The organism is Natrialba chahannaoensis JCM 10990, assembly GCF_000337135.1.
In the GTDB taxonomy this organism is placed as follows: domain Archaea; phylum Halobacteriota; class Halobacteria; order Halobacteriales; family Natrialbaceae; genus Natrialba; species Natrialba chahannaoensis.
This window is the reverse complement of sequence record NZ_AOIN01000023.1, coordinates 57,672-114,864: the sequence shown is the minus strand read 5'-3', so window position 1 is coordinate 114,864 and position 57,193 is coordinate 57,672. Positions and strand designations below refer to the sequence as shown.

The window sequence follows — 57,193 nt, the reverse complement described above, 5'->3', positions numbered from 1 at the left end:
AGAAGAACGCCTCCTCGTTGAGTCGAGCGATAATCTCGCCAGCCATCCCCGACGTTTTCGGCGCTTCGTGGACCACCACACACCGGCCGGTCTTTTGCACCGATTCGATGATGGTCTCGGTGTCGAGCGGCGAAATCGTTCGCGGGTCGATCACCTCGATACTGGCACCGGTCTCGTTCTCGACACTGTCGACAGCGTCCAGCGTCTCCCGTAGCATCGAGCCCCAGGCGATCACGGTGGCGTCCTCGCCGGTGTCGACGACCCGGGCCTCGCCGAGGGGAATCTCGTGCTCGTCCGGAACCTCCTCGCGAACCGAGCGGTACAGCCGTGTCGGTTCCATGAAGACGACCGGGTCCGGCGACCGGATCGCGGATCTGAGCAATCCCGCCGTTTCCGCCGGTGAGGCAGGAATGACCACCGTCAGACCCGGCACGTGGGCGAACCCGGCCTCGAAGCTCTCGGAGTGCAACTCGAGTGCGTGGATGCCGCCGCCGTATGGCATCCGGATGGTCATCGGGCAGGTGACCGTCCCGCGCGTGCGACTCCGCATGCGGGCGACGTGCTGGACGAGCTGGTGGAATCCCTGGTAGAGGAAGCTCTGGAACTGTATTTCGGCGACCGGCCGCAACCCGGTTGCGGCGAGTCCGACGCCGACGCCGACGATACCTGCCTCCGCGACTGGCGCATCGAACACCCGGTCGGGATACGCCTCGAGCAGTCCCTCAGTCGCCCGAAACACGCCGCCTGCCCGCCCGATGTCTTCGCCGTAGACGACGACACTGTCGTCGGCTGCGAGTTCCTCGCGGAGCGTTTCGCGGACGGCCTCGACGACGCGGAGCCGCTCAGTCATCTCGATCACCCTCGAAGGCCGCGGCCTGGCGCTCGAGTTCCGGCGGCTGCTCTGCGTAGACGTACTTGAACAGGTCCGCCGGGTCAAGGCGCTCCCGGCGCTCGTTCGCCTGTCCGATTGCTTCGGCGATCTCCGTCTCAACCTGGTCGTCGATCTGCGCTTTCGTGTCCGCGTCGAGAATTCCCTGCTCCTCGAGAAACACCTGAAACCGAACGATGGGATCCCGTGCCTCCCACTCGTCGGCCTCCTCGGGATCGCGATACACCGATGGATCGTCCGAGGTCGTGTGCATCGACCGCCGGTAGGTGAGCGCTTCGACGAGCGTCGGCTCGCCCTGTCTCGCTCGCTCGATCGCCTCCGAGACGACCCGGTAGACAGCCAGTACGTCGTTGCCGTCGACCCGTATCCCGTCGATTCCGGCGGCGACCGCTTTCTGGGCCAGCGTCTCCGCTGCGGTCTGGTCCTCGAGTCGGGTCGAAATCGCGTACCGGTTGTTCTGACAGACAAACACCGTCTGCGCGTCGTAGACGCCTGCGAAGTTCAACGCCTCGTAGACGTCTCCCTCGCTGGTCGCACCGTCCCCGAAGTACGTGAGCGCGACGTTCGGCCGCCCCTGAATCGATTCGCCCCAGCCGACGCCAACGGCGTGCAGCGGCTGGCTCCCGACCGGGATCGCCGGCGGCAGTGCGTTTGCATCCGCTGGTATCTCCGCTCCCTCCTCCATCCCCATCGCGTACTCGAGTACCGACTGCGGCGAGGTACCGCGAACGAGCAGCGCCGGCTGTTCGCGAAAGGAGGGGACGACCCAGTCGTCCGCGGCGAGCGCGAATGCGCTGCCGATCTGGGCGGCCTCCTGTCCGATCGCGGGGGCGTACGTTCCGAGTTCGCCTCGCCGCTGCAGTGAAATCGCACGCTCGTCGAGGCGGCGGGCGCGCTTCATTGCCGTGTAGCACTCGAGTAGTTCGTCGTCGGTGAGTGATGGGACGAGTTCCGCGTCGATCGTTCCGTCCTCGGCGAGCACCTGTACGGAGTGAATCGTGAACTCGGCGACCGTCTCGCGTGGCATAGGCTCGGTACGCTATGGAGTGTGTTAATGCGCTACCCGGGGCACGACGGCTCCCGTCGCTGTGTCACAGACCGCTGACGTGCCGGCAGGCCGGTAATTTCACAGATAAGGGACCCACCATATGGTGGGCGTGTGTCTTCGGTACTGACACGTCTTAGTAAGTGTATGAGCACGGGTATTCGAGCGACACTGATGGTCGAGGACCCGGACGACTGTCCGGCAGCACAGCTCTCTGCCGAGGAGGGGATGAGCAGCCGTTCGATCTCAAAGAGTGTCGATCCGTCGACGGGCGAGACGGTAACTGAAGAACTCCTCGTTGAGGACAGTTCCCACGCCGAGTCCACTGTGATTGTCTCAGCGTCGAACGATGACGCCTCAGCCGACAACCTGCAGGTCCTCTTTTCGGATGGCTCGCAGACGGTCTATCGCTTCACCCGCGAGTTCGGCCGTGGCTGCCCCTGTGAGTGTGTCGAGCGCTTCGACGCGCCGGTCGTCGATGTCCACACGGATGACGGTGCGCTCGTTCTCGTGTTTCACGTGCCGAGCACCGATGTCCTCCAGCAGATCGTCGGCAAACTCCAGGAGCGCTACGCCGACGTTACGGTCCAACGGCTCGTCCAGGCCCGTCCCGACAGCTCCGAGCAGGATCTCGTGTTCGTCGACCGATCCGCACTCACCGCTCGCCAGCGAGAGGTACTCGAGACGGCGAACGAACTGGGCTACTTTGAGTACCCGAAGCGAGCGAATGCGACCGAGGTCGCAGATGCACTCGAGATCACCTCCTCGACGTTTACCGAGCATCTTGCTGCTGCTCAGCGGACGCTTCTTGATTCAGTTCTGGGAGAGTAGTAGGCACTCGACCAGCGACTGTCGTGTGCTGACGGTCAGTGTCAGTACTTGAGTTCAGTCGCCGAGACCGCAAACGCTCTCGGCGAGCCTCGCGACGTCGACAGCATCTGGTTCGGTGATCTGCTCGATGATTCGGGGTGCTGTTCCGTCGGGGACGGTTTCACCGACGACGAGTTTTGGACACCGAGCCTGTCGAAAGCCTTCAACGAGGACGAGGTCGTACCCCCGTGCCTGTAACCGCTGGAGTGTGGTTCGAAGCGGGGCGAGTTCGGTGGTGGCTCCGTTCTCGTTTCCGTTTCCGTTTCCGTTTCCGTTCCCATTCGAACCGTCGGTCTGCTTCCCACGATTCGTAATTTCGAACGTCGTCGACGGCGTGATGCCGACGACGGTCTCTGCGCCCGCGCTCGCATGTCGGTGTGTATCCGTTCCCGGAGTGTCGACCTCGATATCGTGGTGGATCGACTTGACGGTCCCGACGCGGCCGTACTTCGAACATTCGGGGAGCAAACGCTCGACGAGGGTTGTTTTCCCCGAGTTGCTGTGGCCGACGAGTCCGAGTACCTTCATAGTTCTTCTGGGACGGCCTTTGCCGTATGTGTGCGGATTTCGCTGTTCTGACTCCTAGTCTCGCTCCTGCTCACCCATCGTCGAGACCCCACGAGATGTGCGCCCAGAGGCGCTCGTACCCGTAGTAAGTCCCCGTTTTCAGCAGGTTCGCGGCGATGCCGATATTGACGGCATCCGAGCCATTCCCAGTGACGAGAAAGGCGACCGTGATGGTCACCAGTACCATCAGGAGCCGATAAGTGAGCGTTTTGACGAGCGTTCGCGAGTGCGCCTGCAGCGCACCGTGTGAGATGATCGATGGCGTTAGCGATTGCATTGGACGGGAACTGGAAGGTATGTCTCCGATTGTCGGGTCGATACCGTATACCGTTTCGTCACGGTCTGGCAGCGGACCGTGTGGCCGGTGCTGGCTTTTCAGTACGGCCCCTCTCGGTTCCCCATCGGCAACTGGGGTTCTGGACCTGGCTCTGTTGCTGGTGCCGACGACGGCCCCGCACCCGAGCCACACGTCCCACATCGGAAGTCGACTTCTCCCTCACTGTTGGTGAGTCCCTCGAGTGGCGACGGTTCTGCCGGCGTCTCCGCGAACACGTCCGGTTCGACAGCGAACCGGTCCGCGTCGCGTTCGACGAGTTGGCAGGCGAGTACAGCCAGTGCGTCGTAGAACGCCGTCTCGTCTGGTTTGTTTCGGCCTTCTTGTTCGTCTCTGCTACTACCGTCGTCACCCACGTCGGCATCCTCAATCGCCTCCCGATACCGCGGGAGCCACCGCCCGAGATGATCCTCGATAAACGACCCCTGTGCATCGGTCACGATTTCGATACCCGTCTCGTCGCCCTTCTTTGCAAGCGCCGCCGTCTGCAGCGCCAACTGCGAGACGAACTCGAGTTCGATGCAGAGATGGTCGACGCGCTCGCGTCGATCTTCGGCGAGCGAGAGCCCGAACGCGTCGTAGAAGCCCGCGATATCGGATAGGGTATCCGTGCTCGTGACCAGCGTTCCCGGACTGAACTCGATTTCGTACTGCGGAATGTCGCCGCCGGTCTCGAAGCCGAACAGCGAGGTCCACGTGCTGTAGTGCTCGTCGACGGCTTCCTGCGTGGCTGGACTTGCGTCGACGACAGTTGTTGCGGCGTCGTGAAGATCGCCGTGGGCGTCGGTGGTTGGATCGTTTTCTTCACTTTCGTCAGTCACGTCCCCATCGAGCACCGCCGCGGACTCGAGTAGCTGCTCGTCGAACGTCCCCGAGACGAGCGCCGACTCGAGTGTCTCGCCCGGGCGGTCGAACGCCAGGGAGAGGAGTTTGTAGAGGCGCGCGCGATGGACGGACTCGCGTGCGGTTTTGGAGTTGCTGTCGGCTGCGTTGGGCATCTCGGTTGGATCGCGTGTTGGTGGTGTCGTCATGGTCTTCGATCACGTGATGTCGAGTCGGTAGGCGTTGTTGTCCTCGTCGAAGCGCTCGCGCTCGTACTGTGGTTCTTCCATCGGAACGCGGGCGACGGTTTCGCCGTCCTCGTCGTAGCCGATGGCTTCCTCGTCGGTCACGTCGAACTCCTCGACGCGCCATTCGGTGGAGCCCATCAGATGGAGTAGGCCGCGGAGTTTGCGGTACTCCTCGTCGCCGCGGCGGGCGGCCTGGTAGGTCTCCTTTGCGTCCGCGACGCGTGGACCGAACATCTGGATCAGGTAGTCGTCGGGGACGTTGATCGGCGGGATGTAGTAGACGTTTGGCTCTAAGCCGAGCTGTGGGTACAGCGGCAGGGCGACCTCGGCGTCGTGGACGAGGTAGTCGATCGGGTTCGAGGAGTCAGCTTCATCCGGTGGGTTGATCCAGCCGTGCTGGCGAATTTTTCCGAGGCAGTTTTCGAAACATTGCGGGACGAGTCCTTCCTCGACTTTGGGGTAACAGCCAACACACTTCTGGGAGACGCTTTCTTCGGGGTTGTAGACGGACTTCCCGTACGGGCAGGCCCGGACACACTCCTGGAACGCCTCACAGCTGTCCTCGTCGATCAGGACGATCCCGTCTTCCTGGCGCTTGTAGACCGCCTGGACGGGACAGCCACCGGCACAGCCCGCGAACGAGCAGTGATTGCAGACGCGGGGAAGGTAGAAGAACCACATCGGGTGGGTCTCCTCGTCCTCCGAGATGTGCGTATCGGACTCGAAGGTTTCGCCGGCCGGTTCGTCTTCCCCGAGGTTAGGGTGTGCCCAGTCTTCGCTGTCTGGGATGTAGCCCTCGATGTCCTGTCCGTGGCGGTTCTGCGGGTCGTCGTCCGGGGCCATCTCATCCCAGTCGACATCGTTCGCCTCGAAGATGGTGTCTCCCTCGTAGACGTACTCGCCATCCTCTTCGCGCCACTCCTGCACGCCGAGGCGGTCGAGGATTTCCTTGTCCCACTCGATGGGGTGGGAGCCGTAGGGCTTGGTCTCGACGTTGTTCCAGAACATGTGCTCCTGGCCCTCGCCGTGGGTCCAGGTCGTCTTACACGACAGCGTACATGTCTGACATGCGATACACTTGTTGATGTCGAACACTGCCCCCCACTGTTTCTCGGGTCGCGCCTCCGCGTAGGGGTAGTCCATCTCGCGTCCGATCTGCCAATTGTATACTTCTGCCATTGTGATCACCAGGTGTTTGTTGTTGCTGCTGCCGTTGTCAGTCGTCCGAGGTCTGCACGAAGCCGCCGCTCAGGTACTCTTCCATCGTCTCGTCCTCGTTTGTCGGTCGAATGCCGCGATCGACGAGTTCCCACTCGCCCTCGCCGCCAGTGCCGCCGTCGCTTTCTTTCTCGATCTTCACGAAGGCCTCCTTGGGCGCGCCGTTGGCACAGTGGACGTCGGGTGCGAACCCTTCCGCGATGTTCTGTCCGGCCATATCCTTGCGGGGCATGCTGTCAGTCAGACGGGTCGGTCGGAAGAACGACGTCGTCGCGCTCTGGTGGCCGCCTTGCCGGTAGAGCGACACGTAGTCGGTGTCCTCGGACTTGGCCATCCCGTCGTCGCGCTCTTCCTGGGCTTCGTAGGTCTTGTGCGAGGTCTGGTTGACGTTCATCCAACTGCGGGTGACGCCTTCCGGCATCGCGGGCTGGTAGCGTAACCGCATCAGCGCACGGGCGTAGTCGTCTTCGCCCTCATCGGGGTCGTACTCAGGGTACGGACGGTCCTGCGGGTCGGCATCGACCCAGACGTAGTCGCCGTCCTCGAGCCCTTCTTCGCGGGCGTCCTCGGGATTCATCTCGATGTAGCCCTCGCCGTAGTACGGCATCCGCTCGTCCTCACGGTCCATATCACCGTAGTTGCCCCACCAGACTGCGATGTTCGGCAGTGAATTCGCGAAGGTGTGGGTCCCGTGACGGTACTTGGGCGTCATGTAGATGTACTCGTAGCCTTCGGCGAGTTCCGTCAGCGGGTGGTTAGAGTTGAGCAGTTCGGTCGGCGTTTTGATTACGTTGCGGACCTGCCGGGCCTTCGTGTCGTCGACGCCGTCGTCGGCCCAACCGAGATCGTCGGGTGTGTCCGGATCGATGACCGGGCTGTCACTGTTGTCGACAAGGACGTTCGGCTCGTAGGGGGTCGCGTCGATCGGTTCGCGGTGGACCGGGATGTTCTCCCCGGCCCGTGCGAACTCCTCTTCTTCGCGGAAGAACTCCATCCGGCCGGTCTTCGTGTACCAGGGTTCGTCGTCCTGAATCTGCCGACTGCCGACGTACTTGGGGTACGTCCGGGACATGATCAGCGCCGGCGTCCCGTCCTCGGCGTCGTCGAGCAATTCCTCGACATCGTACCCCTTGACCATGTTCGAGTTGTCGATGATCCGCTGGAGGTACGGCTTTGCCTGGTACTCGTCCTCGTCGATGAACTCCCAGTAGTCCTCGAAGCGTGGCTCGTCGAGTTTCTCGGCGAGCTTCTGGGCGACGCCCTTGTAGTGTTGAGCGTCGTTTCGGGTGTTGTAGATCCGGTCGATCCCGGACTCGGGCATCGTGATGACAAATGGGTTCGTCACCGAGGCCGTGATGTCGTGAACCTTGTGTTCGGCCCACGAATCCGCTGGGAAGACGATGTCCGAGTACTCGCAGGTCATCGTCCACCACCACTCGTTGGTAAAGAACGCCTCGATGCGCCCCGTCCGCAGGGCGTCTTCGATGATCTTGTAGGCACCCTTCGCGTTCCCGAGGAACGAGTTCGAGCCGGCGATCCACACCGACTTCGTCGGCGTGTGCATGTGCGAGTCGCCCTGGAAGTACTCACCTTCGACTTCCAGGGGCTCATCTAAGTTCGCGTACCAGTGGGCCGACTGCATGTCGAACCGGCCGTCGACCTCGGCTTCGGCGTCGGGATCGAGTTCGGGGTCGAAGGGATTCTCCTGGGTGTACTGCCAGACGCCGTTGAAGTACGCCGCCCGGTAGTTCCCCGCGTAGCTCCCGATGTTACCGCTGAAGCTACCGACGTTCTGGGTCAGCGAGGCGATCAGGAATGCCGAGCGATCCTTGAGGTCCTGATTCGTGTAGTGGTTCGGACCCATCCCTTTCAGGATGAGCGTTTCCTCCTGGTTGTCCGCGAGGTCATGGGCAAGGTTCTCGACAGCCTCCGGTTCGGTTCCGGTGACCTCGGCGGTCGACTCGAGATCCCAGGTCTCGACGAGGTGTTCCTTGATCAGGTCGAAGACCGGGCGGACTTCGGCGGTCTCGCCGTCGGCGAGTTCGACCTCGAAGGTCCCCTCAAGGGTCGCCGCGACATCGAACGACTCGCCGATCTCTTCGCGGGTGACAACCTCGAGCTGGCCCGTCTCGTCGTCACGGACCACGAAGTCACCCCACTCCTCGCGCATCTCTTCGGTGATGAACTGCTCGTCGATGTCGGTCACGTCGACGCCGGGGCGGTCGGCGTCGTCGGCGACCGTCGCTGTCTTCTCTAGGTCTCCGAGTTCATGGTCCTCGAAGACGTCGCTCGCCCGCAGGAACTCGCCTTCGTCCAGCCGAACCAGCATCGGAAGGTCCGTGTACTGGCGGACGAAATCCTCGTCGTAGAGTTCTTCCTCTATGAGGACCCGTGCAGCGCCGAGGAAGAGCGCAGAGTCGGTCGCGGGCCGCAGCGTGATCAGTTCATCACACTTCGACGCCGTCGCGTTGTAGTCTGTGAAGATGCCCGTGATCTTCGTACCCTTGAGCCTGGCTTCCGTCAGCCAGTGACAGTCGGCCATCTTCGTTGTCAGGTAGTTGATCCCACAGAGGATCACGTGGTCGGCGTACTCGACGTTCGCCAGGTCGAAATCGACCGTCTGCTGACCCGTCACCATCGGGTGGCCCGGCGGCAGGTCGGTGTGGAACGAGTAGTTGTCCAGTCCGACCGCGCCCAGCGCCTCGCCCTCGTCCACGTCGCGGACGTGGTGGTCCAAAAGCGCCATCGAGTTCGCCGTTCGGTATTGCCCAAACAGCTTGATCGGGCCCAGCAGCGGCATACCACCGCGGAACTTCATCGACCGGACGCCGACTCCCTGGGTCTGGTCGACAACACGCTCGTCGTACTCCTGTTCCAGCAGGGCCTGCATGCCCGACTCACCGCTATACTGGTCGGCGATCTCGATGAACGCCTCTGCGGCGATCTCGTAGGCCTCCTCGTGGTCGACCTCGATCCAGTCGTCCTCGCCGCGGTTGGCGTACTCTTCGGGCATCGAGCCGTCGTCGTCGCGCGGAAACCCGTCCTCGTACCACTCCATGAAGCCCTCACGGACCATTGGGGCCTTCACGCGGCGATCGCTGTAGAACCGTTCGATCATCGCCAGCCCCTTGTTACAGACGCGGGGGTCCCACCGACTGGTGGCTTGATTCCCATAGAGGTCTTCGGCCTCGCCATAGTTCATCGACGGACCGAGACGGGTGATCTCCCCGTTCTTGACGGAGGCTTCGAGGAAACAGTTGTGCGTGTCGTTCGGCGTACACGTGAGCATGTAGGAGTCGTCTGGCTCCCACACGTCACGGTAGTGGTCTTCCCACTCCTGATTCGGGTACTCCTCGAGTGGGTTCATCGTATCGTCGGCCGCTCCGACCTCCCCATCACGAGTCAGGCGACGATAGCCGAGCAGTCCGAGCCCCGACGCACCGGCGACGCCAGCGGCCGCAGCACCGAGTTCACGCCGAGTGAGTGAGAGATCAGAACCCACGCCAGCGTCAGTATCATCACTCATTGTCCCACCTTCACCTCCGTAGCGACGCTTCGAGCCCCCGCGTGCGATACGACCGCAGTCCATGTCGGCCAGTTAGATTCCTGCCCGAGTATCGGTCGTCTGTGTTCCATACAGGTTGAGCGTGGTCCGTTACCCGCTTAATCCGGGGACTCTGTTCCCGCCCGTCGGGGATATCGGGCGCAAATCCCGTGATACTGTGGGTGTTTAAATAGGGGTACGAGACGCCTGTGATACAGGCGTCGACGGCGAAAGAAGATCGATTGCGTCCCGGTTCGTCTCTACGCCGGCGACTCCGAGACTGCAGTCGAATCGTGATCGAACTCGAGTTCGACGAGCCAGCCGTCGCGTTCGAGATCCACCACGTTCGCACGCGTGAGTGTCGGCGTTGCGCTGCCGAGGGAACCTTCGAGGGTGGTGATCAACTCGTCGGGATCGTGGCGCAGGAGAACGCCGAACTCGTCGCGGAGAGCGAGTTCGGTGAGCGTCTGCTGTGCGGCGGTTTCAGCCGGCAGTCCGCGTAGATCGACGGCGTCGTCCGGCACCTGTGGTCCGTCGTCGCCGGCGGCGAACGCGGCGACGGTGTCCGCGAGCTCCGCGATAGCCGCCGCTCCGGGTGTCGATGGCTCGGCGAACGAACTGGTCGTCGGGTCGCGAAGCGCCGGGTCGAACGGGATCGGATCGATCGTCGCGCTTGCATTCTCCTGGATCTCGTCGGGGAGGTCGTCGCCGGTTGCGTCGAACGGTCCTGCGATTTCGTTATCGCGATCGTTACCGTTGTCGGTGTCCTCAGGCGCGACCATGTTCGGGACGACGCCGATCGTTTCCACGTCGTTCGCCGTGAATAGGGCACCCGTCCGCTCCGTTGCTCGTGCGCCCGCGTCGGTCGGCGTGCTGACGAGCAGTGCGCCGTCGAGTGGTGCCTGCTGGACGATCGTGTAGACGGCATCGCCGATCCCCGGTGGCAGGTCGACGAGCAGTACGTCGCGGTCGCTCCAGGGTGCGTTTCCGAGCAGATCTTTGAGCACGTCGTGGACCATCGCGCCGCGCCAGGCGACCGGCCCGTCATCGGCGATCAGTTCCATGCTCACGACCTCGATGCCGTCTGCGACGACGGGTTCCGGCCGGCCGGTCGGCGTCGTCTGTACCGGTCCCGCTGCGCCGAGCAGGTCCGGTGCGTCGGGTGCGTAGACGTTCGCATCGAACACCGCGATGTCGAGTCCGGATTCGTCGAGCGCTCGCGCGAGGGCCGCGGTGACCGTGGTCTTTCCGACACCACCCTTCGCGCTCCCGACGGCGATCAGTGAGCCAACGCCGGTGACCGGCAGTCCGCTCTCGGGGGCTTCCGCGTCTGCTGCCTCGACGCGAACGTGTTCGACGCCGGTCGTCGCGAGGCCGGCACCGCGAAGCTGTTCGGTGAGGCGTTCGCTCAGCGTTCGGTTCAGTCGCTCGAAGGCGACGGTGAACGTGACGACGCCGTCCTCGACGCGGATGTCCTCGAGGAGTTGTTCGCTGACCGGGTCGCCATCCGCGATTGTGACCTCTCGCGTTCGGTCGATCACCGCGTTTTTAATCTCGTCGTCTGTCGCTGACGTCTCGTGACCCATGGTGGGGCTTCGGAACGCGTGTTCTTTTCATCCGCTGGCTGTTCTCGCGGTTTGGGAACGGTTTAGTTGGCAACCGTCGATGATGCCAATACTCCAGTTCAGATTCAGATAACGTAATTACTCGAGACAACTATCGAACAACACACGGGTCATACCAGTGAGCAACGATGTCGTCTATCCGTCTGCCGAACTCATTCTCGATCTTCACCAGCAAATCGTTGAAGAGGGAGATAACACAGAACCAGGTGTTCGATCAGAGGATGACATTGAATCCGCCATTCGGTACGTTTCTGACGGATTCTTTGGCGAAGTACCGAGTACAATTCACGAAAAAGCTGTGCAGTTGATGCGGCTTCTCGTTGCAAACCATCCTTTCGTCGATGGGAACAAGCGAACTGCTCTTCGAACGGTTGTCGTCTTTTATATACTGAACGGATATACGTTCGAATACGGCGACGAGATACGCGCATTATTACGTCGGTTCGCAATCGACGAAGCGGCGGTCGATACCGAAACAGCAGTCATCTACTTTCGAGCATGCGCTCGGCACAACTGATAAAGGGACACGATGCATACTCGAAACACAGACATGGCGTCCAGTACCAATTCTTCGGCGTCGACTGACGACGAAGTTCGCCGACTGTATGAACGATATCAGTCAGCCGAGAGCGACGAGGAACGCCACCGGATTGCACTCGAGATGGGAAAGCTCGACGGTCGTCGCCACGCAGATATTTATGCCGCGCTTGAGGACGAGTGAATCTCCGTCACACGAAGCTTGTGGTCACAGATACCGTCCTCTGTACCGATCCTGAACAGGTGTCTGCTGGCGTTTCTCGAAGTGAGGCAGACGGTCACTTCTCTGATAGACTTTCTACTACATCTCGCTCACCGCAGGAAAGTACCCTCTACCGGCGGTTCTACTCCGCCAGCTCAACGCCACCTGTCCCACCAGTGCGTTCCTCAGCCGTGAGATAACACTGCGGGTCAGGCGCGAAAAGGTCGTCCGTCGTCGCCAGCGCGCGCAACCGGGAGGCACCGCGACAGATCGACTGGTACTGGCAGTCCGCACACCGTCCCGTCAACCGTTCAGTCCGATTTCGGAGCGCCGTCAGGAGCGGATTCGTCTCGTCCTCCCAGATCTCGCCGAACGGTCGGTCCCGAACGTTTCCGAGGCTGTACCCCTGCCAGAACTGTGTCGGATGCACGTTTCCCTCGTAATCGACATCCGCGATCCGTTCACCCGTCGGATCACCACCGTTTCGCGCGAGGTACTCGTAGATTCGTCTCGCTCGCACCTCGCCGAATCGGTCGCGTGCGTACTCGACGAGAAACGCCGCGTCGGCGTAGTTGCCGACGAGCAGCGTCTCGATTTCCTCGCCCTGATCGTGATACGACAGCGTCAGGTCACAGAGTCGCTCCACCGCCTTGCGTTTCGCCTGCGGCGTGAGGTCGACGTCGGCAATCTCCGCACCGCGGCCGCCGTAATCGAGGTGGTAGAAACAGAATCGGTCGACGCCAACGTCGGTCAGCAGGTCGACGACGCCCTCGAGATCGGCGGCATTTCGCTCCGTGATCGTGTACCTGAGGCCGGTCTTCAGTCCCACGTCGAGGCAGGCTTCGATCCCGCGAACCGCCGCGTCGAACGCGCCCTCCTGTCCGCGAAAGTCGTCGTTTCGCTCCGGCAGGCCGTCCACTGAGATGCCAGCATACCGGAGTCCGGCGTCGCGAAGTTCGGTCGCCCGCTCGCGGGTGAGCAGCGTGCCGTTCGTCGAAAGCACGGGTCGGAGTCCGATCTCGGATGCGTACTGCACGAGTTCGGTCAAATCCTCTCGAACGAGCGGCTCTCCCCCGGAGAAGAGCACGACCGGCACGTCGTACGCCGACAACTGCTCGAGGAACGCCTTCCCCTCGCCCGTGGTGAACTCGCCCGGTGCCGGCTCGGTCTCGGCGGCCGCATAGCAGTGCGAACAGTACAGATTACACCGGCGCGTGACGTTCCAGACGACGACCGGACGGCACTGGGCACTCGTCGTGATCTGGGGTGCACTCGAGTTCCCAGCGTCGTCGTAACGCAAGCCGTCGCCGGCGGCGGAACGGTTACAGAGGAGTTTGCTGAGCGAGATCACGGGTCGGTCACCTGTGGTGTGCCCTCGGTTTCCTCGTAGACGCGGGGTTCAGCGCTGTCCGAGTCCGCCTCGGCTGGGCGATCTGCTTCCAGCGGCCGCGTCGAGCGCCGCTCGACGGCTGCCGCGGGGCACACCCAGAGATCCTCGGCGTACCAGCCAAAGAGACGCGCAGCGTGGTCGACGGCATCGTCGGCGTCGGTGGCTGCGACGCTGCCGACGTGTCGGAGCGGCTCGTCTTGGTCGTCACGAACGAACACTTCCCACTGTGGAACGGGTGTCTCACGACCCTCGCTGTCGACGGGTTTGCGGCGTGCTTTTTCGACCATTGGATATCGGTTTCGAACGGTTCGAACGGCTGGGGTATATGGTTCAGTGCGAATACATTCGGGGGCGTTCCCGGTCGCTGAGAACAGCCTCGGATGCTTTGGCTGGTCCGGGTTTTCGGGCCGACTGTTCGATGTCGCCTTCGCACGCTTCGCCGCCATCTCCGACGGATCGAGCGCTCGACACTACACGTCGGCCGCTGGTTCTCATCTGGGAGCTCACGCAGGCCTGCGCGCTCGCCTGTGACCACTGCCGCGCCGACGCCCAGCCTGCGCGCCACCCCGACGAACTGACGACCGCCGAGGGGAAGGCCCTACTCGAGTCCGCTCGCGAGTTCGGGGACGGCCAGCTCGTCGTTCTCTCCGGCGGTGACCCGCTGGTTCGTGACGATGTCGACGAACTGGTCGCCCACGGCACCGACCTCGGCCTCCGGATGACGATGACGCCGAGCGGGACGCAGTCGCTCACCCGCCAGCGAATCGATATCCTGTCCGATGCGGGTCTCCGGCGCATGGCGGTCAGTCTCGACGGTGCCTCAGCTGAAACCCACGACTCGTTTCGCGGCGAATCAGGCAGCTTCGAGGCGACGATTCGCGCCATCGAGGACGCACGGGCAGCCGGCGTCCCTGTACAGGTCAACACGACCGTCTGCCAGGCTACCGTCGACGAACTGCCGGGCATCCGATCCCTGCTCCGCGATATCGGTGTCGTCATGTGGAGCGTGTTCTTCCTGGTCCCCGTCGGCCGCGGCCGGGTACTCGAGTCCATCTCACCGAAGCAGGCGGACGATGTGATGTCGTGGCTCCAGGGGGTAAGCGAGTCGGAGCCGTTTGGCGTGAAGACGACTGAAGCACCGCAGTACCGGCGGGTCTGCGTCCAGTCCCGCAGCGAAGCCGAGAACACGGATGGTACTGGTTCCGACGGGAACGGAGGGCCGTCTGTCGGCGCGTCGACCGGTCTGCAGCGTCGCGGCGGCATCGTCGCGGGTGACGGCTTTGCGTTCGTCAGTCACACCGGCGAGGTGTACCCTTCGGGGTTCCTGCCGCGATCGGCGGGCTCAGTCCGTGACCGAGCGCTCACAGAACTGTACCGAGATTCGGAGCTGTTCACCTCGCTTCGAGACCGCGATCAACTCTCTGGCAAGTGCGGTGCGTGTCCCTATCGGGCTGTCTGTGGTGGGAGTCGCTCGCGTGCGTACGCCCATTCTGGTGATCCGCTGACGAGTGATCCGCTCTGCCCGTACGTGCCCGAAGGGTACGACGGCGAGTTGCCGTGGGACGATCCCGAAACGGCACCGTCGCCGCCGTCGTAACCTTCCCTGTTGGATCTCGATTCTCCAGAAGGTCGGTGGTGTGGCGCTCTTCGGCGCAGTGCTGTTGGTTGACCTGTTTGAGTGGCTGCCACTCGGCGGCGGACTCATGCTTACAGGCCTGTGGCTGTTCGTCGGCAATCTGGGGCTGACACTCGATCGCGTCCGACCGTGGGACATCACCGCGCGCCACTGCGTAATCGCGCTTGGATTTCTCCTGCTTCTCTCGGCGATGGGGCTAACTATCCGTCTGTGTGTTCGATCCGAATCTCTCGCCGCTCACTGGTCTGTGTTGTCTCGTACGTGAACCCCCGTTGCTCGAGTACCCCATACAACGACTCGGGTTCGAAACTATTGAGCAACAACAGCGGCTCCGAGCGCTCGAGGGACTCGAGTGCGGCCATGATGTCACCGAACGGTTCGCCGTCGATTTCCCGGACGCCGAGCACGCGCTCACTGTCGGTGGCGGTCATAGAGACAGTGACGTTTTCGTGATGGGTAGTGGCTATCCCGATCATATTCACTTTCACAGTTCACATTTCATATTCGTTCGTGCGCACGCTGAGAATTGACCAGGGGTTCGACCAGTAACGGTCTATTTGTCCAGTTGGTACTATCGGTTGGCTGCCGACCGTGTCATGAAGGTCCATCATATAGTGGCTGCTAGTTCGTAGTGAACGGACCAGTGTACTCCAGTAGGGGACAACTGATGTCCGAAAACGAAGCGTCGGTACGACCCGAGTCGATCTCACACCGAGAGCACCACACGTCAGCACAACCAGAGTTCGTGTTCACCTGCGATGCGTGTCAACACCAGATCGAGGTCGACGACTCGGTCGCAGCAGCGATCGTGAGACACGGGTGTCCAATCTGTGGCATCAGGGCGACTACAGCGTGTCTGCGTCGCGTTGCAGATACTCCGCCGCCTGATCACTAATCGTCGCGTTCAATTTCGGTCCGTCGGCCGCTCAGATTCGTCGGCTCGAACTCGTAGAGCTGAATGTTGAGGTCTGCCTTCGATTGGCCCCAGATTTCGAACAGCGGTCGCTTTGCCTCGCCGTACTGTTCGATATGTGCCGCCGTGAGATCCTCCGGATCGATCTCATCGATCGTTCCGACGGCGACGACGCTCCGATACGTGCGTCCCTCATCAGCTTCCTCGTAGACGACGAGGCGGACGCGTGGCGACGACTCGAGGAACTGTCGCTTTTCGCTCTCGGGCGTCGAGACGAGGCGCATATAGAACGTTGCGCTCTCGGCGTCGTAGCCGTACGAAATCGGAACCGCGTACGGTGTTCCCGAATCAGCGAGCGCGAGCACACCTGTTTCGTGACGGCTGAGAAAGGCATCGATCTCTGCCTCCGTCATTTCGGTTTCCTCGGCGAGTGCCATAGTCGTACGGTGTGAAATGTGTGTGCGACAGTAAACCAGTTCCGTTCCCGGTCGTTGATTTGGTGTGTTGCAGAGGTCGACGAGACACCACCACACCCACCAAAATCATCACTACCACCACCCACCACCCACCACAGCACCTCACTGACCAAGCACGTCCGCGAAAATCTTGCGCTGGGCGGCACCCAGGTGTTCGGTGAACGTCGACTGTGTAATGTCGAGTTCGGCCGCTACTTCCGTCGCGTTCGCACCCTTTGGCCGCTCGAAGTACCCCATCTGGTAGGCCGTCTCGAGTACCTCCTGCTGTCGATCCGTGAGTTTGCCACGGTTAACGAAGACTCGTTCCTCCGGGGTTCCCTCGAGTGGGGGCTGGAGCAGACGCTTGACGTTGACGTTCGGAAACCGGTCTCGGAAGTCGTTCATGATCGCCTGTAGTTGCTCGAAATCGGTTGCGTGGAAGACGAGCGTCACGGTGCCCGCATCGACGGTGTAGCGGTGGACTGGACAGCCGAACGAGCCGAGACACACGCACGGACACGGGTTTTCCCGATCCTCGTCGCGAACCCAGCGGTAGAGGTTCGTCTCACCGTAGGAGAACACTGGGCCGAACACCGATTCGGTAGCCAGTGGATCGTTCGCTGCTGCGGTGTCTGACTGTGGTTGCTGCGTGGGAACTCCGTCTTCGGCGTTTCTGCCGTTGTCGCCTTCGCCTGTATCGTGGTGTCTACGCGGTTCGGATTCGTGGTGTTCGCTTCGTTTGGACTCGTGGTGTTCATCGACGAGCGAGGCAACCGACACGTTGGTTTTTGCTAGAAATTCGGTGGTGCTCTGGTCGTGTGACGGTTGTGTGACGGTCGTCGAGAGTTGATCGATCGTCGTCTCCGTGCGTCTCGAGAAGGCTGCAATTGGGCATCCGACCGGCGTCTCGAACGACACGGTCGCACGGATTCCAGACGACATGCGTGTTGGCAGTGGTTTATCCTCCGGTATCTTGAACGTGCGGTTCACTCCCACCGACCGGGAGGCTTCTCAGTGATCAGCACAAGAGACGGGTACTTATTAGCACACGGCGTCTCAGCAACTACCAATGAGCACCTGTGAGGACTACACCTTCGTCTGTCCGGAGTGTTCCCAGTCCATTACAGTCAACGCTTCCATGCGGGAGGCACTCGTCGAAAATGGGTGCGTTATCTGTGGGGCACCGGTCACGCAGAGCGCATTCGATCCTGGCTGTGACGAGTAGTTGCAGTGGGAGCCGAACCCGGCCCGTAGTGTTGGGTACTGTTTGCATGCTTCTCTTTCGGTAGCTGTCCACTCGGTCCCGTTCTCCTCGATCAGTCGCGCTTTGCTGATTTCCCGGCACTGCTTATAAAGGTCCCACCATATCTGTGGTTCACACTGGTTGGTCCTCCGCGGCTACACAGTCGTATGAGTCACTCGATGCAGGCGACATCGCACCGAACCACATCCGACGGACATAACAATGGCACCTTTGACAGCGACGACAATGCCGACAAACTCCTCTCGATCCTTACCGACGCCGACTGCCGAACGATCCTCGAAACGATCAGCGATACCGACGACTACCTCTCGGCGAGTGAAGTATCTGACCGCTGTGACGTTCCACTGTCGACGACCTACCGAAAGCTCGACCTCCTCACTGATGCGACCGTTCTCGAGGAACAGCTTCGAATTCGTCGGTCGGGTCAGCACGTCAGCGAGTACACACAGCGCCTCGACACGATCAGCATCGCTATCGAAATGGACGACGGGATTGCGATCGAACTCACGTCCTGAGCAACCGACGAGCCAGCACACAACCCGTTTCCGTCGGAAACAAACTGTAGTTACGAACCCGAGCTTTCGCGCTCGTTAAGGGAGCGCCCTCCCTAGCTGTCACCAATGTCAACCAGGGACGAACTGGCTCCAGCAACACTCGAGACGTTGCCGGTTACGGTCGCTGTTCTTGGGAGCGACGGCGAAATTCTGTTGACGAACGAGAAGTGGCAAACGTTCGGCCCAGACGAGCAGCCGGCGGATCACGTCGGCGTCGACTATCTCGCCGCTGCGTCGACCGCTGATGACGAACACGCAGCGCGCGCAGTCGACGGACTCGAACGTCTGCTTGCGGACAAGCAACAGACGTTCTCCATGGAATACCCGTGTCACTCCCCCACAGAAAAGCGATGGTTCTCGATGTGGGCACGGCAGTTCAGTGTCAACGGCGAACGTCACGTCGTCGTCGTTCACCTCGATATCACTGACCGGAAACTGGCCGAAATCGACGCCGAGGAGTCGGCAGCCCGCGTTCGCGCCGAACGGCAGGCACTCGAGGACGTTCTTGAACGAGTCGACGGGCTGATCAGAGATGTCACCGACGCAGCCGTCACCGCAGGCACTCGCACCGAGATCGAACGACGCGTTTGCAGGCGACTCGCGGCGGAATCGTCCTACGAACTCGCCTGGATTGGCCGCGTCGACGTAACGAACCGCAAGATCACGCCCAGCGAGTGGGCCAGCAGAGACGAGGTCCCACTCGAAACCGACCAGCTCACACTCGGCCAGGACGAGAGCCATCCGGCAGTCGCTGCGCTCGAGACGGGTGACTCTCGCGCCGTCAGCAATCTCGACTCCTTCGAGGCGGCCGAACAGTGGTGGCCGATCGCAGCGGGGGAGTACATCGACGCTGTCGCGGCGGTGCCAATCGCCTACGGAGAGGTCACCTACGGTGTGCTCGTTGTCTTCGCCGCAGAGGCGAACGCGTTCGCAGACCGCGACGTGCTCATCCTCGAGTCGCTCGCCGGAACGATTGCGACCGCGATCAACGCACTCGAGACGCGCCGGATGCTGACGACCGAGGCTATCGTCGAACTCGAGTTGGCCATCGAGGATCCCTCGCTGTTCGTCACCGCGCTGGCTGCGGATCTCGCGGCGGCAGTTACCTTCCGCGGGATTGCCTACGACGGTGACGGAATGCCGCTCGCGTTTGTCCACGTCGACCGGCCCGAAGACGTCGCCGTGACAGCAGCCGACAGTGACGGGATCACTGACGCGACAGTGCTCTCGACGACCGACGACGGAACGCTACTCGAGTTGACTCTTGACAGCAACGGCGGCTTCGTGTCGACGCTCGCCGAGCATGGGGCGGTGATTCGTCACCTCGAGACGAACAGCGGCGTCGCCGACATGGCGCTCGAACTGCCTAATGCGCAGTCGGGACGGTCGATGTACGACTACCTCGGCGACCAGTTTGAACAGGTCGAACTGATCAGCTATCAGGAACTCGAGCGACCGACCCAGACGGCACAGGATCTCATGTCGACACTCGAGTCGTCACTCACTGATCGCCAACGGATGGCTCTGCGAAAGGCCTACTATGCGGAGTACTTCGAGTGGCCTCGCAGCATTTCCGGTGAGGAACTCGCCGAGTCGATGGACATCTCGCGGTCGACCTACCACCAGCACCTGCGACTGGCTCAGCAGAAACTTCTCGACGAACTGTTCGAGGGCGAGTGAGGGTAACGGCAATGGGAGCAGAGGTAGAGCCAGAACCATACTAGTGTGGGTCAGCTGTTTTAGCTGCCTCTCGGCTAGACCTGTCACCTGACGACCCCCCGTTGCGTCAGCGGAGAGAGAATGCACCTGCACCAGGGACACATCGACTCGGACAAGGCGAAGGCGATCCAGAAGCGAACCGGGAAGACGTTCTACCTCGCGACTAGGTTTCTCCCCGCACGCGTTCGTCACGCCACGCATGTCCTCTACGGATTCTTCCGCATCGCAGACGAAGTCGTCGACGACGCCGCCGGTATGCCGCCGGCCGAGCAACGCGCCGAACTCGAGTCCCTCCGCGCTCAGGCGCTTGGCGAAGCCAACGCCGATGATCCTGTTCTCACTGCGTTTGCTGACCTGAAAGAGGCAGCTGCTATCGCAGACGAGGAGGTCAATGTCTTCATCGACGCGATGGCTTCGGATATCACGACGAGTCGGTACGAAACGTACGCGGAACTCGAGTCGTACATGCGCGGCTCGGCGGCAGCAGTCGGCGTGATGATGACTGCGGTCATGGACATGGAGTCCGAACTAGAGGACGCCGCACTACCGCATGCCATCGCGCTCGGCGAGGCGTTCCAGTTGACGAACTTTCTACGCGATGTGCGTGAGGATATCGTCGAACGCGATCGGATCTATCTACCACAGCGGACACTCGAGAAGCACGGCGTTTCTGAGGCACAGATCCAGCGTCTCGAACACAGCCATTCGTTCGAATCGGTGATGCGAGACGAACTTCAGCGTGCAGAGGAGCGATACCGAGCGGGAGTTACCGGCATTCAGTATCTTCCCGATGACTGTCAGTTACCGGTGTTACTCGCTGCAGTCCTCTACGCGGAACATCACGCGATTATCCGTGGACAGGAGTACGACGTACTCACGTCGGCCCCGTCGCTGTCAACGGTTCGCAAACTGCGGTGTCTCGTCAAAACGCGATGGCACTGGCACTGGAACCGCGACCCAGAAGCGGTGTTCCGACGGGTGTCTGCGGTTCCAGTGGCCGACAGTGAGACGGAATCGCGGGGGTCGGGTCACGGTGGCGGCGTGCCGACGCAGTGACGCTTCGCTTCCCGTGTTCTGGCGGTAGTAACGTCTTCTATCCGGTACATTCACCGGAAACCTGGTGTGGTGCCAGCTAGTCGGACCACCACTCGATACTATGATAACATATGACACACCGGTAGAACAAAGAGCGGTGGAATGGACAACCGTTCTAGATGATGTCCACAGCAGCCACACTCGTCGAGACGCTCGAGGAGCTCGGCGTCGAGTACGTCTTCGGCTATCCCGGCGGCCGCGTGATCGAACTGTTCGAGGCGGTTCCCGACGCCGATATCGACCTCGTCCGGCCGCGAGACGAGCGCGAGGCGAGCGTGATGGCCGAGATGTACGGCCGGCTAACAGGCACACCCGGCGTCCTCACCGGACAAGGGCCGTGGATCGGCAGTATCGGGATGATCGGTCAGATGGAGGCCCGACTCGCCTCCTCGCCGATGGTCGTCCTCACCGAAGCCTCCGAGCGCGGCGAGTACTCGACACTCGCGCCGTACCAGCAGGCCCGGGGTGACTACGGGGGCTTCAGCCTCCCGGATATCCTCGACGGTGTGAGCAAGGAGTGGTGGTTCCCGCGGACACCGGTCGAAACGGTCCGCTCGACGCAACTGGCGTTCAAGCACGCAGTCGCTGGCCGGCCCGGCCCGACAGCAGTTATCCTCGACGGCAACGCGATCACCGCCGATGTGCCGACCGATCAGACGCCGCCGTTCTGGGACGCATCGGCACAGGCGCGGACGTGGGACGCCGCGCCGACCGCGTCCGACGTTGCGTCGGCGGTGGCGGTACTCGAGTCCGCCGACCGACCGGTGATCGTTGCGGGCAACGGTGTCCATGCCGCGCAGGCCTACGACGAACTCGCGGCGGTCGCCGAGACGTACGACTGTGCGGTCGTCACGTCCTACCTCGGCAAGTCGACGTACCCCGAAACCGACGAACGCGCTGCGGGCGTTATCGGTTCCTTCGGTCATGAGGGCGCGAACCGCGTCGTCAGCGAGGCCGACACGTTGTTGGTCGTCGGCTGCCGGCTGAATCCGATGGATACCAACTGGCAGGCTCCCGAATTCATCCGCCCCGACGAGCAGACGATCGTTCACGCCGATATCGACACGCGGAACGCTGGTTGGGTCTATCCCGCGGATGTCGGCCTGATCGGCGACGCCGCCGAGACTCTCGCGGTGCTCGCCGAGGCAGGTGCGGAAGGCTCGTCGAACGGGTGGGCGATCGAGCGCGCCGCCGAGGCTCGCGAGTGGTTCGACGCACCCGAGTGTACGGACGATTCGATACCGATCAAGCCCCAGCGCGCCGCGAAAGCGATTCAATCCGCCGTCGACGAGGACACCATCGTCACCGCCGACTCGGGGAACAATCGCTTCTGGCTGTTGTACTACCTCCAGACCCCCGCCGTCCGAACCTACTTCGGAAGCGGCGGCGTTGGCGGCATGGGCTGGGCGAACCCGGCTGCCGTCTCCGCGGCGCTCGCGACCGACGACGAAACAGACGTCATCGCCGTCGCCGGCGACGGCGGCTTCTCGATGACGATGAACAGCGTCGAAACCGCCGTCGAGTACGGCGTCGCACCGACGTTCGTCATTTTGAACGATACCAGCCTCGGGATGGTCCGCCAGATGCAACACGCAGACGGCGACATCGCCGGCGTCGAGTTCCACGACACCGACTTTGTCGGCATTGCCGAGGCATTCGGCGCGGTCGGCAAGCGCGTGACTGAACCCGGTGAGTTGGCGAGGGTACTCGAGTCCGCCAAGACGGCGGACGTGCCACACGTGATTGACGTCCGGATCGATCGCGAGGAGGATATGGCGGCAACGTTGTCGTCGTCGTTCTACGAGTCGGTTGGCGGATTGCACGAGTGAGCGGTTCAGTACAGCTCGGTTCTGATTGCTTCTGATCGCTCCTGCTCGGTTCTGTTCCGGGTGTTCGCAATTTGGTAATTGCGGATGTGGTCATCTGTGCTCCGGTGTTGGTGCTACCGGCTAGCGCGGTGCCAGCAGTACCGTTGTAGAAGCACAGTTGTAGGGGGGCGTATTCCTCACAGCACCTCTCAGTAAACGGATGAATTGGACAGTAGATTAGTGTTGACCGGACTGCCTCGCCAGGAACTTATATACGGTGACAGCGTACTCGCCTTTGAGGAACCATGGCGCTCCCACGACTCGCTTCAAGCAGCGCTGTCGCGGACGTAGGTGATTTAGTCCTCCTCGTGTCGATTCCGTTTCTCGTAGCAATCTCGTTACTCGGTCTCTTTGGCTTCATTACCGTTGCTGCGGCCATTTCGATCGTTTTCGTTGTCGCGGTAGTCCCGCTTTTGCTGTTGTTCGGTGACTCGTTGTTGAGGGAATCGACAGACGACGAGAACGATTCGGTAGCGACGATTCGTGAGCAGTACGTTGATGGAGATCTCTCAGAAGCGGAGTTGGAACGTGCGGTCGAGCGCGAACTCTCGGGTGATGATGGCAAGACTAGCACTGGGGCCGACGAGGATACCGTTTCGCCGTCCGAAACGGAACGATCTCCGGAGCACGAGCGACGGTAGCTCGAGTAGCGGTGGAGAACGCGATCGGTTAGTATCGTAGCCACTGTACGTCGATGCACCTGACCGCACGGGACCTGTGCAATCAGTGGGTATATCGGTAGCTATTACGACAATACGGCAAATCGACCGCGTCCAAAGTCGAACAAACCGACATCGGCTTCAGTTCACAGTCGACCCTTGCCGTTCGGTTCGAGACCCGCTTTGGCTACTGGAAGACATGAGCAGCATATGTGAGACCTTGGTGTAGGCAAACGAGAACTGTTCCGGAAGCCTTGAGATTGGTTGTTTGGAATACTGTCTATGGCCCGGGCTCGTGTCTTCACCTCGCTGTGCGTTCTCGTCTTCTTCGTTAACCTCGCAAGAATCGTCTTTGCGCCGCTTCTGGGGGTCTTCATCGATGAGTTCGGGATCGGTGAGGCGACTGCTGGGCTCATTGTCACGCTTGCCTGGATCGGGAGTGCAGCCCCGCGATTGCCCACCGGCTGGATTCTCACGAAGGTTCCACGACACCACGTTGTGATCAGCTCCGGTTCTATTCTCGCGATCTCTTCTGCAATTGCTGCGATGGCGACGACCGTCGAGCACCTGATGGTCGGCGCGTTCTTCATGGGCATCGCCTCGGGTGTCTACTTTGTCTCGGCGAATCCACTCCTGAGCGAGCTCTATCCGGAGCGAATCGGACGCGTGATGGGTATCCATGGGGCTGCGAGCCAGATTGCGGCTGTCGTTGCCGCGCCGTTTGTTGCGCTCTCGCTGTTCGTCGACTGGCGACTCTCGCTGTGGGCGATTGCCGTCGGTGCTGCCGTCATCACGATTTACACGTGGCTCGTTGCCCGTGCGACCGAGATGCCGAGTGCGGGACAGGCGGATCGCAACTTCGTCGCCGGCGCGCTCTCAGAGTGGCGGCTCATCGCCACTGCGCTCGCCATCGTCGGCTTCGCGGTGTTCGTCTGGCAAGGCCTGTTCAACTTCTACGAACTGTATATGATACAGTCGAAGGGTCTCTCGGATCGTGCAGCCGGGCTGATGCTCACGATCGTCTTCGCTACCGGTGTCCCCGCCTTCTACTTCGGCGGTGACTTCGCCGACAGACTTCCCAAGGTTCCGTACCTGCTCGGCATCGTCGGCGTCTTCGCCGTGAGTGTGATCGTCCTGACGATGGTCGAGAGCCTACTCGGGTTGATCGTCATCTCCGTGATCGTCGGTTTCGTCATCCATTCGCTGTTTCCCGCCGTGGATACGTTCATGCTCGACACCCTCCCGGATTCGACGCGTGGGAGCGCCTACGCCGTGTTTAGTTCACTTTGGATGGCGACGCAGGCGCTTGGCTCCTCGGCCGTCGGGACGCTCGTCGAACAGGGCTACACCTACGACGAGGTGTTCACCGGCGGCGCGCTCTTGCTGGGTGTCCTGGTTGTTGTTCTCACCGTTCTCGATCGGGCGGGCCGGTTGCCGACGTGACTTTGGCGTTCGGTCTCCAACACACGATGAAAAAATCAGATCAGCGCCGGGATTTATGTCGCTTAGCGTGAATGCGCTACCTATTCATGTCGTTTGACAATCGGCAGTTTATGGAGGGTACTCGAGGAACGCAGGCCGTCGACTGGGAACAGCGCATCGACACCCAGCGTCTCCGCAAAGAGCGCAAGGAGAAGGCACTCGAGCGCCTTCAGGAGACCGACCTCGGAGCCATGCTCCTCGTCTCAGATCCGAATATCAGGTACGTCACCGGACTGGCGATGACCGGCGGCAGCGGTGCAGACCACTACACGCTGCTCACTGAAAACGGTGACATCGTCCACTGGGATACCGCAGATCACGCGAGCAACCAGCGGTTCAACTGTCCGTGGCTCCACGACATCCGCTACGCCTGTCCAGGACTCGGCAACGTCCCGCGGGCGTCCGGCAGCGCATCGGCCCGTGAGTTCTTGCGATCGAAGATGGCCGAAACTGTTCACAATGCGATGGAAGAGTACGGCGTTGCCGACGAGACCCTTGGAATCGACATCGGTAATCGAAGCCTCGTTTCGGCGTTCGAGGATCGCGGCGTCGATGTCGACATCGGAACCACACAGGCGGTGATGGAAGACGCCCGGAAGATCAAAACCGAAGACGAGATCGAGTGTCTGCGGATGGTCGCCGCGATCTGTGAAGCAGGCTTCCAGACAATCAAGGATACCGCGAAACCGGGAATGCGCGAGACAGAGGTCTGGGGTGAAGCCGTGCGCGAACTCTGGCGTCACGGCGCGTTTGTCGGCGGCGGCTACGTCACGTCGGGACCGAACACGTGGCCCAAACACCAGGCGAACACCACCGACCGGGCGATCCGACCGGGCGACCTCGTCTACGCCGACTTCTACAACATCGGCTACCTCGGCTACCGTTCGTGTTACTACCGGACCTTCTCGATTGGCCAGCCGACGCAGGCACAGCAGGATGCCTACGAAAAAGCACGGGACGATCTGTACAACGTACTCGAGCGCATCGAGCCCGGCGCGATGACCGACGAGATCTGCCAGGCGTTCCCGGACGAGGAGGGCGAGCATATGGACTGGTACGACGCCAATGAGTTCTGGGAGATGACGACGAATCACTGGGCGCACGGCCTCGGGCTGCAACTCTACGAAGTGCCATTGATTTGGCGCGGACTCTCACCGGATCACCCAATCGAGATCGAGGAAGGGATGACGATGGCTGTCGAGACGATGCAGCCCGCGGACAGACAGGGTGTCCGCGTCGAGGAGATGATCGTCGTTCGCGAGAACGGCGTCGAGGTTCTGAGTCAGTGGCCGGTTGAGGAGATTACGGTGATCGACCACTGATCGGTGCATTTCAAGGAGTTTGGTCAGTACAGTAGCTCTGATGAATTATTTAAGTACTTACGGATGGCCAGAGAACGGTGATGATCCGAGAGAGTACACGGCGGAGAGTTTTGCAACTGACCGGTGGAACGCTCGCTATTGGGTTCCTTGGAACCAGTGTGAGCGCACAGGACGATGACCCAATCGAAGCAGAGACGGAGATCATGTTCGACGGACTGACCGAAGGCTGGGTCGGCGTCGAACCCGAGGAGATCGCCGACGACGAGAATCCAACCTTGATTCTCACCGAGGGTGATAGCTACGAGATTACCTTCGAAAACATGGACGGGGCCGAACACAATATCGAAATCGTCGACGAAGACGACGAGGTCGTCGACGAGTACGAAACCGACACGAACTCGGAGGAAGGAGAAACCGAAACGCTCGAGATCGACGAGGTAACTGACGAGATGGCCGAGTACGTGTGCCGGCCGCACGAAGAGACGATGCGCGGCGAAATCGACGTCCAGTAACCCTACCCCCTCTGACATTTCCGACTTCCGACGTTCCCAACCGTTGTTTTGACCCGCGGAAAGCTCACTTGACGGGGTCCTCTCTCTCGCGTTGCGTGCAACCAACTCCCGGCGACACGGATCACATCGTTGCAGTTCGCATCAACGGTTAAGTTAGTTCGCGTACACGTTGGCGTATGAAACTCGGTACCGGCCTCTTCACCGGCCAGCGGCGACCGGACGACGACCGCGAGATGGCCGCGCTGTACGACGAACTCCGGACGGTCACACGCGAAGCCGAAGCCGCCGGACTCGACAGCGCGTGGGTCTCCGAACACCACTTCGCCGAGGACGGCTACCTCTCCGGAACGATGCCGACACTCGGCGCGATGGCCGCCGACACCGAGGAAATCGAAATCGGTAGCTGTGTCGCACTCGGGCCGCTGTACGACCCGATCCACCTCGCAGAGGACGCCGCAACGGTCGACCTGCTCTCCGACGGCCGACTCACGCTCGGCCTCGCAATCGGCTCGAACCCTAACGAGTTCGATGTCTTCGGCGTCCCTCGAGAAGAGCGCGCGGAGCGCCTCGCCGACCTCGTTTCGTTTCTCGACGGAGCCTGGAGCGAGGGGGAACTCGAGTACGAGTCCCAGTTCCACGACATCCCAGCCGACGTCTCGATTACGCCGAAGCCGACCGGCGAATCTGTCCCGATCATGCTCGGCGGGGCGGCCAAGCCGGCCGTGCGGCGCGCCGCTCGCACTGCGGAGGGCTGGTGTGCGCCCTCCTCGCTGTCCGTCGAGGGCGTGCGAAAGCGTGTCGAGGATATCCGCCGAGTTCGCGAGGAAGAAGGCATCGACGGCGAGTTCACGATCTACGTCCTCCAGCACGGCTGGGTCGGCGACTCCCGCGAAGGGGCCTGGGAGACCATGCGCGATGGCTACTTCTACATCCAGCGTCGGTACGAGGAAATTTTCTCGGGAGAAGCCGTCGAGGAACTCGACGACGAGCGAAAACAGGAACTGAAAGAGCAGGCCATCTTCGGCACCCCCGAACAGGTGACCGAGGAACTCGAGTCCTACCGTGACGCGCTCGGCGACGACATCCATTTCATCTTCCGGACGGCGCACCCGGGTGTCGGAACAGACGACATGGTCGAGTGTGTCCACCGGCTCGGCGAGGAAGTCGCGCCGCGGCTCCGGTAGGCACGACCAACATGGGCTGGAACTGGAGATGCAGCTGATTATCCCTGTCGTGAGGCGCGGTACCCCGACATAGATTCGGTGAGCAGGTAGGCGACCAACGTGACGACAAGCACGATGTAGCCTAGGGAGTCGAGTGGGATCGTTGCGATAGCGCGACCGCCTCCATAGAAGATCGCCGCTCCGGCGGCGAGGAGGACAACGAGCGTTGCGACGTATCGCCACCGCGACTCAACAGGGATCATCCCGTCGTCTCCCCGAAGTGCGAGGTAGAAGTGTGCCCCGCCGAGGACGAGTCCATAAAAGAGGAGGAATACTGCGACTGGCGCTGGTCCTGTTTCGGGACCGATACCGGTGTATTCGACCAGTGCCAGGACGAAGAGGCCGATCGTAACGGAGGCGATGTGAACAATTGTATCGCGGGAAACCATATATCGGCTTCACAGCTACGACCCATAGCTTTTGTGTACTGACTAATCAGCGGGTAAATTCACTCTGAAACGACTCCGATACTCGTAACGAAATCCTCAGAAAGCTTCTGAACCCAACCAGCGGGCCTTTGACCGATTTCGTGGTGCCAATGCGCTTTAAAATGAAACTGTCTCGCGAATGCCTTCCTGGATCCGGAGCGCCTGTGGCAGGTAATAGTCCTCGAGTTCGTGCAGCGGCATCGGCACATCGTAGCCGGCGACGCGGGTGATCGGTGCCTCCTGATGCAAGAGGGCTTCCTCCTGAATCGTCGCTGCGATTTCTGCACCCAGTCCGGCCGTCTTCGGCGCTTCGTGGACGACGACGGCGCGACCGGTCTTCTCGAACGAGTCAACGACGGTCTCCACGTCGAGCGGGGAGAGCGTCCGCAGGTCAACGACTTCGACATCGATACCATCCTCGTCAGCGACGTTATCCGCGGCGATGAGCGTCGGATGAACCATCGCACCCCAGGTGTAGACCGTTACGTCTGAACCCTCTCGTTTGACGGCTGCCTTGCCGAGTGGCGTCTCGTACGCATTCGTCGGCACGTCCTCACGGAAGGCACGATAGACCAGCTTCGGTTCAAGGAAGACGACGGGGTCCGGATCGCGGATCGACGCGATGAGCAACCCCTTCGCGTCGGCGGGCGTACTTGGTACGACGACCTTCAGTCCCGGTTCATGGACGAAGAACGCTTCTTTGGATTCAGAGTGGTGCTCCGGTGCTCGGATGCCGCCGCCGTAGGGCGCGCGCACCACCATTGGGACCGTGTACTGGCCGTGACTCCGGCTTCGCATCCGTGCTGCGTGACTGACGAGTTGGTCGAACGCCGGGTAGGCAAACCCCATGAACTGCATCTCCGCAACCGGTCGCATGTCCGTCATAGCGAGCCCGATCGCCGTGCCGACAATTCCTGACTCCGCAAGCGGCGTGTCCACGACGCGCTCGTCGCCGAAGGACTCGAGTAACCCCTCAGTTGCGCGGAAGACGCCGCCGTTTTCGGCGACATCTTCGCCGAGGACGACGACGTGTTCGTCGCGGGCCATCTCAGTGTGGAGGGCGTTGCGGACGGCTTCGACGAGGTTCATGGTCTCGGTCGTGGTTGCGGTTGCGGTCTCGGTCTCGGTCTCGACCTGTGACACACCTTCCCTTGACTCCTCCTCAGGCGTCGCCGCCTCGTCCGAACCAGTCGAACTCATTCTAACACCTCGTGGAACGCGTCGTCACCGTACTTCTTGCGAAGGGATTCGAGTTCGTCCTGCTGTTCACGAAGGCGGTCGGGGAGTTCGTCGTAGACGTGGTCGAACATCGTCGTGGGATGCGTTGTCGCCCCCTCGACGGACTCGATTGCGTCGGTGAGTTGCGCTTCGATCCGGTCGTCAATCTCGGCTTCGAGGTCGTCGTCGAGCAGTCCTTCGTTGGTGAGGAAATTTCGCATACGGTCGAGTGGGTCTTTCTCGCGCCAGTCCTCGGCTTCGTCCTCCTCGCGGTACGTCGAGGGGTCGTCGGCGGTCGTGTGTGCGCCGTAGCGGTACTGGACGGCCTCGATGAGCGTCGGTCGTCGTTCGCCGTCGGCCGGGTTCTTCGCCTTCTGGAGGGCCGCATGCGTCACTGCGTAGACGGCGAGTGGGTCGAGCCCGTCGACTCGGACTCCCTCTATCCCGTACGCCGCGCCCTTCTGGGCGATGGTTTCACTGGCAGTCTGGTGTTCGCGAGGGACCGAAATCGCCCACTGGTTGTTGTTGCAGACGAAGACAGCGGGGACGTCGAAGACGCCGGCGAAGTTCAGTCCCTCGTGGAAGTCTCCTTCGGAGGTCGCCCCGTCGCCGAAGTGACAGAGGACGGCGGTGTCCGTTTGTCCCTGGAGTTGTTCGCCCCAGGCCATGCCTGTCGCCTGGGGGATCTGCGTCGCGATCGGAATGTATTCCGGCATGACGGTGACGCCGTCGGGAATCGCGTACCCCTCTCGAAGGCCACAGAGAGGTTTCAACAGCGCGCTGAGTTTCATTCCGTGGACGTACTTTGCGGCGTGCTCTCGATATGTTGGGAGCAGCCAGTCCTGCCGGTCGAGCGCGTAGCCGGTCGCGACCTGTGCTCCCTCCTGTCCCGTCATCGGGGCGTATGTCGCGATCCGTCCCTGTCGCTGGAGGCTGATCGCTCGCTGATCGAATTGTCGGGCGAGCTTAATGTCTTCGTACATCGAGACCAGGTCGTCGTCCGAGAGGTCCGGCACCTCCGCGTTCGACAGCACGGTTCCGTCCGCGTCCAGGATCTGGATCGGGTCAGTCGTGCCGTGTACCGTTGCACCATCTGGATGGTGGTCCGCTTCGTTTTGCGTGCTCATTGTCGGGCATCTCGCGTACCGCAGCTGCACCGCGTGGCCGTTGCTGTTGCGTTGCTGTTGCTACCGGTGTGCCCCCGACCACAACTGAGGTCGAGAACGTCAGCGATTGATCCGTCTCTGTGTGAACCGCCGTTATCGGTCGGCGGTGTCATCGGTTGCTCCCTGCGACATCGCGTCCGGCTGGTGTCGCAGTGGTGAGTGTGAACTGCCGTGCAGAGACTGCAGTGGCTGCAATAACCGCATCATTCGCAGTGGTTTCCCTGACCGCGCTGACTGCGTTTGCCGCATCGAACGTGAAATCGAACACCCCGCCAGCGCCGCTCGTCGTGTCCAACCTGTCCAGAGGAACCGTGTCATCCAGTCCGCACCGACTCGCCAAAACTGGTCACTGGTGCCACATTCCTCCGGTGTGCTGGCAGGTACCATATGAAAATTAGTCATCAATCATCTACTTAATAGTACCGTGGTAATGAATAGCAATACTTCGTCTAAACACCCTCATACGAGCGACTATTCACAGAAGACGTATTTCGAGAACTAGCCTGTACAGGACTGTACTGGTGTTTCCACTCGTGTTCGATCTAGTCGGCGGACTCAGCTTCTGTTTCGGTCTCGTTCTCGATCATTGCTCGTCGTGACTCATCGCCTTCGGACCAGCGGATGAGGCCGACGAACGAGACGGCAGTGACGAGTGTGAGTGCAACGAGTGCTTCGGTACCGGGGCTGTAGCCGAGTAGTCGGAAACTGTCGCTGTAGAACGTAAACAGCAGAAATGTCGGGAAGATCGTTCCGAGGGCGTATCGCCACGGAACCGCGATTGAGTGCGCAATCGTTCCGGCACCGTTTCGGAACTCCGTAACAGCGTCGGGGCCGAGGACCCACGCAACGTAGAACATGAAGCCGGTCAGTCCGATCGTCATCAGCAGATCAACGACTTGGTCGGCAATGAGCGTGAATACCTCGGCGCTGAAGGCGTTGAACGCACCGGTAACCATGACGACGCCAAGGAGTGAGCCTGTTGCGACCGATCGGTCGACGTTAAACTCGTCGACGAGGAACGAGACGGGGATCTCGAGCATACTGATCAGGCTTGTGATCGCAGCGAGCAACACGACAAAGAAGAAGACGGCACCGAAGAGCCAGCCGACCGGAAGGTGCGCGAATGCGCCGGCAATGCCGACGAACAGCGCGCCGGCACCGCCAGCCGTTGGCCCGTCAGCGAACGAGAAGAGAAGTGGGAATAGGAGCAGTCCCGAGAGGATGCCGATACCGAGGTTGAGACCAGCGATCGCGGAGGCGTCGAACGGTAGCGAGCGGTCGTCATCGATGTAGGATGCGTACGTGATCATTGTTCCACCGCCGATCGAGAGGGTGAACAGTGCCTGACCAGCGGCAGCGCCGAGGACCGAGAAGAAGTTGTTCGAGAGGTATTCGGCGTCGAAGTCCAGGAAGAACGCATAGCCCGCGACTGCGTTTGGCTGCTGGGATGCCCAGATCGTGAGCCCGACGAGCAGGATCACGATGCCGGTCATCATGGACTTCGTTGCGGCCTCAATACCGCGGCGGACGCCGGCCATGACGATGCCGGCGGTGATCCCAAGGACGACTAACTGATAGACGAACGCTTCGAGCCCGTAGCTAATCGTCTCGAAGTGTGTGCCCGGATCGGCGAAGTACGCGCCGGTGAAGCTCTCGACGAAGTACCGAAGAATCCACCCACCGACGACGCTGTAGAACGAAAGCAGTGCAATCGCCGTCACAACACAGAGGAGTCCGAGTGCGGTCCATGCACGAGATCCCTTCAGTGTCTTGAACGCTCCAACTGGATTTCGGTTCGATCGGCGGCCGATGACGAACGCAGCCATCAGGCCCGGAACTCCGACGCCAAGAACGATGAGAATGTACATCAGCAAGAACGCGCTACCGCCGTTTTCCGCTGTCATCCAGGGGAATCGCCAGATATTCCCGAGCCCGACCGCGCTGCCAACGGCGGCCAGAATAAACCCGAGACGGGTCCCCCATGTCTCTCGTGTCATCCTGTCTCATGGGATCGGCCGAACAGCTAAAAGCTCTTCTATCGATTTGGTATGATGATATATGATGATTATCGACTATTGTATTCCCTCCATGTAGAGACATACCATCTGATATTTCTTACGACTGACTGCCAACACTCCTCTTGAGTACATATTTTGTCAGCATTTGTGCTTCTTATGTTGCTCTATTGGATAGATCTCAACCCGCTCCCTCTTACGATTACTGGGAATTACCACTAATTAGTACCACACTTCCGACAGGGTGTCTAACTTCTGCCACGAGATGGGTTTTGATAAAACGATGTCTGCGACAGGTTGTGGGAAGGCCCACGTCGTGGGACTACTCCCTCCTTTCTTATCCAACGACGACATACTCTTCTCTATGGACGAATCCACCTCGCTCGCACGAACTGGGTCGCTCGCAGTCGGCGTTGGCTTGCTCATCCTCGGTGTCGGCGCTTACATCGCCTCGGGTTTTGAAAGTATCACCGCTCTGATCCCGGCACTCTTCGGCGTTCTCGTTATCGGCCTCCGAATCGCTGGTGATGCGGTCGGCCGAGAACGACTCGCAACGTACGGGATCGGAGCACTCGCGCTTGCGGGTATTTTTGGGTCTGCACGGGGTATTCCGGATCTCCTTGCACTGCTTACCGGCAGTGCGGTCGAGTCCACCATCGCAGCCGTTTCGCAGGGGCTTATGATCGTGTTCTGTCTCGTACTGCTCGGTATCGTCGCACAGACGGCCCGAACGACACAGACTGGATAGTCGGTTCAGTCTGACGGCGTCGATACGGCTCCCGTCGTCCCGACGACAACTGCCCAGAAGGACACGATAGTCACGCCAAGCGTCAATAGAATCGCAACGGTGTAGCTCTCCGTGTAGGCAACGCTTGCTGTTCCAAGCGGCGGCATCGCGAGTGCACCGATTCCGCCAGCGACGTTGAAGATGCCGATAATCGCCGTGTCCTTCTCCGGATTGTAAATCTCCATCAACAGCGGAATGTACAGGGTCGCACACCCACCGAGCCCCAGCCCAATGATGAATACGGCGACGGTGAGTATCGCATACTGCGGCGCGAGCAACAACGCAATGCCGACTGCAGCACAGCCAAGCGACGCGAGAAACGCCCGCCGAGAGCCGACGATATCGGCGATGTAGCCACCACCGATACGCGAAATGATGCTTACCCCTCCGATCAGGCCGAACAATGCCGATGCACTGGCCTCAGTCAAGCCGCGCGCAGCGAACAGATCGATCGCGTACGCCGCGAGTAGCTGATACCAGGCAAACGCCAGCGACATCCCCACGAAAAGCACCTGGAAGGTGCGCGTTTTGACTACTCCACTGAGCCACGAAAGCAGCGCGCTATTCGAGTCCGTCGACTGTGTGGCCCAGGGTGGACGGCGACAGAGGAGAGTCGCGAGCAGGAACGCCCCTGCCGTCGCCGCCATGATGACCAGAAAGCCCTCACGAACGCCAGCGGTGCTGAGTGCGTACTGCCAGAGTGGCGGCAGCACGAACAGACCGAGTCCGTTGCCGACGAAGATCAGGCCGGTGGCTGCGCCGCGGCGCTCGTCGAACCAGCGGGGGACGACGGAGGCGACCAGGACGAAGACGGTACCGAGCGCGAGCCCGAGGCCCGCAAACACGAGGGTGAGCCCGAGATAGGACTCGACGGCGTACAGAGAGGGTGCAAGGAGTGCCGTCGCGGCTGTGCAGGCGAGAAGCACCCCGCGGACGGGAAGCCGTGCGGCGAAGATGCCGACGAGCCCGGAGCCGATGAAGAACGTAAACAGCATGATCGAGAAGACACCCGAGAGCGCGACGGGAGAGACGGCGAACGTCTCGCTGAACGGCTGCTGGAAGATGCCATAAGAGAGTGGCGTGCCGAACGTAAACACCATCGCAATCGCGCCGGCGAGAGCAACACCCCAGCTACGACGGCTATCAGTTTCTGGCAGAGGCTCGGAGGCAGGACTCACGCCATCGCGTAGGTGTACGACCTGCGAAAAGATTCCGTTCCCAGACAAATACGCCCCTATCGAGATGTGTTCTCGCGTTCCGGTGCCTACACGCTATCTGCGGAACACTGGTTAGAGTGCGAAGAGGATCAGCGCGTAGACGATTGATCCCAGTGCGAACGCCCAGAACCGGCTCTCACGCGTTCGCGGGAGTTCATCCTTGATCGCGTTGAAGATCACGCCACCAGTGAGAAAGCCAAGCAGGATGGTAAACGCTACATCGGAGAGTGTGTAGACGAGTGCACCGAGGCCACCCGCGATGACCGCGCCGGCGAGGATCCACTGCCCCACATCACTGTAGAGTTCGTGATAGTGTTGTTCCATTGCTTCGTCGTTCCCGAAGAGATGAAACCCCATCGCGAACGCGAACAGGAGGCTACTCTCTGCTCCGGTTCGCCCCTGCACGAGTACGTAGCCGATAAAGGCGTTGTACACGATGAAACCGCCGATATGGACCCAGAACACCGACTGGTTGCTGAACCGTCCGAGCGAGGTCGGCAACTCGATTGCCTCGGAAAGAGCCGCAATCCGTTCGAGCCCGTAGAACAGCGCGATGCCGATAAACACGAGGATGTAGATGTGATCTGCAGTGAGCGTGGCGACGATCAGATCGACGCCCTCGAGTGAACTCCGGTGCGCGTCGAGTTCCGGAAAGAGGTGAAGGAAGGCGTAAACAATCGATATGCCGCCGGCCGCCGAGAGGATACTGCGTCGTGAGACGAACGGAACACCGGGAAGATACCCTGGGAGGAGATGCACGAGTGCGATTCCGAGAACGAGCGCTGCTACCAATAGGTCGTCTGCAACTGCTGTTCCTGCGAATGCACCCATTATCCTGATGTTCGGTGGCTGTCGAGTGGCCCTTTTGCGCTGCGAATGCTGGCTTGCGGACTGTCACAACACTGGTGTCGGTACGTAACCGACGTACAGAGTCGTCAGTAGCATGGGTATCACTGCGTTGACTACCCATTCAGTCGCCTACGGCGACCGTCAGATACGAATGCGTTCTCGAAATCGGTCAGTAGCGAGACCGTTTCGGTGGTACAGGCACGTCCAGTGGACGTTCGGAAAGGTTGATAGCACGTCGGCCAGTACTGAAAGCCACTGCCACGTTGGGAGGAGTGAATAAATGTCGGCCTGGAAACGTGATTTCGTGAGTGGACTCATCGTTATCGGCCCGATACTCGTCACACTGTTCGTTCTCTACGTTGTCTATAGTTTCGTCGAGGGGTTGACACCAGGATTTCTCATTCCTGCCGAACTGCTTGATCACCTCATCGAAAATTCCACCGTTCGTGATCAGGTAATCGAGTTTTTGCGTGTCGTTCTCTCAGTAGTCACGCTGTTTGTCGTCATCGGCATTGTCGGCTTCCTGATGCGCACGACCATCGGTACGGTTTCCGAACGCATCCTCGATACTGGAGCAAATCGACTCCCCGGGATCAGGGTCGTCTACAACGCGTCTAAAACCGCTTCCGAGACCGCCTTCGGCGAACAGGACCGGCTTCAGGAGCCAGTAAAACTCGAGGTCTGGGATGGTCTCCGCATGACGGCGTTCAAAACAGGACGCACCACAGCTGACGGGAAGGAACTGATCTTCCTGCCGACCTCACCGAATATCACGACCGGATTTCTCCTCGAAGTCCACCACTCGGAACTCACCGAACTCGAGGAGTCGACTGGCGAAGCACTGACCCGTGTGTTGAGTGCCGGTTTCGGTGAAGCCAATGATCGAAACTCGAGCAACTGACAACCCATATATTTCCTGACAAATACGTCTGCGGTGTGACAGCCGTCTCGTCGCGACACAACGGGAACCTGAAGTATTTACGTCTCATTGCCGAGCATAGCTATATGGCAGATACATCGGACACGGATCACACAGCAACCATCGCCGAGGAGCGAGACGATACGACCGAGGCGATCATGGAAGCCGTCTATCTCGCACTTTCGAAACACGGCTATCCGGAGACGACGATGTCTCGAATCGCTGCCGAGTTCGAGAAGAGCAAATCGTTGCTGTACTACCATTACGACGGCAAAGAGGAGATTCTCAACGATTTCTTTGCGTTCGTCTGCGAGGAACTCGAGACATCATTCGAGGAAGAGTCGGACGACGATCCGTACGAGCAACTTATCGACCTGCTCAACCGTGTTCTTCCGGCTGATCTGAACGACGAAGCACTTCAGTTCCGGCAGGCCTTCTTCGAAATCCGTTCGCAGGCACCTCATAATCAATCCTACTACGACCAGATCAAGCGTACCGACGAGATTTTCATCACAGCACTGACCACGATACTCGAACGCGGTATCGAGTCGGGTCGATTTGTCGATGTTGAGCCAGCACAGCAAGCGGAGTATATCTTTTCGACAGTGTACGGAATCATGGAGCGCGGTGTGACACTCGAGGATCGGGACCTCATCGAGCAGAACCGAGCAGTGTTGATCGACCAACTCGAACGGACACTGCTTGTTGACGAATAGCGGATATTCGTTCTCTTCTGGAAGGCAGACATCGATCACAAGAAGATTTACGACTGACCAGGCATTCAGTCTCTGTATGGACCAGGCTCAATCTCAACCACAAACACAGTCTGACTCTCGCAAACGGCCCTGGTTTGCGGCCGTGCTCGGTCTCTTCATCACCGGCCTCGGTCAGATCTACTTGCGACGCTGGCTTCGGGCCCTCGGCTGGCTCGCGCTTGCGTTCCTCGTTGGTGGTCTGTTCGTTCCCGAGTCCGTTCTCATGGATCCAATGCAGGCGTCGTTCTGGGATGCAGCACCGCTCCTCGCTGTTGGTGCTGTGAGTGTCCTCGACGCCTACGTTCTAGCGCGACAGCACAACCGCCGTATTGAGATACAGGAAGCGACTCTCTGTGCGTCGTGTCACCGGGAACTCGAGGACGATGTGTCGTTCTGCCCGTGGTGTGCGACTGAGACGCCGACGAAAGCCGACGAGTAGCGATCCAGTGTCGTATTTTCTCAGCACCCAGTCTTTGTCCTAGTCGTCTGCGACCGCAGCGTCCGGGCGGTACGTCTCGCTGATCGACTTCCACTTGTCCGTCCGGAAGCGCCAGTAGTTGATCGCTGCGGGAACCGTCGTCTCGGCGACGAAGGCGAGATACAGCCCCCAGTAGCCGAGCGACGTAGTGGCACCGAGGTACGCGAGCGGGATCGAACAGAGGAACATCCCGACGAACTGGCTGGCGAACGGCACGCGCGTATCACCGCTCGCATCGAGCGGTCCCGCGGCGGCACCCGCGACGCCCTGGAAGACCACCGCGACACAGGCCGCGTAGACGAGGTCGGTGGCAATCGGAATTTCGGCGCTCGTCGGATCATCTGCAAACAGGACCACAATCTGTTCGGCGAACAGCGCGATTACGATCGCCGAGACGATGTACGTCGCAACCGCGAACCGGATAATATCGCGGCCGTAGGCTTCCGCTTGCTTTTCGTTGTTCTGGCCGAGCTCCTGGCCGACCAGACTCGAGGACGCCAGGCCGAAACCCCAACCGGGCGTGTTCATGATGCCCCAGATTCGGCGTGCGATGACGAACGCGGCGACCGTGTTCTCGCCGAAGATATCCAGTATCCCGAGCATCGGGAACTCGGCGACGACCCAGACGAGATTACGGCCACCAACGGGAAGACCGATTTCGACGATGTCACGGATGGTTCCCGGGTCGAGATACGAGCCGAACGGGTCGATCTGGACCGGGAACTCGCCGACGCCGGGAAGCGACCCGTAACTGAGTCCAATCGCGAAGCCGGCCGTCACTGCGATGTTTGCCAGTACGGTCCCGGCAGCAGCGCCGGCCACACCCTCGTTCAGCCCGAAGATGAAGACGGCACTCAGAATGATATTGAGAACTGCACCGCCGGCTCGGACTTGCATTGCTGTGTACGAATCGTCGGCACCGACGAGTACGCGACTCCCGACCAGGTTGAGTCCGGCGAACGGGATGCCGAGTGCGACGTACTGGAGGTACGTTGCACCGTAACCGATTGCTGCCTCGTTCTCTGTGATCAGTGAGATGAACTCCGCCGGGTACGTCCAGAACAGCACCAGCACGGGGAGGCTGATCACGAGAACGAGCAGCGTACTCGAGCGGACGGCGAGTCCCAGTTCCTCGTAGGCTTCAGCGCCGTATCGCTGAGAGACGAGTGCGATCGTTCCGCCGGCGACACCGCCGCCGATCGCGAAGGCGAGTCCCCAGAAGGGACCCGCGAAGCCGACACCGGCAACGGCCGAGGTGCCAACTGCCACGCCGACCATCGCGACGTCGACGGCGCTCTTCGACATGCGAGCGATACCGGTGATGATGCGCGGCCAGGCGAGAACGGTCGTCCGGATGGCACGGTCGCGATCTATGAGACCAAGACGTGCGAGAGCGAGACCGATATAGAGGATCGTTAGCCGCAGCGGATTCGGGAACCGAGTCACGGATAAGTACCAGTTCCTTATCCTATTTGTTCAAAGAAGTTTGTTAGCCGGCAAGCCGCGAACCCTAGTTCTGAAGGCAGTTTCCCGGTAGCATGCCACATTAGAACCAATCAATATCTGTTTCTGTCATTACTGCCAAATCAATACTCGCTCCATACGACACGGCCCACTGTCCGCCACACCGACCACCGCTTCGTTGTGTGGTCCTTCAAACTAATTGTGTAGCCTTTCAAATAATTGATTCTCGCTTGACTGTGGAACAACTTCATAGACCAACCTCAGTTGCCCTTGCAGTGACGAAACTCTTCAGACCTATCTAGTTAGTCTACTTGGTTAGCCTAACTAATCTTCCCTGCTGCGTGTTTTTACGTTCCAGTCAGTCCGATTTTCAGCCACTGGTGGGTTTTCTTCCAATCCTTCTCAGCTATACTGTCTAGTTAGGCTGATTAGTTATGCCGTCTAGGTATCCTTCTTCGATAGTTTGTAGTGTTCGCGTTTTGCTCTGATGGCATGGTACTCGTACGTCCGCCGACAACGACTCTCCACTTCTGCTGTGCTGTGGGTTGAGTTTACTTTATGGGCTATTTTGGAGGCCTATTGGATTGGCCTACCTGATGAGTCTAACCAATCTTTCTCCTAGATCACCGGGGCTACTTCTTTGGGGCCAACTGCCTCTTCTATCTATTCAGTAAGTCTACTGGGTTCGCCCTTCTGGATGTACTGGTTAGTTATGCTAACTAGATGGTCTACCTTGTGGTTATGTCGATACCTTCTCAGAGGGTGATGCCTCTCTTTCAGAATGTTTCTCCTCTGTTGGTCTACCTGATTAGGCCATTTGGTTGGTCATTCTAGCAGACCTAACCGAAAAACCGATCTCACAAGGGTACTTGGGTATCTGCGGCATACAGTTTCCTGCTTATGCCACACTGTATTATTAGGCTGATCGGTTAGGCTATTTAGATAGGTTGTCTGGAGGATCTAAACAGATATCTCATGCAATATGCCTCATCACTCCCTCTGGCCGGTGTTCGTCGCCACTCCTCCCATTGAAGTACTATCGATCGCCTATGAGGGCCGTCCTTTTAGTTAGGCTAACTAGTTATACTATTTCATTAGGTCGTGAATTTCGTATGACGGAGTATTATATTCGAGGAGACTAACTGGTGGGTATGCTCACGTACACGACCTACTCGGAGGCGGGCGGCGTCGGCAAGACGACCGTCGGCGCAGCACTGCTCGAAGCCCACGCTGACCACGGACTCGACGTGCTCGCGATCGACATGGATCAACAAAACGGTTCGCTGACCTACCTGCTCGACGTAGACGCACCGCGAGACGACAGCCAGGTCGACAACATCGTCCGGCACATGATCGACCGACCAAAGGGTGACCTCGCGGACCTCATCTACGAGACCGAGCAGGGATTCGATCTGCTCCCGAGCCACAACATGCTCGAGAATCTGGAAGACCTCCTGAACCGCGCCCAGCAGATGGCCGACGACCTCGGCGAGGGTGACGACTTCGATCCCTACGACCGACTCCGGCAGGTGCTCATGGACGCCGGCATTCCACAGGCGTACGATGTTATCGTCGTCGACCCACCGGCAACGGCTGGCCCGCACCTCTACAACGCGGTGTCTGCCACCCGCAGTCTGGTTATCCCAGTCGAACCAACCGGAAAGGGGATGCAAAGCGTCATCGGTCTCGAGGAACTCGTCGAAGGCCTCGAGGACCGACTTGCAGCCGAAATCGGCGTTCTCGCCGCCGTTCCCAATGGGATTGGACGAACGACCGACCAGGAGCGCTACCTCGATGAAATACACGAACGCGGCTATCCCGCACCCGTCGCGCTTCGAGAGCGGTCGTCCCTGTTCGAGGGCTGCTGGGACCAACAGTGTACACCGGCGTACTACGTCAAGGAGCATCGTGATCGTACGCGTGATCACGAGATGGAGACACTCGAGAAGGTCGACGATCTGGCAGCACAGATCGAAGAGGTGGGCGGGCTATGAAGAAAGGCTCCGGTAGCGATCCGTTCGCAGATCACGAGGCCGAGACTGACGACGGCGCAGATCAGGAAGGGGGTGAAGCTGAACCGGACAGCGCTGACGCTGATGCTTCCTCAGCAACGACACAGGAGACTGTCGAACCTGAGCAAGAGACGACGGATGCGGCGGCAGAGACAGTGGTAGAAACCGACAAAGAGGCAGAAACGGACACGGCCGAGACGAACCACAACTCGAGTACACCCCACTCAGATTCGGCGACGAGCACCGAAACGACGACGTTCGACGAAGCCGCTGCAACTGAGGTCGACTTAAGTGCGTCCAGCGACGGGATGCCAGCAGTAAGTGCGGCGGAGCAGGAAGCGACCAAACCAGCCAATGAAGAGGTGGCCGCAACTAGCGGAACGGACGCCGTCGTACCAGAGCCGCCCCAGGCCGGCGCTACTGATGGTGGCATTCCGTGGGTGTACGTTCGCGACAACGTCAAGCAAGATCGCGGCATGGTGCAGTTCTATCTCCGGGACTACCTCGTCGACGCCGAAGACGAGTTCGTTGCCGCGGTGAGTGACGAACTCGGTACCGAAGTGTCGAAGACGGACGTCCGCGAGGCTGCGTACGAGGCTGCGATGCACAACGTCGACGACGTTGTCGAGCGGCTCGAAACGTGGGGATTCGAGTCGGCTGAGTAGCGGCCGTTTGACGCTGTTCGATGACTGTTCGGCGACGGCTCGACAACGGTCGAAACCAAGAATTGATGCAGGGCTTCTACTCGCTTTCTTCGAAGAAGTGCGTCTCGAGTTCCTGCCGTCGGGTCTGTGCGGCAGTTAGCCGTGCGGTTTGTTCTGCGAGCACGGCCGTCACCACGCAACCGACGACGAGTATGGTTGGGACGAGTGCGGCGACCAAATGTGGCTCGGCACCAGCAAGCGAGGGTATCGTGGTTTCGATCCAGCGCTGTGTCGCGGGTGATGGCGTCCCAAGAAGGAGATGATACGCCCAGCCCGCAGCGAGGAGGCTGGTAATCGGCGAGCAGACAGCAATCAGTGTTTGTCTGATGCGTGTGGAGGGGATCATCGGCAAACGAGTCGTTTGATCGCAGCGACGACCGAAGAATAAGCCTTCTGTTTTCACGATCAGTGGTGATGTCCCGGATTGTCCCTCGCGAACTCGCAGGCGGTAACCCCGCCCCGGGGAGACGCCGTTGACCGACCAGTTCCCCTGGTACGACGTCTATCCTGCTTCCGAAGGCTACGTTACACTCGCCGCGCTAGAACCGCACTTTTGGCAAGCCTTCTGCGAGGCCGTCAATCGCGAGGAATGGATTGAGTACCATATGACGAGCGATCCTGCCGAACTCGAGACGCTTCGGGAGGCACTCGAGTCCCTCTTCAAAACACGAACCCGTGACGAGTGGGTGTCGTTCTTCGAGGGTGTCGATGCGGCGGTCGGCGGCGTCTATACGCCGGCTGGGATGGTCGAGTATCCGCAGATTGAGGCACGGGGTCCGTCGACGCTGGGGCAGCTGGTGAGGGCGAACCGTCGGCAATCGGCTTTCCCGCTTGCGGGATCAACATCAACCACGATGGACCGACGGCGGGTGCCGAACACGGCGACGATACGGAATCGATCCTGCAGGGGATCGGCTACGAGACGGGTGCACTTGAGCAGTTGCGCACATCGGGAGCGATTCCTGAGTGAGGGCAATGGAGAGGTGTCCCCTTCGGCGGCAGTCGCATGAAACTATAGTATCCACTGCAAGTCACTGCGCACCTGATCGCACGACGGCAGCGCGGTTCGGAGCGAGTGAACTGAGCGAGAACCGCGAACGTGCGATCAGTNGCACGACGGCAGCGCGGTTCGGAGCGAGTGAACTGAGCGAGAACCGCGAACGTGCGATCAGTGTGTAACTAGTTGCAGGTGTTACTATATGATCACCATCGAGAGTTAAGTATCGCAACAGGGAACACTGTTCAGAATGAACACATCAGAGACGGGAGCCGGCGTGTCCTTCGAACAGACCACCTTCTACGACGCGATGGAGTTTCTCGGTCTCGGTCGGGTCAAGATTGCTGCCGAGTCTGTCGGTCGAACGAACTGGCTACTCGAGACGGCCACAGCGTTTGCAAACGACCGGGACGTTCGGGCGGACGATTGGAAGTTCCATGGAATCTTCCACAAGATCGCTTGGGGTCGGGCGAACGCCTTCGCTGCGGATGCTGCTGGCCTGCGCTGTGCGTGGCAGCTCGATCAAGGCAATGGCGCAATCGCCGAGTCGTCGATCTGCAAGCGGCTCGCGACGAATACGTTCTGGGAGGTTGCAGACGACGTGGTTCAGATCCACGGGAGCGGCGGTCTCGCCGAAGAGAACCCGTTTATGGACAATCTCTACCGAGCGCGAATCATGCGGATCGTCGAGGGAACGGACGACATTCAGCTGAATACAATCGCAAAGCAATATGGCGTCGAGTGATTGACTGCAGGTTGGTTCTCCGATTCGTTCCCGCCGGCTCAGCTCTTATTTTCGATTTCCTGCTGGACGTGTTTCGAATCGATCGACGAGCGGTAATAGAGGCGGTCTCCCGACTCGGAATCGTACATATAGACGTTCTCGGGTGGGAACCGAACGGTTGCTTCGTCACCGTTCTGTACGTTCGTCGACTCAGGAACCAGCGCGGTGAAGTCGCGCCCGTCGATCGAGAGGTGGACGATCTTGTTCGCTCCCGTGTGTTCGACGATTCGAACCTGTGCGGAGACCGTGTTCGACCCCGTGGGATCTACAGTCGTCGAAAGATCCAGATGTTCCGGTCGAATACCAAGCGTTGCATCGCTGTCGAGCAGCTCCGGCGAACTGTCGGCCGGCCGCTCGAGGTCGATGTGTACCGACCCGAAGTCAGCCGTCAGTGAATTGCTCGACGCGGAAAGCTGTGCGTCGACGAAGTTCATTGATGGCGTTCCGATGAAGTGTGAGACGAACCTGTTTGCGGGTTCGTTGTAGATCTCTTCCGGTGTCGCGAACTGCTGTACCTTGCCGTCGTTGATGACGATCACCCGGTCGCTCATCGTCATCGCTTGCTCCTGATCGTGGGTCACGTAGATCGTCGTCACGCCGATTTCCTTTTGGAGTTCCTGTAGCTCCTCGCGGATCTCGACGCGCAGCTTCGCGTCCAGGCTCGCGAGTGGCTCGTCCAGCAGGAAGACGTTCGGTTCAAGTACCATTGTTCGCCCGATCGCGACACGCTGCTGTTGGCCGCCCGAGAGCTCGCTGGGTTCGCGGTCGAGCAACTCCGCGATGTCGAGCATCTCGGCGATCTTGACGATCCGCTCGTCTTGCTCTTCCTGTGGGACGTCCGCGACGGAGAGTCCGAACTCCATGTTCTCGCGGACGCTCATGTGCGGGTAGAGCGCGAGATTCTGAAACACCATGCCAATCCCGCGCTTTTTTGCGGGCGTGTTGCTTACGTCCGTGTCACCGAAGAAGATACGTCCGCTCGTGAGCTGTTCGAGGCCGGCAATCAGCCGTAGCGTCGTCGTCTTTCCACACCCACTCGGTCCCACGATCGAGATGAACTCGCCGTCCTCAATCTCCAGATCGACATCCTCGACTGCGACGACATCACCAAACTGCTTGCGAACCGTATCCAGTGTGATAGACGCCATCCTCGCTAGTTCCCCGCTTGGTCGAGCAACTCGTTCGCCGCCGTCAGATCGGCGAGCGACGCGCCGTTCTCGAGTTTCTCGATTGTTTGCTTTTCCTGTGATTTGACCTCCTTGCAGTACTCGATCGCCTCGTCGACTTTCTCTCGTCGAAGGAAGAGGACGCCGTCCTCGTTCCCAATCGCGATATCGCCCGGATTTACGACGGACCCGCCGACCTGCACGGGCGAGTTGATCTCGCCGCCGCGGCCGTGTAACCGGGTTGTCCGCGCGCTCTTCCCGCGAGCGTACACGGGGAACTCGAGTTCGTCGATCTCGCGTGAGTCCGTGATGCTGCCGTCGATCACTGCGCCGGTGACGCCGCTTTCGATCGCCGCTCGCGTCGTCATTTCGCCCCACGGTGCGTTCGTCGTGTGGCCCTGCATGTCGACGACGATGACGTCGCCAGGTTCGGCGATTTCGGTCGCCTTGTGAACCATCGTCGAGTCTTCTGGTGGAATTCGGACCGTAATGACTTGGCCGACCATCTCGACCGGTTCAGTCGTTTCCATGAATTGGATATCCGGTGTCGTGAATCCAAAGTGGAAGTGGTGTCCAAGGTCGTTTGGATCGAGGGCTGTCGCAGCCTCGAGGGTGTCCGAGTCGACTCGATCGATCGTGTTCATGCTCATCATGGATGGCATTATCACACATATATTTGTAGCTTCTTTACCACTGACCGTGAGTAAATCAGCTACTTGGTGGTGGCTCCAGATCTGTGTTCCATGAGCACATTCACCATTGCGGCGTGCCAGATGGACTCACAGGACGACAAAGAGGCGAACCTCACACAGGCGCTCGAGTTCATCGACGAGGCTGCCCAAAGGGGTGCCGACGTAGTCTCGCTTCCCGAGATGTTCTCGTTCATGGGCGAGAAGGAAGCGTACTCGACGCACGCGGAACCGGTTCCTGGCAAGACGACTGAGGCCTTGGCGGACAAAGCGACAACCCACGGACTGCACGTCCACTCGGGTAGTTTCTTCGAGGAAGCCGACGATGGCGACCGCGTATACAATACGAGCGTTGTAATCGACCCGGACGGTAAAATCCAGGCACAGTACCGGAAGACCCACCTGTTCGACGTGACGATCGGTGACGAGGTTGTCACCCAGGAGTCGAAGTACGTGGCTCCTGGCGACGACGTTACCGTCGTGGAAACGGACCTCGCGACGTTCGGACTCTCGGTCTGTTATGACCTCCGGTTCTCCGAACTGTACAGGTCGATGGCGATGCAGGGTGCTGAGGTACTGTTCGTTCCCGCTGCGTTCACGCTGTTCACCGGGAAAGATCACTGGCTCCCACTGCTGAAGGCTCGCGCGATCGAAACGCAGTGTTACGTCGTCGCCGCCGGCCAGATCGGTGACAAACCGAGTTCTGTTCCGTCGTTCGGGAAGTCGGTAATCATCGACCCCTGGGGCAATGTCATCAGAATGGCGAGCGATCGAGAAGAGGTCGTCACCGCGGCGGTCGACCTCGACTACCTCGCCGAGGTTCGCCAGAACATCCCGTGTCTCGAGCATAAGCGAGACGAGATCTACTGACGACGTTCGCGGCCGAGATCACTCCTAGTTCTGCTAGCCACTCCGGTTTCGTCTACCAGGTGTCCAGCTCCAAAGCACCGTTCGGGTTCGACTAACTGATTGTCGGCCACCGAGCAATCATTGGGGACACCGGACTCGAGACGGACAGGAATCTACCCTGGCCGAACGATCGTTCTGGGTGACAGGTACGGCATTTCGGTCGCTTCGGCCAGTACACCCCACCGCTGCCCCGCTGCTATTTTCGTCATCCCTCCAATGGTAAATACTAACGAGGCCAACTATTTCATCGCTCCCGAACACATTTGATGAGGGGGAAGTACATAGCTAACAATGAACGATGAGAATCGGGATATGACGTCCTACCTGCAGGACGTCGGACTATCAGAGTACGAATCGAGCGCCTATCTCTCACTGCTCGAACACGGCGTCTCGACCGCAAAACAGGTCGGCTCTGCCGCCGACATTCCGTACTCGCGCGTCTACGACGTACTCGAGTCCCTCCAGAGTTCGGGCCTGGTGAAAGTACAACCAGGGCGGCCGAAGAAGTACGGGCCGGTGCCGCCGGAGACAGCACTCGATAACGTCAAGCAACGAAAACAGGCGGAACTCGAGAGTGAACTTGCGTCCATCGAGAAAGCGGGGGATCTGTTTCTGGACGCGTACAACGACGATACCGGCGGCTATCCGATCTACGATGAGATCGATATTTTCTGGTCGTACGTAGGGAAGAGCGATATTCTGAACAGGGGCGGTGAGATGACGGAGAAAGCGGACGATCGAATCTACAAGGTTACGACGGAGAACAGCCTCCGGCGAATCGTGACGCAGCACAACGATGTACTTCGCCGGAAGAGCGAGGAGGGCGTCTCGATCAAGATTATCAGCACGATTTCGGACCTTTCGGATGCGTATATCGAGGACATTTCTGAGTGGGGTGAGCTTCGTCACCTCTCCGATGTCGAGGGACGACTGTACACCTACGACGACGACCGGCTGGTACTGGCATTCAAGAACGATAGTCGAGAGCGCTACGTCGCGATTTCGATCGAGAACCAGCAGATGGTCCAGACGGCGTATCTGGTCTTCGATCACCTGTGGGACGTAGCTGAACCGGTGTCGGTATGATTGTCGATGGCGATACGGTTTCCAGGCCAGGCATTGATGCCGGTATCAGCATTTCCGAACTCGTTCGTTCACAGGCGGTTACTCTGCTCACTGCTGGGCAACGTCCCTTTGAGTGCGTCGCGACTGGTCAGACGCGTATGCCGTCAGCACTGCGAATTCGGTGGAGAACCATCGATTGCACAAAACCGACTCGCCACCGATCCACACTGACACGATTCGCCTACCACTCCCGAGTAGTGAATCACACTTAAGCTCTAATGTGAGAGTCATACTCAACCATGGGTAATGATACGAGTGGTCGTGGTATCGGTGCAAAGCAGCGTGCAGCGACTCGGGACACATACCGTCGACGAACTGTCCTGAAAGGTGCAACGACGGGGGCAACGATCGGTGCCTTGTCAGTGGCTGGCTGTCTGGGCGGCGGGAACGGCGGTCCGGTGTTGCGAGTGATCAATTCAGCGTACCAGCAACAAGAAGACGAGTACCGCGCAATCTTCGATGAGTTTGAGGAAGAACACGATTGCGAGGTGGAATACACCCGATCCGATTTCGCATCCGCACCATCGGAAGCCGCACAGGCACAGGCCGGCGGCAATCCGTACGACCTGCTGATGCTTGCCTCGCCGGGGAACAACGTGTTCGGCGTGCAGGAAGGGCTGTACCAGCCGATCAACGACGTCATCGAGGACATGGGTGCAGAGGACCACTGGCGAGAGGAGTTCCTCGTCCAGATCGACGGCGATTACTACTTCGCACCGAACACGGGGACGGTTTCGACGCTCATCTACCGCGAGGACCTGTTCAACGAGTACGATGCGCCGATGCCGCCGTTTGACTCGTGGGACGAATACCACACCGCAGCCGAGACGATGACTGACGAGGACGAGAACCTGTACGGGAGCCCGGTCTTCCTCGGGAGCAACCACTTCCACGGGATCTTACCCCTCTCGTTGCTTCACGGTCGAGGTGGTTCGATCATCAACACCGACGACGAGGTCGTCTACGACTCCGAGGAGACGGTCGAGATGCTCGAATTCATGCGAGACCTGAACGAATTCAGTCCGCAGGCAGCCCACGGTGCCGACATTCCGGAGATGCGTCCACCGTTGTATCAGGGGACGTACGCGATGACGTGGTACTCGACGAACGTGATTCCGTACGACATCGAACAGTACAATCCGGACCTCACTGGTGACGTACAAGTCGCGCCGATTCCAGCGTACGACTCGAGTTACGAGCCGGTTGCGCGGCTGACCGGTCTGGGCCACGGGCTCGGTGCCGAGACCGAACATCCAGAACTAGCGAAAGATCTGCTGCGAGAGATCACGTCGTTCGAGGGTGTCATGCGACTGATGACCGCCCAGCCGGCGAGTCACGTTCCGGCGATTCACGGCATACTCGAGGAGGACGACCTGTGGGAGACTGATGTCATGCAGGACTACGAAGAGCACTACCGGGATCTCGTCGATATCGCAGACGAGTACGGTCGGGTCGTCGCTGTCGAGGAGAACGAGGGTCATATCAACCCGGTGACGGGGCAAGCCGTCGCCGAAACGCACGTTATCAGTTCCGTCCAGGACGTGATCTTGGAGGACGAAGATCCCCAGGATGCAGCCGAACACTGGGCGGACGAAATCCGCGATGACTACGCAGATCAATTGAACGACTAGCAATGAGCTACGCGAGCGATTTCATCACAACCGCAAAACGAGAATTTCGGTATCTTGCGCGGCGGGAGTTCGACGAGCTCCAGGAGAATACGGTCGGCATTTTGCTGGTGTTACCGCTGGTCGCGACGCTCGTCGCGCTCTACCTGTACCCGACCGTCCAGGCGATCATCTACAGCCTGCAGGACATCAGCATCTTCCTCGGCGATTCGGAGGTCGTCGGACTTGCGAACTACATCGATCTCCTTCGATCCGGAACGTTCTACAACGCGCTCTGGAACGGGATTATCTACACGGCAGGTTCGGTGTTACTCACCGTCGTTGTCGGCGTTGCAACCGGGCTCTTGCTCAACCGGACGTTTACGGGTGAGCGGATCGCGACGGGGTTGATCCTCGTTCCGTACATGGTTCCGACGGTTGCGGCGGTCATCCTCTTTCGTTGGATGCTCGACGGCCTGTACGGCGTCGGCAACTACGCACTCGTCGTCTCGACGCTGATCGACGAGCCGATCGCCTGGCTCGCAAGCACGCGATTCGCGATGCCCGCGTTGATCCTGATCAGCGGCTGGCGATTGTATCCGTTCGTGACGATGTTGGTGCTTGCAAAGCTCCAGACGATTCCCAAGTCGTACTACGAATCGGCGCGGCTCATGGGCGCGTCACGCTGGGAGATGTTCCGCCACATCACGCTGCCACAGCTTCGCGGCGTGCTGTTCGTGGCGATCCTCCTGCGCCTTGTCTGGACGTTCAACCTGTTCGATATCATCTGGCTGGGCACGCAGGGCGGCCCCGGTAATGCGACTGAGACACTTCCCATCATGGCCTACCGGCTGACGTTCATCGGGAACGACCTCGGTGAGGGAGCAAGCGTCGCAGTCGTGACGTTCCTCGTGCTCGCAGTGATCGTGTACGGCTACTTCAGACTGTACGGAACGACGGAGGAACCACGATGACGTCACTCTCACCGCAACTCACGCAGCAACAACGACACTACCTGGAACGAATCGCAACGTACACCGCAGTGATTGTCACGACGTTCGTCGTGTTGATCCCGTTGATCTGGGGATTTCTCTCGACGATTCGGCCGAGTGAGGAACTGTTCTCGTGGCCACCCGTGATCGTCCCCTCCGAGGTGTCCTTCGAGAACTACCACATTCTGTTCGAGCAGACGAACTTCGCGTTGTACTTCCGGAACAGCCTCATCGTCGCGCTCACGACGATCATCCTGACGCTGCTCATCGCGATTCCGGCGGCCTATGCCGTGTCGCGCTATGAGTTCCACGGGCGGCGATACATCGCGAACCTGAGCGTCCTGATCTACATGTTCCCGCTCATCCTGCTCGGTATTCCGCTGTTCATCATCTTCCAGAACATCGGCCTCACTAACTCGCTGTTCGGGCTTGCACTCGCTCACACGGCGTTCGCACTGCCGTTCGCGTTGCTGTTGCTCCGGGTGTTCTTCCTCGATATCACCCCGGAGATCGAGGAATCCGCGCGGCTCGCCGGGGCGAGCAGAGTGACCATCGTCACGAAGATCATCCTGCCACTCTCGCTTCCGGGAATCGTCGCGACATCTATTTTCGCGTTCTTCCTCTCGTGGAACGAGTACTTCTTCGCGCTCATCATCCTCAACGATAGCGCGCTGTACACGCTTCCACTCGGTATTGCGAACCTGATCGACATGGCGACGACCAACTGGGGCATGATCCTCGGCGGTGTGATGATCATGATCCTCCCGCCGGTGTTGTTCGTCTTTCTCGTCTACAAGCACCTGATCAAGGGGTTCGGCGTGAGCACCGTCTAAGACGATCGTGTTCACCGCCACCCCGTTCACTCGTCTCTGATCCACGCTTTCGTTCTCAAAACGCACCCCGTTCGGAACGCTCCATCGTTGTACCGTTCTGGGACACTCATCAGCATATTTATCCCAGCCGCATCCATTGACCTCACCATGGGTGAAGATGACACGCAAAATAACGATCTCTCGCCGAGCTACGTCGGCGCAGACTCGTTCCTGAACGGCGCTCGGAAGCCTCGAGACCAGCTCACTGACGATGTCGATATCGGTGTGCTCGGTGTCCCGTTCGACGGGGCGGCCTCCCGACAGCCAGGAACGCGGTACGGTCCGGAAGCACTCCGTCGCGAATCGGGCTGGTACGGCCGAAGCGAACCACAGTACAACGCGGCGACTGGCCGAACCGTAGATTACAGTTCCATCCAGATCCAGGACTGTGGCGACGTTCCCGTGGTCACGACCGATGTCGAGCAGACAGGCGACTACATTCGGGACGCCGTCGAAACAGTCGCCACGCACACGTTCCCCGTCGTTCTCGGCGGCGATCACTACCTCACCTACCCATCGTTCACCGGCTTCTCGGAGACCGTCGACGGCCGCGTCGGTTTGATCCACCTCGACTCCCACTCTGACGTCTACGGCGAGCGCGACCTCCACGGCGAACACTGGCACGGTTCGCCAATGAATCTCATCGCTGACTCGCCCCACGGCAGCTACGAAACCCACGCGATGATCGGCCTGCGAGCCTTCGAAGACCCTGACTTCCCGTCGTTCGTCGACGAGTCAGGACTCTACGTCGACTACGCACGAGACGTCCACGACCGCGGGATCGAAGCCTGCCTTGCCGATGCAATCGACCACGTCACAGCCTCCTGTGACGTCGTCTACCTCACCGTCGACATCGACGTCGCCGAACCCACGATCGCCCCCGGAACCGGCACCCCCGAGTTCGGCGGCCTGGATGCGAACCAGTTCCTCACCGCACTCGAGTACCTCGGTACCTGCGACGCAATTGGTGCGCTCGATCTCGTGGAGGTTGCGCCGCGACTGGATCCGACGCGGAATACGCAGCGACTGGGTGCGGCGGCGGTGTCGCGGTTTATCGAGTCGAAGTTCATGTAGGTAGAACGTAGAAAATCGACGCCGACGCGCGACACCAAGCGCGACCAGACGCGCTACACCGACTGTGACTCCGGTGCGAGCGACTCGATATCGAGCCGTGCTAACGTCTCGGGTGTTGGCTCTCCGGCTTCTGTCCAACCGCGCTGCTCGTAGTACGAATCGAGCATCGTCTCGAACTGCTCCTCCGTGATCGTGTTTCCATCCGCTGGACCACCGCGCTCGAGTGGCGTGGTGAATCGCTCCGGCAAGGCGTCGTCGTCTCGTTCGAACCCTTCGCGGAGGTTGAACAGCCGCGTGGCGTTCCAGGCGCGTTCACCGACCGCCTCCAGGTCCTCGACTGTCACGTCGTAGGCGAGTTCGTTGAGCCACTCACAGACCCGCTCGTAGTTGTACGCGGTGAACGAACACGAGACCATACTGTACGTCAGCGCAGTTTCGTCTTGCTCGTCGATGACTACCTCCGCGTGGCCGTCCGTGTCGTGTGGATCTCGCTCCCCACCGAGCGCGTCGGACCCGATCGGGAACGCCCGCTGGTGGCAGGCACCCCTGTCTGCGGTCGCGTACGCGAGCGCCATGCTGAAGGAGGCCCGGGGCTCGTAGGCGGGCAACTCGAGTCCCTTCACCTGGACGGCGGCCTCGCGTGCGTCGGGGTGGCCGTCACAGAGGAGGTCCGCCGCGCGGGCGGTTCCCTCCGCGAGTTCGTCGCCGATACCGTCGCGGTGGGCGATGTCGTGGATGACCTCGGCGGCGGCTTCGGCGTCGCCCCAGCGCAGATCGGAATCGACGAGTCCCGCCCCGGTGACCTCCATCAGCCACGAGAGGACGTTGCCGAGCGAGATCGTGTCCATACCGAGCGTGTCGGCGAGGTTCGCGAGTTCGGTCACCTCGGTCACGTTCGTGATGTCCGTGTTCGCGCCCATCATGCCGATCGTTTCGTACTCCGGTCCCCAGTCGACGCTGGCCCCCGGGAACGCACCGTCGACATCGGTGTTGCTCTCCTCGAAATCGACGACGTGGCCGCAAGCGACGGGACAGCCGAAACAGGAGTCGGTGCCGACGTGTCCATCCGAGAAGGCGTCGATGTTCAGGTCGTCGACGTTCTCGACGGTGCCACGCGACCAGTTGTGTGAGGGCAGCGCGCCGACCTGCTGGGTCCAGTCGACGATGAGTTGTGTCCCGCCGTTTCGCGCCCAGGAGACCTCGTCATCGGTCCCCAGTCGCTGGGTGTGCTCGACCTTCAACTGTTGAATATCGGGTGCCTTTGGCGGGGAGTTCCCTGTTGCCACGACCGCCTTCAGATTTTTCGAGCCCATAACGGCACCGACACCACCGCGGCCCGCGTGGTGAGTGCCCTCGTCGCTCGAAATCGTCGCGTAGGCGACCTCGTTCTCGCCGGCCGGCCCGATACACGCCGTCTTCGTCTGTTTGCCCTCGAACTGTCGGGCCGTCTCCTTCGTATCCAGGCCCCACAGCTCAGTGGCGTCCTCGAGTGCAAGTTCGCCCTCGGTGATCCGGAGCGTCATCGGGTTCTCCGCGCGGCCCTCGATCGCAATCGCGAGCACGTCCGGCAGCGCGTACCGAACCATTGTTGGGAAGTGGCCGCCGGAGTAGGAGTCGACGAACGTGCCGGTCAGCGGCGACTTCGTGACGGCTCCGTACCGCGAGGTCCCCGGTGCGAATCCGGTGAGCGGCCCGAACATGAAGTACAGGTTGTTCTCGGGTGAGAGCGGATCGACGCCGGCCTCGACCTCGTCGAGAAGTAGCGCTGCGCCCAGTCCCTTGCCGGCGATGAACCGGTCGCGGTACTCCTGGGGTACCGTCTCGGTCGTAATCTGTTCGTCTGTCAGGTTCACCCTGACGAGCGTCTCGAGTTGTGTCACTTGCTCGGGGGTGTCGACAGTCGCCTGTGCCATTGCAAAACACACGGATTCCAATCTATAAATAAGTTCACAGCGCGGCCAGCCACTGGTGGTGAACGCTGNGTCGACAGTCGCCTGTGCCATTGCAAAACACACGGATTCCAATCTATAAATAAGTTCACAGCGCGGCCAGCCACTGGTGGTGAACGCTGGCGACGGATGTGAGTTATCCCGCATCCAGCTATCGTCGGTGATTCCCTCATCCCAGAGGGATCTCAGGAATCCCGCAGACTCGAGAAGTGGTTATACATTTTGGCGGGGACAACAAATGCTGTCGCATGTTCAGAAATCTGCTGTGATTGGTCGCACAGACAGAATGTCTTATGTGGTGTGACAAGAACTACCAATTATGGGTCGGACGATTACTGCGTTCTGGGACGAGAGTTTCATCGCTCACGAACAGCCGGCCGGTGAATTCGAATCCGAGTGGACCGGTCGACTGGCCTATCGCCAACCGCATCCGGACCGTCCGGAGCGACTCAAGAACATCTTCAGCATCATTCAGGCCGAGCTCGCAGATCACGTTACGCTAGCCGATGTCGAGCCCGCAACTCGCGAGCAACTCGAGCGCACCCACACTGCAGCTCACATCGACGAGTTACAGGCGTTCTGCGCCGACGGCGGCGGACGGATCACCGCCGAAACCGGCGCGAACGAACACACGTTCCGCGCCGCCACCCACGCTGCGGGTGCGACCTGCCTCGCCGCCGAGCACGCACTCGAGACGCCCGCGGACAACGTCCCGTACGCGATGGTTAGGCCGAGCGGCCACCATGCCCAGCCAGAACAGGTCGACGGCTTCTGTTACTTCAACAACGTCGCCGTCGCAGCGGATCACGTCCTCGAAACGACCGACACCGAACGCGTTGCTATCGTCGACTGGGACGTTCATCACGGTAATGGCACACAGGAGTGCTTCGAAGACCGTGACGACGTGCTCGTGATCAGCATCCACAACGACCACTGGTCGTGGGATCCCGAAGCCCATCCGCAGACGGGCGACCTCGACGAGGTCGGCACCGGCGACGGTGAAGGTTACAACGTCAACGTTCCGCTCCCGCCGGGAACCGGTGACGAAGGCTACGAACACGTCTTCGACCGCATCGTCGAACCCCTCCTGCGCTCGTACGACCCCGGTCTGCTGCTCATCAGCGCCGGCCAGGACGCCGGCACAATGGACCCGCTCGGACGCAACGTCGTCACCAAGGGCGGCTTCGAAGAACTGGGCCGGCGCGCACGAGTGCTCGCTGACGAGTACGCTGACGGAAACCTTGCCGTCGTCCAGGAAGGCGGCTATCAGGTCAGCCATCTCGCTTACGCCACGCTCGGCGTCCTCGAAGGCGTCCTCGGTGTCGAAACCGGCATCGATGACCCCATGGCCTGGATGGACGAAGACTACGACTCCGCCCGCCACGCCATCGAAGATATCGCCACGTACCACAGCGAGTACTGGCCGGTACTCGAGTAACTGCACGCACACGCTGTTTTCGTGAGCCATGCACCGAGCGGCCGGGTCGCGAGCGCCGAAAGTGAAAATCAGGCGGCGAAGGGCTGCGTTCGGACTACTGTCGTTCAGCGAGCATCGGTGCCACGTCCTTGAACGCCTCTAAGTGGCGGTCGATGTGTTCGTCCTCGTGCTGGACGCTGATGGTCCACTGCTGGGAGGCGTGGTGGGGGTGTGGCAGGACGCCGCGTTCGAGCATGGCGAACCAGTAGTTTTCGTGGAACTCGACGTCGACGTGTTCGTCGAAGTCGCGGTAGTTGGTGATTTCCTCGTCGGTGAAGACGACGATACCCTGGGAGTTGACCTGTTCGACGTGGCCAGCGAGGCCCTCGTCGGCCATGATTTCCTCGTAACCGGACGCGAGTCGGTCGCCGAGGGCGTCGACGTGGTCGTAGGCGTCGTCCGTGAGCACCTCGTTCAGCACGGTCGTCACGGCACGCAGGACGAGCGGGTTGCCGTTGTAAGTGCCGTAGTGGGCCGCACCGTTCTCGATCTCGCGCATGATATCTTCGCGGCCGCCGAACGCGCCGACGGGCGTATTTCCGCCGATGCTCTTTGCCATCGTGACCAGATCGGGCTCGACGTCGTAGTATTCAGCTGCGCCACCCGGTGCAACCTTCACGCCGGTCTTGACCTCGTCGAAAATGAGGACGACGTTGTACTCGTCACAGAGCTCACGCAGCCCCTGCAGATACTCGCCGTGTGGCTGGGTAACGCCGACGTTCATCACGATCGGTTCGACGATGAGCGTCCCGATTTCGGTCGCGTTCTCCTCGAGGATCGACTCGATGGCGTCGAGGTCGTTCCACGGGCCGATCTCGACAGTGTCTGCAATCGCTTCCGGAACGCCCTCGCTCTCGATCACCGTGGTCGGCTGTTTGGGATGACCGAGTTTGTGCGCGGGAACCGACTTGCTCAGCAGGACATAGTCGTGTGCGCCGTGATACGAGCCCTCGATCTTCAGGACCTTTTCCCGGCCGGAGTAGGCTCTGGCGAGCCGAATCGCGTGCATCGTCGACTCGGTACCGCTGTTGGTGAATCGGACCAGATCGATCGGATCCCAGCGGGCCTTGATCGCTTCGGCAGCCTCCCCGAGCAGTTCGTGCGGGTGAGTGAACAGCGTCCCGTTCTCGAGTTGGTCGCTTAGTGCGTCGGTGACAACGGGATGGTTGTGGCCGACCATGCCCGCGCCGTTGTTCAGGTCGTAGTCGATGTAGCGGTTGCCGTCGACGTCGTGGAGGTACGGCCCGTCCGCTCGGTCGATGACCATCGGATACGGCTCGAACGCACGGTACGTGCTGGCGACCCCTGCCGGCACGTGCTCGTAGAGTTCTTCGTATGCTCGTTCGCTCGTTGGCGTCCGCTCGCGGTAGGATGCATCTATCTCGTCCCAGAGGTCCATATCATGGTAATTCGAGTCACACCTAATAAAGATTTGTCTCAGAACGGCCGTTCACGGCGAAAATCAGCAGGTGCGAACTGCACTGTCTGTCGGTCTGTCCGAAATAAACGGCTAGCACGGACGCAAGGCAAATGTGTAATGTGCACAC

General features: G+C 60.3%; 55 protein-coding genes (1 of these 55 running past the window's edge). 30 read left to right on the top strand and 25 right to left on the bottom strand.

Features of this window, described 5'->3' with window-relative positions; translation table 11 throughout:
• Both C482_RS03360 and pdhA (C482_RS03355) read right to left on the bottom strand, forming a co-directional pair.
• Positions 1-850 carry the 5' portion of an alpha-ketoacid dehydrogenase subunit beta gene (locus C482_RS03360; RefSeq protein WP_049896445.1) on the bottom strand. It extends 128 nt beyond the left edge of the window, so only the first 850 of its 978 coding nucleotides appear in the window; it begins with the start codon at positions 848-850; the stop codon falls past the left edge of the window.
• Positions 843-1,916, bottom strand: a complete 1,074-nt coding sequence (pdhA, locus tag C482_RS03355) for a pyruvate dehydrogenase (acetyl-transferring) E1 component subunit alpha (protein WP_006166078.1) — start codon at positions 1,914-1,916, stop codon at positions 843-845. The genes C482_RS03360 and pdhA (C482_RS03355) overlap by 8 nt, the downstream gene beginning before the upstream one ends.
• 165 nt (positions 1,917-2,081) lie before the next feature.
• On the opposite strand from pdhA (C482_RS03355), the gene C482_RS03350 reads away from it, so the two are divergent.
• On the top strand, positions 2,082-2,765 hold the full coding sequence (locus C482_RS03350) for a helix-turn-helix domain-containing protein (protein WP_006166077.1): 684 nt from the start codon (positions 2,082-2,084) through the stop codon (positions 2,763-2,765).
• A 54-nt stretch (positions 2,766-2,819) separates the two neighbouring features.
• Here C482_RS03350 and C482_RS03345 read toward each other — a convergent pair whose 3' ends face one another.
• From C482_RS03345 to C482_RS03320, 6 genes are all read right to left on the bottom strand, one after another.
• Positions 2,820-3,332, bottom strand: a complete 513-nt coding sequence (locus C482_RS03345; protein ID WP_006166076.1) for a molybdopterin-guanine dinucleotide biosynthesis protein B — start codon at positions 3,330-3,332, stop codon at positions 2,820-2,822.
• 70 nt (positions 3,333-3,402) lie between these two features.
• Entirely contained in the window at positions 3,403-3,648 is a 246-nt protein-coding gene (locus C482_RS03340; protein WP_006166075.1) for a DUF2061 domain-containing protein, read from the bottom strand.
• A gap of 98 nt (positions 3,649-3,746) precedes the next feature.
• Positions 3,747-4,736, bottom strand: a complete 990-nt coding sequence (locus C482_RS03335; protein ID WP_006166074.1) for a TorD/DmsD family molecular chaperone — start codon at positions 4,734-4,736, stop codon at positions 3,747-3,749.
• A 9-nt stretch (positions 4,737-4,745) separates the two neighbouring features.
• The gene (locus tag C482_RS03330) at positions 4,746-5,954 is read right to left on the bottom strand and encodes a 4Fe-4S dicluster domain-containing protein (protein ID WP_006166073.1); all 1,209 of its coding nucleotides are present in this window, start codon (positions 5,952-5,954) and stop codon (positions 4,746-4,748) included.
• Between the two features lie 37 nt (positions 5,955-5,991).
• Entirely contained in the window at positions 5,992-9,519 is a 3,528-nt protein-coding gene (locus tag C482_RS03325) for a molybdopterin-dependent oxidoreductase (RefSeq protein WP_006166072.1), read from the bottom strand.
• 278 nt (positions 9,520-9,797) lie between these two features.
• A complete protein-coding gene (locus tag C482_RS03320; RefSeq protein WP_006166071.1) occupies positions 9,798-11,123 on the bottom strand; it encodes a P-loop NTPase in 1,326 nt (441 codons plus the stop codon).
• Between the two features lie 157 nt (positions 11,124-11,280).
• On the opposite strand from C482_RS03320, the gene C482_RS03315 reads away from it, so the two are divergent.
• Together C482_RS03315 and C482_RS21725 are read left to right on the top strand one after the other, a co-directional pair.
• Positions 11,281-11,679 carry a type II toxin-antitoxin system death-on-curing family toxin gene (locus C482_RS03315; protein WP_006166070.1) on the top strand — a complete coding sequence of 133 codons (399 nt, stop codon included), beginning with the start codon at positions 11,281-11,283 and terminating at the stop codon, positions 11,677-11,679.
• Between the two features lie 33 nt (positions 11,680-11,712).
• Complete coding sequence (locus tag C482_RS21725; protein WP_006166069.1) at positions 11,713-11,883, top strand: hypothetical protein; 171 nt, start codon at positions 11,713-11,715, stop codon at positions 11,881-11,883.
• Positions 11,884-12,043: 160 nt separating this feature from the next.
• Here C482_RS21725 and C482_RS03310 read toward each other — a convergent pair whose 3' ends face one another.
• Positions 12,044-13,252, bottom strand: a complete 1,209-nt coding sequence (locus C482_RS03310) for a TIGR04347 family pseudo-SAM/SPASM protein (RefSeq protein ID WP_006166068.1) — start codon at positions 13,250-13,252, stop codon at positions 12,044-12,046.
• Positions 13,249-13,578 (bottom strand): Htur_1727 family rSAM-partnered candidate RiPP, encoded by a 330-nt coding sequence (locus C482_RS03305; RefSeq protein ID WP_006166067.1) that lies wholly within the window; start codon positions 13,576-13,578, stop codon positions 13,249-13,251. The genes C482_RS03310 and C482_RS03305 overlap by 4 nt, the downstream gene beginning before the upstream one ends.
• Before the next feature lie 131 nt (positions 13,579-13,709).
• Between C482_RS03305 and C482_RS03300 the strand changes: the two genes are divergently transcribed.
• Entirely contained in the window at positions 13,710-14,888 is a 1,179-nt protein-coding gene (locus C482_RS03300; RefSeq protein WP_006166066.1) for a TIGR04053 family radical SAM/SPASM domain-containing protein, read from the top strand.
• A gap of 239 nt (positions 14,889-15,127) precedes the next feature.
• On the opposite strand, the gene C482_RS03295 is transcribed toward C482_RS03300, so the two are convergent.
• Positions 15,128-15,403: a DUF2249 domain-containing protein gene (locus C482_RS03295; protein ID WP_193787733.1), complete on the bottom strand. Its 276-nt coding sequence runs from the start codon at positions 15,401-15,403 to the stop codon at positions 15,128-15,130.
• Positions 15,404-15,594: 191 nt separating this feature from the next.
• Between C482_RS03295 and C482_RS22940 the strand changes: the two genes are divergently transcribed.
• Complete coding sequence (locus C482_RS22940; protein WP_006166064.1) at positions 15,595-15,822, top strand: DUF7560 family zinc ribbon protein; 228 nt, start codon at positions 15,595-15,597, stop codon at positions 15,820-15,822.
• Here the strand turns inward: C482_RS22940 and C482_RS03285 are convergent.
• Together C482_RS03285 and C482_RS03280 are read right to left on the bottom strand one after the other, a co-directional pair.
• On the bottom strand, positions 15,819-16,277 hold the full coding sequence (locus C482_RS03285; protein WP_006166063.1) for a pyridoxamine 5'-phosphate oxidase family protein: 459 nt from the start codon (positions 16,275-16,277) through the stop codon (positions 15,819-15,821). The genes C482_RS22940 and C482_RS03285 overlap by 4 nt on opposite strands.
• A gap of 141 nt (positions 16,278-16,418) precedes the next feature.
• A complete protein-coding gene (locus C482_RS03280) occupies positions 16,419-17,237 on the bottom strand; it encodes a helix-turn-helix domain-containing protein (protein ID WP_006166062.1) in 819 nt (272 codons plus the stop codon).
• 127 nt (positions 17,238-17,364) lie between these two features.
• Here C482_RS03280 and C482_RS21720 point away from each other — a divergent pair, with 127 nt between their 5' ends.
• From C482_RS21720 to C482_RS03235, 10 genes are all read left to right on the top strand, one after another.
• Entirely contained in the window at positions 17,365-17,520 is a 156-nt protein-coding gene (locus C482_RS21720; RefSeq protein ID WP_006166061.1) for a DUF7560 family zinc ribbon protein, read from the top strand.
• Positions 17,521-17,705: 185 nt separating this feature from the next.
• Positions 17,706-18,074 (top strand): winged helix-turn-helix domain-containing protein, encoded by a 369-nt coding sequence (locus C482_RS03275; RefSeq protein WP_006166060.1) that lies wholly within the window; start codon positions 17,706-17,708, stop codon positions 18,072-18,074.
• A gap of 105 nt (positions 18,075-18,179) precedes the next feature.
• Positions 18,180-19,793, top strand: coding sequence for a bacterio-opsin activator domain-containing protein (locus C482_RS03270; RefSeq protein WP_006166059.1), 1,614 nt, complete (start codon positions 18,180-18,182; stop codon positions 19,791-19,793).
• Positions 19,794-19,919: 126 nt separating this feature from the next.
• Positions 19,920-20,888: a phytoene/squalene synthase family protein gene (locus C482_RS03265; protein WP_049896442.1), complete on the top strand. Its 969-nt coding sequence runs from the start codon at positions 19,920-19,922 to the stop codon at positions 20,886-20,888.
• Between the two features lie 158 nt (positions 20,889-21,046).
• Entirely contained in the window at positions 21,047-22,756 is a 1,710-nt protein-coding gene (locus C482_RS03260; protein WP_006166057.1) for a thiamine pyrophosphate-binding protein, read from the top strand.
• A gap of 284 nt (positions 22,757-23,040) precedes the next feature.
• Positions 23,041-23,436, top strand: a complete 396-nt coding sequence (locus C482_RS03255) for a hypothetical protein (protein ID WP_006166056.1) — start codon at positions 23,041-23,043, stop codon at positions 23,434-23,436.
• A gap of 300 nt (positions 23,437-23,736) precedes the next feature.
• Positions 23,737-24,897 carry an MFS transporter gene (locus tag C482_RS03250; protein ID WP_006166055.1) on the top strand — a complete coding sequence of 387 codons (1,161 nt, stop codon included), beginning with the start codon at positions 23,737-23,739 and terminating at the stop codon, positions 24,895-24,897.
• 86 nt (positions 24,898-24,983) lie between these two features.
• The gene (locus C482_RS03245) at positions 24,984-26,258 is read left to right on the top strand and encodes a M24 family metallopeptidase (protein ID WP_049896434.1); all 1,275 of its coding nucleotides are present in this window, start codon (positions 24,984-24,986) and stop codon (positions 26,256-26,258) included.
• A gap of 110 nt (positions 26,259-26,368) precedes the next feature.
• A complete protein-coding gene (locus C482_RS03240; RefSeq protein WP_241431873.1) occupies positions 26,369-26,770 on the top strand; it encodes a cupredoxin domain-containing protein in 402 nt (133 codons plus the stop codon).
• Positions 26,771-26,946: 176 nt separating this feature from the next.
• A complete protein-coding gene (locus C482_RS03235) occupies positions 26,947-27,954 on the top strand; it encodes an LLM class flavin-dependent oxidoreductase (protein WP_006166052.1) in 1,008 nt (335 codons plus the stop codon).
• A 38-nt stretch (positions 27,955-27,992) separates the two neighbouring features.
• On the opposite strand, the gene C482_RS03230 is transcribed toward C482_RS03235, so the two are convergent.
• The 4 genes from C482_RS03230 to C482_RS03210 form a co-directional block, all read right to left on the bottom strand.
• The gene (locus C482_RS03230; protein WP_006166051.1) at positions 27,993-28,382 is read right to left on the bottom strand and encodes a hypothetical protein; all 390 of its coding nucleotides are present in this window, start codon (positions 28,380-28,382) and stop codon (positions 27,993-27,995) included.
• A 156-nt stretch (positions 28,383-28,538) separates the two neighbouring features.
• Positions 28,539-29,621, bottom strand: coding sequence for an alpha-ketoacid dehydrogenase subunit beta (locus C482_RS03225; RefSeq protein ID WP_006166050.1), 1,083 nt, complete (start codon positions 29,619-29,621; stop codon positions 28,539-28,541).
• A complete protein-coding gene (gene pdhA, locus C482_RS03220) occupies positions 29,618-30,766 on the bottom strand; it encodes a pyruvate dehydrogenase (acetyl-transferring) E1 component subunit alpha (protein ID WP_006166049.1) in 1,149 nt (382 codons plus the stop codon). The genes C482_RS03225 and pdhA (C482_RS03220) overlap by 4 nt, the downstream gene beginning before the upstream one ends.
• A 581-nt stretch (positions 30,767-31,347) precedes the next feature.
• Positions 31,348-32,802: a sodium-dependent transporter gene (locus C482_RS03210; RefSeq protein WP_006166047.1), complete on the bottom strand. Its 1,455-nt coding sequence runs from the start codon at positions 32,800-32,802 to the stop codon at positions 31,348-31,350.
• Positions 32,803-33,184: 382 nt separating this feature from the next.
• On the opposite strand from C482_RS03210, the gene C482_RS03205 reads away from it, so the two are divergent.
• Positions 33,185-33,568 carry a hypothetical protein gene (locus C482_RS03205; RefSeq protein ID WP_006166046.1) on the top strand — a complete coding sequence of 128 codons (384 nt, stop codon included), beginning with the start codon at positions 33,185-33,187 and terminating at the stop codon, positions 33,566-33,568.
• Between the two features lie 5 nt (positions 33,569-33,573).
• On the opposite strand, the gene C482_RS03200 is transcribed toward C482_RS03205, so the two are convergent.
• Together C482_RS03200 and C482_RS03195 are read right to left on the bottom strand one after the other, a co-directional pair.
• Positions 33,574-34,707 (bottom strand): MFS transporter, encoded by a 1,134-nt coding sequence (locus C482_RS03200; protein WP_006166045.1) that lies wholly within the window; start codon positions 34,705-34,707, stop codon positions 33,574-33,576.
• A gap of 189 nt (positions 34,708-34,896) precedes the next feature.
• Positions 34,897-35,655 carry a hypothetical protein gene (locus C482_RS03195; protein ID WP_006166044.1) on the bottom strand — a complete coding sequence of 253 codons (759 nt, stop codon included), beginning with the start codon at positions 35,653-35,655 and terminating at the stop codon, positions 34,897-34,899.
• Positions 35,656-35,953: 298 nt separating this feature from the next.
• Here C482_RS03195 and C482_RS03190 point away from each other — a divergent pair, with 298 nt between their 5' ends.
• The 3 genes from C482_RS03190 to C482_RS03180 all read left to right on the top strand — a co-directional run bounded on the left by C482_RS03190 (position 35,954) and on the right by C482_RS03180 (position 37,786).
• A complete protein-coding gene (locus C482_RS03190; RefSeq protein WP_006166043.1) occupies positions 35,954-36,574 on the top strand; it encodes a DUF502 domain-containing protein in 621 nt (206 codons plus the stop codon).
• A 104-nt stretch (positions 36,575-36,678) separates the two neighbouring features.
• On the top strand, positions 36,679-37,308 hold the full coding sequence (locus C482_RS03185; RefSeq protein ID WP_006166042.1) for a TetR/AcrR family transcriptional regulator: 630 nt from the start codon (positions 36,679-36,681) through the stop codon (positions 37,306-37,308).
• Between the two features lie 76 nt (positions 37,309-37,384).
• Positions 37,385-37,786, top strand: a complete 402-nt coding sequence (locus C482_RS03180; protein ID WP_049896431.1) for a zinc ribbon domain-containing protein — start codon at positions 37,385-37,387, stop codon at positions 37,784-37,786.
• A gap of 39 nt (positions 37,787-37,825) precedes the next feature.
• On the opposite strand, the gene C482_RS03175 is transcribed toward C482_RS03180, so the two are convergent.
• A complete protein-coding gene (locus C482_RS03175) occupies positions 37,826-39,271 on the bottom strand; it encodes an MATE family efflux transporter (RefSeq protein WP_006166040.1) in 1,446 nt (481 codons plus the stop codon).
• A 1,169-nt stretch (positions 39,272-40,440) separates the two neighbouring features.
• On the opposite strand from C482_RS03175, the gene C482_RS03170 reads away from it, so the two are divergent.
• Complete coding sequence (locus C482_RS03170; RefSeq protein WP_006166039.1) at positions 40,441-41,283, top strand: ParA family protein; 843 nt, start codon at positions 40,441-40,443, stop codon at positions 41,281-41,283.
• Complete coding sequence (locus C482_RS03165) at positions 41,280-41,966, top strand: hypothetical protein (RefSeq protein ID WP_006166038.1); 687 nt, start codon at positions 41,280-41,282, stop codon at positions 41,964-41,966. Before C482_RS03170 ends, C482_RS03165 begins: the two co-directional genes overlap by 4 nt.
• Before the next feature lie 76 nt (positions 41,967-42,042).
• Here C482_RS03165 and C482_RS03160 read toward each other — a convergent pair whose 3' ends face one another.
• A complete protein-coding gene (locus C482_RS03160) occupies positions 42,043-42,351 on the bottom strand; it encodes a hypothetical protein (RefSeq protein WP_006166037.1) in 309 nt (102 codons plus the stop codon).
• Positions 42,352-42,478: 127 nt separating this feature from the next.
• Between C482_RS03160 and C482_RS03155 the strand changes: the two genes are divergently transcribed.
• Entirely contained in the window at positions 42,479-43,015 is a 537-nt protein-coding gene (locus C482_RS03155; protein WP_006166036.1) for a CoA transferase, read from the top strand.
• Between the two features lie 237 nt (positions 43,016-43,252).
• Positions 43,253-43,747: an acyl-CoA dehydrogenase family protein gene (locus tag C482_RS03150; RefSeq protein ID WP_006166035.1), complete on the top strand. Its 495-nt coding sequence runs from the start codon at positions 43,253-43,255 to the stop codon at positions 43,745-43,747.
• Between the two features lie 38 nt (positions 43,748-43,785).
• Here the strand turns inward: C482_RS03150 and C482_RS03145 are convergent, their stop codons facing one another.
• Together C482_RS03145 and C482_RS03140 are read right to left on the bottom strand one after the other, a co-directional pair.
• Positions 43,786-44,934: an ABC transporter ATP-binding protein gene (locus tag C482_RS03145; protein ID WP_006166034.1), complete on the bottom strand. Its 1,149-nt coding sequence runs from the start codon at positions 44,932-44,934 to the stop codon at positions 43,786-43,788.
• A gap of 5 nt (positions 44,935-44,939) precedes the next feature.
• Positions 44,940-45,605 (bottom strand): RraA family protein, encoded by a 666-nt coding sequence (locus C482_RS03140; RefSeq protein ID WP_006166033.1) that lies wholly within the window; start codon positions 45,603-45,605, stop codon positions 44,940-44,942.
• 90 nt (positions 45,606-45,695) lie between these two features.
• Here C482_RS03140 and C482_RS03135 point away from each other — a divergent pair, with 90 nt between their 5' ends.
• The 6 genes from C482_RS03135 (at position 45,696) to C482_RS03110 (ending at position 52,220) form a co-directional block, all read left to right on the top strand.
• On the top strand, positions 45,696-46,511 hold the full coding sequence (locus tag C482_RS03135; protein WP_083858575.1) for a carbon-nitrogen hydrolase family protein: 816 nt from the start codon (positions 45,696-45,698) through the stop codon (positions 46,509-46,511).
• A 330-nt stretch (positions 46,512-46,841) separates the two neighbouring features.
• Positions 46,842-47,636 (top strand): TrmB family transcriptional regulator, encoded by a 795-nt coding sequence (locus C482_RS03130; RefSeq protein ID WP_006166031.1) that lies wholly within the window; start codon positions 46,842-46,844, stop codon positions 47,634-47,636.
• A 278-nt stretch (positions 47,637-47,914) separates the two neighbouring features.
• Positions 47,915-49,306 (top strand): ABC transporter substrate-binding protein, encoded by a 1,392-nt coding sequence (locus C482_RS03125; protein ID WP_049896429.1) that lies wholly within the window; start codon positions 47,915-47,917, stop codon positions 49,304-49,306.
• A gap of 2 nt (positions 49,307-49,308) precedes the next feature.
• Positions 49,309-50,256, top strand: coding sequence for a carbohydrate ABC transporter permease (locus C482_RS03120; RefSeq protein WP_006166025.1), 948 nt, complete (start codon positions 49,309-49,311; stop codon positions 50,254-50,256).
• Positions 50,253-51,107, top strand: a complete 855-nt coding sequence (locus tag C482_RS03115; protein ID WP_006166023.1) for a carbohydrate ABC transporter permease — start codon at positions 50,253-50,255, stop codon at positions 51,105-51,107. Before C482_RS03120 ends, C482_RS03115 begins: the two co-directional genes overlap by 4 nt.
• A gap of 147 nt (positions 51,108-51,254) precedes the next feature.
• Positions 51,255-52,220 (top strand): agmatinase family protein, encoded by a 966-nt coding sequence (locus C482_RS03110; protein WP_006166021.1) that lies wholly within the window; start codon positions 51,255-51,257, stop codon positions 52,218-52,220.
• 53 nt (positions 52,221-52,273) lie between these two features.
• Here the strand turns inward: C482_RS03110 and C482_RS03105 are convergent, their stop codons facing one another.
• Positions 52,274-54,133, bottom strand: coding sequence for an aldehyde ferredoxin oxidoreductase family protein (locus C482_RS03105; protein WP_006166019.1), 1,860 nt, complete (start codon positions 54,131-54,133; stop codon positions 52,274-52,276).
• A 355-nt stretch (positions 54,134-54,488) separates the two neighbouring features.
• Between C482_RS03105 and C482_RS03100 the strand changes: the two genes are divergently transcribed.
• Positions 54,489-55,607 carry a class II histone deacetylase gene (locus C482_RS03100; RefSeq protein WP_006166017.1) on the top strand — a complete coding sequence of 373 codons (1,119 nt, stop codon included), beginning with the start codon at positions 54,489-54,491 and terminating at the stop codon, positions 55,605-55,607.
• Positions 55,608-55,701: 94 nt separating this feature from the next.
• Here the strand turns inward: C482_RS03100 and C482_RS03095 are convergent, their stop codons facing one another.
• Positions 55,702-57,045 (bottom strand): aspartate aminotransferase family protein, encoded by a 1,344-nt coding sequence (locus C482_RS03095; protein ID WP_006166016.1) that lies wholly within the window; start codon positions 57,043-57,045, stop codon positions 55,702-55,704.
• Positions 57,046-57,193 lie beyond the last annotated feature (148 nt).

Excerpts from the sequence above, each read along its gene's own strand:
- pdhA (WP_006166078.1), bottom strand. The coding sequence starts at position 1,916 with ATGCCACGCGAGACGGTCGCCGAGTTCACGATTCACTCCGTACAGGTG.
- C482_RS03350 (WP_006166077.1), top strand. The coding sequence starts at position 2,082 with ATGAGCACGGGTATTCGAGCGACACTGATGGTCGAGGACCCGGACGAC.
- C482_RS03345 (WP_006166076.1), bottom strand. The coding sequence starts at position 3,332 with ATGAAGGTACTCGGACTCGTCGGCCACAGCAACTCGGGGAAAACAACC.
- C482_RS03340 (WP_006166075.1), bottom strand. The coding sequence starts at position 3,648 with ATGCAATCGCTAACGCCATCGATCATCTCACACGGTGCGCTGCAGGCG.
- C482_RS03335 (WP_006166074.1), bottom strand. The coding sequence starts at position 4,736 with ATGACGACACCACCAACACGCGATCCAACCGAGATGCCCAACGCAGCC.
- C482_RS03330 (WP_006166073.1), bottom strand. The coding sequence starts at position 5,954 with ATGGCAGAAGTATACAATTGGCAGATCGGACGCGAGATGGACTACCCC.
- C482_RS03325 (WP_006166072.1), bottom strand. The coding sequence starts at position 9,519 with ATGAGTGATGATACTGACGCTGGCGTGGGTTCTGATCTCTCACTCACT.
- C482_RS03320 (WP_006166071.1), bottom strand. The coding sequence starts at position 11,123 with ATGGGTCACGAGACGTCAGCGACAGACGACGAGATTAAAAACGCGGTG.
- C482_RS21725 (WP_006166069.1), top strand. The coding sequence starts at position 11,713 with ATGGCGTCCAGTACCAATTCTTCGGCGTCGACTGACGACGAAGTTCGC.
- C482_RS03305 (WP_006166067.1), bottom strand. The coding sequence starts at position 13,578 with ATGGTCGAAAAAGCACGCCGCAAACCCGTCGACAGCGAGGGTCGTGAG.
- C482_RS03300 (WP_006166066.1), top strand. The coding sequence starts at position 13,710 with ATGTCGCCTTCGCACGCTTCGCCGCCATCTCCGACGGATCGAGCGCTC.
- C482_RS03295 (WP_193787733.1), bottom strand. The coding sequence starts at position 15,403 with ATGATCGGGATAGCCACTACCCATCACGAAAACGTCACTGTCTCTATG.
- C482_RS22940 (WP_006166064.1), top strand. The coding sequence starts at position 15,595 with ATGTCCGAAAACGAAGCGTCGGTACGACCCGAGTCGATCTCACACCGA.
- C482_RS03285 (WP_006166063.1), bottom strand. The coding sequence starts at position 16,277 with ATGGCACTCGCCGAGGAAACCGAAATGACGGAGGCAGAGATCGATGCC.
- C482_RS03280 (WP_006166062.1), bottom strand. The coding sequence starts at position 17,237 with ATGTCGTCTGGAATCCGTGCGACCGTGTCGTTCGAGACGCCGGTCGGA.
- C482_RS21720 (WP_006166061.1), top strand. The coding sequence starts at position 17,365 with ATGAGCACCTGTGAGGACTACACCTTCGTCTGTCCGGAGTGTTCCCAG.
- C482_RS03275 (WP_006166060.1), top strand. The coding sequence starts at position 17,706 with ATGAGTCACTCGATGCAGGCGACATCGCACCGAACCACATCCGACGGA.
- C482_RS03270 (WP_006166059.1), top strand. The coding sequence starts at position 18,180 with ATGTCAACCAGGGACGAACTGGCTCCAGCAACACTCGAGACGTTGCCG.
- C482_RS03260 (WP_006166057.1), top strand. The coding sequence starts at position 21,047 with ATGATGTCCACAGCAGCCACACTCGTCGAGACGCTCGAGGAGCTCGGC.
- C482_RS03255 (WP_006166056.1), top strand. The coding sequence starts at position 23,041 with ATGGCGCTCCCACGACTCGCTTCAAGCAGCGCTGTCGCGGACGTAGGT.
- C482_RS03250 (WP_006166055.1), top strand. The coding sequence starts at position 23,737 with ATGGCCCGGGCTCGTGTCTTCACCTCGCTGTGCGTTCTCGTCTTCTTC.
- C482_RS03245 (WP_049896434.1), top strand. The coding sequence starts at position 24,984 with ATGTCGTTTGACAATCGGCAGTTTATGGAGGGTACTCGAGGAACGCAG.
- C482_RS03235 (WP_006166052.1), top strand. The coding sequence starts at position 26,947 with ATGAAACTCGGTACCGGCCTCTTCACCGGCCAGCGGCGACCGGACGAC.
- C482_RS03230 (WP_006166051.1), bottom strand. The coding sequence starts at position 28,382 with ATGGTTTCCCGCGATACAATTGTTCACATCGCCTCCGTTACGATCGGC.
- C482_RS03225 (WP_006166050.1), bottom strand. The coding sequence starts at position 29,621 with ATGAGTTCGACTGGTTCGGACGAGGCGGCGACGCCTGAGGAGGAGTCA.
- pdhA (WP_006166049.1), bottom strand. The coding sequence starts at position 30,766 with ATGAGCACGCAAAACGAAGCGGACCACCATCCAGATGGTGCAACGGTA.
- C482_RS03210 (WP_006166047.1), bottom strand. The coding sequence starts at position 32,802 with ATGACACGAGAGACATGGGGGACCCGTCTCGGGTTTATTCTGGCCGCC.
- C482_RS03205 (WP_006166046.1), top strand. The coding sequence starts at position 33,185 with ATGGACGAATCCACCTCGCTCGCACGAACTGGGTCGCTCGCAGTCGGC.
- C482_RS03200 (WP_006166045.1), bottom strand. The coding sequence starts at position 34,707 with ATGGTGTTTACGTTCGGCACGCCACTCTCTTATGGCATCTTCCAGCAG.
- C482_RS03195 (WP_006166044.1), bottom strand. The coding sequence starts at position 35,655 with ATGGGTGCATTCGCAGGAACAGCAGTTGCAGACGACCTATTGGTAGCA.
- C482_RS03190 (WP_006166043.1), top strand. The coding sequence starts at position 35,954 with ATGTCGGCCTGGAAACGTGATTTCGTGAGTGGACTCATCGTTATCGGC.
- C482_RS03185 (WP_006166042.1), top strand. The coding sequence starts at position 36,679 with ATGGCAGATACATCGGACACGGATCACACAGCAACCATCGCCGAGGAG.
- C482_RS03180 (WP_049896431.1), top strand. The coding sequence starts at position 37,385 with ATGGACCAGGCTCAATCTCAACCACAAACACAGTCTGACTCTCGCAAA.
- C482_RS03170 (WP_006166039.1), top strand. The coding sequence starts at position 40,441 with ATGCTCACGTACACGACCTACTCGGAGGCGGGCGGCGTCGGCAAGACG.
- C482_RS03165 (WP_006166038.1), top strand. The coding sequence starts at position 41,280 with ATGAAGAAAGGCTCCGGTAGCGATCCGTTCGCAGATCACGAGGCCGAG.
- C482_RS03160 (WP_006166037.1), bottom strand. The coding sequence starts at position 42,351 with ATGATCCCCTCCACACGCATCAGACAAACACTGATTGCTGTCTGCTCG.
- C482_RS03150 (WP_006166035.1), top strand. The coding sequence starts at position 43,253 with ATGAACACATCAGAGACGGGAGCCGGCGTGTCCTTCGAACAGACCACC.
- C482_RS03145 (WP_006166034.1), bottom strand. The coding sequence starts at position 44,934 with ATGGCGTCTATCACACTGGATACGGTTCGCAAGCAGTTTGGTGATGTC.
- C482_RS03140 (WP_006166033.1), bottom strand. The coding sequence starts at position 45,605 with ATGATGAGCATGAACACGATCGATCGAGTCGACTCGGACACCCTCGAG.
- C482_RS03135 (WP_083858575.1), top strand. The coding sequence starts at position 45,696 with ATGAGCACATTCACCATTGCGGCGTGCCAGATGGACTCACAGGACGAC.
- C482_RS03130 (WP_006166031.1), top strand. The coding sequence starts at position 46,842 with ATGAACGATGAGAATCGGGATATGACGTCCTACCTGCAGGACGTCGGA.
- C482_RS03125 (WP_049896429.1), top strand. The coding sequence starts at position 47,915 with ATGGGTAATGATACGAGTGGTCGTGGTATCGGTGCAAAGCAGCGTGCA.
- C482_RS03120 (WP_006166025.1), top strand. The coding sequence starts at position 49,309 with ATGAGCTACGCGAGCGATTTCATCACAACCGCAAAACGAGAATTTCGG.
- C482_RS03115 (WP_006166023.1), top strand. The coding sequence starts at position 50,253 with ATGACGTCACTCTCACCGCAACTCACGCAGCAACAACGACACTACCTG.
- C482_RS03110 (WP_006166021.1), top strand. The coding sequence starts at position 51,255 with ATGGGTGAAGATGACACGCAAAATAACGATCTCTCGCCGAGCTACGTC.
- C482_RS03105 (WP_006166019.1), bottom strand. The coding sequence starts at position 54,133 with ATGGCACAGGCGACTGTCGACACCCCCGAGCAAGTGACACAACTCGAG.
- C482_RS03100 (WP_006166017.1), top strand. The coding sequence starts at position 54,489 with ATGGGTCGGACGATTACTGCGTTCTGGGACGAGAGTTTCATCGCTCAC.
- C482_RS03095 (WP_006166016.1), bottom strand. The coding sequence starts at position 57,045 with ATGGACCTCTGGGACGAGATAGATGCATCCTACCGCGAGCGGACGCCA.